The organism is Geodermatophilus sp. SYSU D00815 (genome assembly GCF_054050035.1).
The window spans coordinates 1-55,447 of sequence record NZ_JBJGYO010000006.1 but is presented as its reverse complement, the minus strand read 5'-3'; the positions used below and the strand labels follow the sequence as shown (position 1 = coordinate 55,447).

58 protein-coding genes and 1 pseudogene (1 of these 59 cut by a window edge) are annotated in these 55,447 nt (G+C 74.8%); 20 read left to right on the top strand and 39 right to left on the bottom strand.

Annotated features, from left to right (window positions below):
• From ACI78S_RS08965 to ACI78S_RS08935, 7 genes are all read right to left on the bottom strand, one after another.
• A protein-coding gene (locus tag ACI78S_RS08965) for a recombinase family protein (protein ID WP_456972336.1) crosses the window boundary here: on the bottom strand, positions 1-232 show its 5' portion. The gene continues 401 nt to the left of window position 1, outside the view; only the first 232 of its 633 coding nucleotides appear in the window; its start codon is at positions 230-232; its stop codon lies beyond the left edge, outside the window.
• 519 nt (positions 233-751) lie between these two features.
• Positions 752-1,300, bottom strand: coding sequence for a hypothetical protein (locus ACI78S_RS08960; protein ID WP_456972334.1), 549 nt, complete (start codon positions 1,298-1,300; stop codon positions 752-754).
• Between the two features lie 334 nt (positions 1,301-1,634).
• Complete coding sequence (locus ACI78S_RS08955; protein ID WP_456972332.1) at positions 1,635-2,039, bottom strand: hypothetical protein; 405 nt, start codon at positions 2,037-2,039, stop codon at positions 1,635-1,637.
• Positions 2,036-2,482 carry a hypothetical protein gene (locus ACI78S_RS08950; protein ID WP_456972330.1) on the bottom strand — a complete coding sequence of 149 codons (447 nt, stop codon included), beginning with the start codon at positions 2,480-2,482 and terminating at the stop codon, positions 2,036-2,038. Before ACI78S_RS08950 ends, ACI78S_RS08955 begins: the two co-directional genes overlap by 4 nt.
• Positions 2,479-2,832, bottom strand: a complete 354-nt coding sequence (locus ACI78S_RS08945) for a hypothetical protein (RefSeq protein WP_456972328.1) — start codon at positions 2,830-2,832, stop codon at positions 2,479-2,481. Before ACI78S_RS08945 ends, ACI78S_RS08950 begins: the two co-directional genes overlap by 4 nt.
• A 201-nt stretch (positions 2,833-3,033) precedes the next feature.
• Positions 3,034-3,309: a hypothetical protein gene (locus ACI78S_RS08940; protein ID WP_456972326.1), complete on the bottom strand. Its 276-nt coding sequence runs from the start codon at positions 3,307-3,309 to the stop codon at positions 3,034-3,036.
• 1,201 nt (positions 3,310-4,510) lie between these two features.
• Positions 4,511-5,491, bottom strand: a complete 981-nt coding sequence (locus ACI78S_RS08935) for an HNH endonuclease (protein ID WP_456972324.1) — start codon at positions 5,489-5,491, stop codon at positions 4,511-4,513.
• A gap of 386 nt (positions 5,492-5,877) precedes the next feature.
• Here ACI78S_RS08935 and ACI78S_RS08930 point away from each other — a divergent pair, with 386 nt between their 5' ends.
• The 3 genes from ACI78S_RS08930 to ACI78S_RS08920 all read left to right on the top strand — a co-directional run bounded on the left by ACI78S_RS08930 (position 5,878) and on the right by ACI78S_RS08920 (position 7,970).
• On the top strand, positions 5,878-6,672 hold the full coding sequence (locus tag ACI78S_RS08930; protein WP_456972322.1) for a hypothetical protein: 795 nt from the start codon (positions 5,878-5,880) through the stop codon (positions 6,670-6,672).
• Positions 6,669-7,211, top strand: a complete 543-nt coding sequence (locus ACI78S_RS08925; protein WP_456972320.1) for a hypothetical protein — start codon at positions 6,669-6,671, stop codon at positions 7,209-7,211. The genes ACI78S_RS08930 and ACI78S_RS08925 overlap by 4 nt, the downstream gene beginning before the upstream one ends.
• A gap of 453 nt (positions 7,212-7,664) precedes the next feature.
• Entirely contained in the window at positions 7,665-7,970 is a 306-nt protein-coding gene (locus tag ACI78S_RS08920) for a hypothetical protein (RefSeq protein ID WP_456972318.1), read from the top strand.
• Positions 7,971-8,071: 101 nt separating this feature from the next.
• On the opposite strand, the gene ACI78S_RS08915 is transcribed toward ACI78S_RS08920, so the two are convergent.
• From ACI78S_RS08915 to ACI78S_RS08905, 3 genes and pseudogenes are all read right to left on the bottom strand, one after another.
• Positions 8,072-8,422 (bottom strand): hypothetical protein, encoded by a 351-nt coding sequence (locus ACI78S_RS08915; protein ID WP_456972317.1) that lies wholly within the window; start codon positions 8,420-8,422, stop codon positions 8,072-8,074.
• A gap of 408 nt (positions 8,423-8,830) precedes the next feature.
• A complete protein-coding gene (locus ACI78S_RS08910; RefSeq protein WP_456972315.1) occupies positions 8,831-10,366 on the bottom strand; it encodes a recombinase family protein in 1,536 nt (511 codons plus the stop codon).
• Positions 10,367-10,397: 31 nt separating this feature from the next.
• Positions 10,398-11,072 (bottom strand): annotated as a pseudogene (locus ACI78S_RS08905) (CpaF family protein); the annotation flags it as partial.
• A 404-nt stretch (positions 11,073-11,476) separates the two neighbouring features.
• Between ACI78S_RS08905 and fxsT the strand changes: the two are divergent.
• The 3 genes from fxsT to codB all read left to right on the top strand — a co-directional run bounded on the left by fxsT (position 11,477) and on the right by codB (position 16,185).
• On the top strand, positions 11,477-14,281 hold the full coding sequence (gene fxsT / locus ACI78S_RS08900) for an FxSxx-COOH system tetratricopeptide repeat protein (RefSeq protein WP_456972313.1): 2,805 nt from the start codon (positions 11,477-11,479) through the stop codon (positions 14,279-14,281).
• Between the two features lie 117 nt (positions 14,282-14,398).
• Positions 14,399-14,887 carry a nucleoside deaminase gene (locus ACI78S_RS08895; RefSeq protein WP_456972311.1) on the top strand — a complete coding sequence of 163 codons (489 nt, stop codon included), beginning with the start codon at positions 14,399-14,401 and terminating at the stop codon, positions 14,885-14,887.
• Positions 14,884-16,185 (top strand): cytosine permease, encoded by a 1,302-nt coding sequence (codB, locus tag ACI78S_RS08890; protein WP_456972309.1) that lies wholly within the window; start codon positions 14,884-14,886, stop codon positions 16,183-16,185. Before ACI78S_RS08895 ends, codB begins: the two co-directional genes overlap by 4 nt.
• A 12-nt stretch (positions 16,186-16,197) precedes the next feature.
• Here the strand turns inward: codB and ACI78S_RS08885 are convergent, their stop codons facing one another.
• From ACI78S_RS08885 to ACI78S_RS08855, 7 genes are all read right to left on the bottom strand, one after another.
• A complete protein-coding gene (locus tag ACI78S_RS08885) occupies positions 16,198-17,259 on the bottom strand; it encodes a GGDEF domain-containing protein (RefSeq protein ID WP_456972307.1) in 1,062 nt (353 codons plus the stop codon).
• Positions 17,260-17,408: 149 nt separating this feature from the next.
• The gene (locus ACI78S_RS08880) at positions 17,409-18,050 is read right to left on the bottom strand and encodes a LuxR C-terminal-related transcriptional regulator (protein ID WP_456972305.1); all 642 of its coding nucleotides are present in this window, start codon (positions 18,048-18,050) and stop codon (positions 17,409-17,411) included.
• Positions 18,002-19,267, bottom strand: a complete 1,266-nt coding sequence (locus tag ACI78S_RS08875; RefSeq protein ID WP_456972303.1) for a sensor histidine kinase — start codon at positions 19,265-19,267, stop codon at positions 18,002-18,004. The genes ACI78S_RS08880 and ACI78S_RS08875 overlap by 49 nt, the downstream gene beginning before the upstream one ends.
• Before the next feature lie 53 nt (positions 19,268-19,320).
• Positions 19,321-20,670, bottom strand: a complete 1,350-nt coding sequence (locus tag ACI78S_RS08870) for an ABC transporter permease (RefSeq protein WP_456972301.1) — start codon at positions 20,668-20,670, stop codon at positions 19,321-19,323.
• Positions 20,667-21,434 carry an ABC transporter ATP-binding protein gene (locus ACI78S_RS08865; RefSeq protein ID WP_456972299.1) on the bottom strand — a complete coding sequence of 256 codons (768 nt, stop codon included), beginning with the start codon at positions 21,432-21,434 and terminating at the stop codon, positions 20,667-20,669. Before ACI78S_RS08865 ends, ACI78S_RS08870 begins: the two co-directional genes overlap by 4 nt.
• 124 nt (positions 21,435-21,558) lie before the next feature.
• Complete coding sequence (locus ACI78S_RS08860) at positions 21,559-22,026, bottom strand: group II truncated hemoglobin (RefSeq protein ID WP_456972297.1); 468 nt, start codon at positions 22,024-22,026, stop codon at positions 21,559-21,561.
• Between the two features lie 63 nt (positions 22,027-22,089).
• Positions 22,090-24,252 carry an MMPL family transporter gene (locus tag ACI78S_RS08855; RefSeq protein ID WP_456972295.1) on the bottom strand — a complete coding sequence of 721 codons (2,163 nt, stop codon included), beginning with the start codon at positions 24,250-24,252 and terminating at the stop codon, positions 22,090-22,092.
• 173 nt (positions 24,253-24,425) lie between these two features.
• Between ACI78S_RS08855 and ACI78S_RS08850 the strand changes: the two genes are divergently transcribed.
• Both ACI78S_RS08850 and ACI78S_RS08845 read left to right on the top strand, forming a co-directional pair.
• Entirely contained in the window at positions 24,426-25,568 is a 1,143-nt protein-coding gene (locus tag ACI78S_RS08850) for a sensor histidine kinase (RefSeq protein WP_456972293.1), read from the top strand.
• Positions 25,565-26,221: a response regulator gene (locus ACI78S_RS08845; RefSeq protein WP_456972291.1), complete on the top strand. Its 657-nt coding sequence runs from the start codon at positions 25,565-25,567 to the stop codon at positions 26,219-26,221. The genes ACI78S_RS08850 and ACI78S_RS08845 overlap by 4 nt, the downstream gene beginning before the upstream one ends.
• Here the strand turns inward: ACI78S_RS08845 and ACI78S_RS08840 are convergent.
• Both ACI78S_RS08840 and ACI78S_RS08835 read right to left on the bottom strand, forming a co-directional pair.
• Complete coding sequence (locus ACI78S_RS08840) at positions 26,212-27,330, bottom strand: hypothetical protein (RefSeq protein WP_456972289.1); 1,119 nt, start codon at positions 27,328-27,330, stop codon at positions 26,212-26,214. The two genes, ACI78S_RS08845 and ACI78S_RS08840, sit on opposite strands and share 10 nt — an antisense overlap.
• Positions 27,327-28,430, bottom strand: a complete 1,104-nt coding sequence (locus ACI78S_RS08835) for a hypothetical protein (RefSeq protein ID WP_456972287.1) — start codon at positions 28,428-28,430, stop codon at positions 27,327-27,329. The genes ACI78S_RS08840 and ACI78S_RS08835 overlap by 4 nt, the downstream gene beginning before the upstream one ends.
• A gap of 87 nt (positions 28,431-28,517) precedes the next feature.
• Here ACI78S_RS08835 and ACI78S_RS08830 point away from each other — a divergent pair, with 87 nt between their 5' ends.
• Positions 28,518-29,381: an alpha/beta hydrolase gene (locus ACI78S_RS08830; RefSeq protein ID WP_456972285.1), complete on the top strand. Its 864-nt coding sequence runs from the start codon at positions 28,518-28,520 to the stop codon at positions 29,379-29,381.
• 14 nt (positions 29,382-29,395) lie between these two features.
• Here ACI78S_RS08830 and ACI78S_RS08825 read toward each other — a convergent pair whose 3' ends face one another.
• Both ACI78S_RS08825 and ACI78S_RS08820 read right to left on the bottom strand, forming a co-directional pair.
• Positions 29,396-30,460, bottom strand: coding sequence for a hypothetical protein (locus tag ACI78S_RS08825; protein WP_456972283.1), 1,065 nt, complete (start codon positions 30,458-30,460; stop codon positions 29,396-29,398).
• A 73-nt stretch (positions 30,461-30,533) separates the two neighbouring features.
• A complete protein-coding gene (locus ACI78S_RS08820) occupies positions 30,534-31,895 on the bottom strand; it encodes a C40 family peptidase (RefSeq protein ID WP_456972281.1) in 1,362 nt (453 codons plus the stop codon).
• A gap of 271 nt (positions 31,896-32,166) precedes the next feature.
• On the opposite strand from ACI78S_RS08820, the gene ACI78S_RS08815 reads away from it, so the two are divergent.
• A complete protein-coding gene (locus tag ACI78S_RS08815) occupies positions 32,167-32,313 on the top strand; it encodes a hypothetical protein (RefSeq protein ID WP_456972279.1) in 147 nt (48 codons plus the stop codon).
• 9 nt (positions 32,314-32,322) lie between these two features.
• Here the strand turns inward: ACI78S_RS08815 and ACI78S_RS08810 are convergent, their stop codons facing one another.
• The 3 genes from ACI78S_RS08810 to ACI78S_RS08800 form a co-directional block, all read right to left on the bottom strand.
• Entirely contained in the window at positions 32,323-32,475 is a 153-nt protein-coding gene (locus ACI78S_RS08810; protein WP_456972277.1) for a hypothetical protein, read from the bottom strand.
• Positions 32,476-32,548: 73 nt separating this feature from the next.
• Complete coding sequence (locus ACI78S_RS08805) at positions 32,549-32,881, bottom strand: EthD family reductase (RefSeq protein ID WP_456972276.1); 333 nt, start codon at positions 32,879-32,881, stop codon at positions 32,549-32,551.
• A 19-nt stretch (positions 32,882-32,900) separates the two neighbouring features.
• Positions 32,901-33,851, bottom strand: coding sequence for an NADP-dependent oxidoreductase (locus tag ACI78S_RS08800; protein ID WP_456972274.1), 951 nt, complete (start codon positions 33,849-33,851; stop codon positions 32,901-32,903).
• A gap of 99 nt (positions 33,852-33,950) precedes the next feature.
• On the opposite strand from ACI78S_RS08800, the gene ACI78S_RS08795 reads away from it, so the two are divergent.
• Both ACI78S_RS08795 and ACI78S_RS08790 read left to right on the top strand, forming a co-directional pair.
• A complete protein-coding gene (locus ACI78S_RS08795; protein WP_456972272.1) occupies positions 33,951-35,231 on the top strand; it encodes a glycosyltransferase in 1,281 nt (426 codons plus the stop codon).
• The gene (locus ACI78S_RS08790; RefSeq protein ID WP_456972270.1) at positions 35,228-37,273 is read left to right on the top strand and encodes an ArnT family glycosyltransferase; all 2,046 of its coding nucleotides are present in this window, start codon (positions 35,228-35,230) and stop codon (positions 37,271-37,273) included. Before ACI78S_RS08795 ends, ACI78S_RS08790 begins: the two co-directional genes overlap by 4 nt.
• Positions 37,274-37,343: 70 nt before the next feature.
• On the opposite strand, the gene ACI78S_RS08785 is transcribed toward ACI78S_RS08790, so the two are convergent.
• On the bottom strand, positions 37,344-38,543 hold the full coding sequence (locus ACI78S_RS08785; RefSeq protein WP_456972268.1) for an acyl-CoA dehydrogenase family protein: 1,200 nt from the start codon (positions 38,541-38,543) through the stop codon (positions 37,344-37,346).
• Between the two features lie 118 nt (positions 38,544-38,661).
• Between ACI78S_RS08785 and ACI78S_RS08780 the strand changes: the two genes are divergently transcribed.
• Positions 38,662-39,327 (top strand): hypothetical protein, encoded by a 666-nt coding sequence (locus ACI78S_RS08780; protein ID WP_456972266.1) that lies wholly within the window; start codon positions 38,662-38,664, stop codon positions 39,325-39,327.
• Positions 39,328-39,344: 17 nt separating this feature from the next.
• Positions 39,345-39,692, top strand: a complete 348-nt coding sequence (locus ACI78S_RS08775; RefSeq protein WP_456972264.1) for a DUF4190 domain-containing protein — start codon at positions 39,345-39,347, stop codon at positions 39,690-39,692.
• 3 nt (positions 39,693-39,695) lie between these two features.
• On the opposite strand, the gene ACI78S_RS08770 is transcribed toward ACI78S_RS08775, so the two are convergent.
• The 5 genes from ACI78S_RS08770 to ACI78S_RS08750 form a co-directional block, all read right to left on the bottom strand.
• Positions 39,696-39,878: a hypothetical protein gene (locus ACI78S_RS08770; RefSeq protein ID WP_456972262.1), complete on the bottom strand. Its 183-nt coding sequence runs from the start codon at positions 39,876-39,878 to the stop codon at positions 39,696-39,698.
• A gap of 158 nt (positions 39,879-40,036) precedes the next feature.
• Positions 40,037-40,990, bottom strand: a complete 954-nt coding sequence (locus ACI78S_RS08765) for an HpcH/HpaI aldolase/citrate lyase family protein (protein WP_456972260.1) — start codon at positions 40,988-40,990, stop codon at positions 40,037-40,039.
• 86 nt (positions 40,991-41,076) lie between these two features.
• Positions 41,077-41,340 (bottom strand): DUF4242 domain-containing protein, encoded by a 264-nt coding sequence (locus ACI78S_RS08760; RefSeq protein WP_456972258.1) that lies wholly within the window; start codon positions 41,338-41,340, stop codon positions 41,077-41,079.
• A 16-nt stretch (positions 41,341-41,356) separates the two neighbouring features.
• Entirely contained in the window at positions 41,357-42,277 is a 921-nt protein-coding gene (locus ACI78S_RS08755) for a DMT family transporter (protein ID WP_456972256.1), read from the bottom strand.
• Complete coding sequence (locus tag ACI78S_RS08750) at positions 42,277-43,146, bottom strand: PhzF family phenazine biosynthesis protein (RefSeq protein WP_456972254.1); 870 nt, start codon at positions 43,144-43,146, stop codon at positions 42,277-42,279. The genes ACI78S_RS08755 and ACI78S_RS08750 overlap by 1 nt, the downstream gene beginning before the upstream one ends.
• A gap of 24 nt (positions 43,147-43,170) precedes the next feature.
• Between ACI78S_RS08750 and ACI78S_RS08745 the strand changes: the two genes are divergently transcribed.
• Genes ACI78S_RS08745 through ACI78S_RS08735 form a run of 3 tightly spaced genes read left to right on the top strand, consistent with a single transcriptional unit; the run spans position 43,171 to position 45,449 of the window.
• Positions 43,171-44,409: a magnesium transporter MgtE N-terminal domain-containing protein gene (locus ACI78S_RS08745; protein WP_456972252.1), complete on the top strand. Its 1,239-nt coding sequence runs from the start codon at positions 43,171-43,173 to the stop codon at positions 44,407-44,409.
• Positions 44,402-44,941 carry a DUF1003 domain-containing protein gene (locus tag ACI78S_RS08740; RefSeq protein ID WP_456972250.1) on the top strand — a complete coding sequence of 180 codons (540 nt, stop codon included), beginning with the start codon at positions 44,402-44,404 and terminating at the stop codon, positions 44,939-44,941. The genes ACI78S_RS08745 and ACI78S_RS08740 overlap by 8 nt, the downstream gene beginning before the upstream one ends.
• A gap of 31 nt (positions 44,942-44,972) precedes the next feature.
• On the top strand, positions 44,973-45,449 hold the full coding sequence (locus ACI78S_RS08735) for a methylated-DNA--[protein]-cysteine S-methyltransferase (protein ID WP_456972248.1): 477 nt from the start codon (positions 44,973-44,975) through the stop codon (positions 45,447-45,449).
• A 46-nt stretch (positions 45,450-45,495) separates the two neighbouring features.
• On the opposite strand, the gene ACI78S_RS08730 is transcribed toward ACI78S_RS08735, so the two are convergent.
• Genes ACI78S_RS08730 through ACI78S_RS08720 form a run of 3 tightly spaced genes read right to left on the bottom strand, consistent with a single transcriptional unit; the run spans position 45,496 to position 46,684 of the window.
• Positions 45,496-45,816, bottom strand: a complete 321-nt coding sequence (locus ACI78S_RS08730; protein ID WP_456972246.1) for an AzlD domain-containing protein — start codon at positions 45,814-45,816, stop codon at positions 45,496-45,498.
• Positions 45,813-46,505: an AzlC family ABC transporter permease gene (locus tag ACI78S_RS08725; RefSeq protein ID WP_456972244.1), complete on the bottom strand. Its 693-nt coding sequence runs from the start codon at positions 46,503-46,505 to the stop codon at positions 45,813-45,815. The genes ACI78S_RS08730 and ACI78S_RS08725 overlap by 4 nt, the downstream gene beginning before the upstream one ends.
• Before the next feature lie 35 nt (positions 46,506-46,540).
• On the bottom strand, positions 46,541-46,684 hold the full coding sequence (locus ACI78S_RS08720; protein ID WP_456972242.1) for a hypothetical protein: 144 nt from the start codon (positions 46,682-46,684) through the stop codon (positions 46,541-46,543).
• Between the two features lie 233 nt (positions 46,685-46,917).
• Here ACI78S_RS08720 and ACI78S_RS08715 point away from each other — a divergent pair, with 233 nt between their 5' ends.
• The gene (locus tag ACI78S_RS08715) at positions 46,918-48,066 is read left to right on the top strand and encodes an Mrp/NBP35 family ATP-binding protein (protein ID WP_456972240.1); all 1,149 of its coding nucleotides are present in this window, start codon (positions 46,918-46,920) and stop codon (positions 48,064-48,066) included.
• A gap of 111 nt (positions 48,067-48,177) precedes the next feature.
• Here the strand turns inward: ACI78S_RS08715 and ACI78S_RS08710 are convergent, their stop codons facing one another.
• The 4 genes from ACI78S_RS08710 to sigE form a co-directional block, all read right to left on the bottom strand.
• Positions 48,178-48,558 (bottom strand): sec-independent translocase, encoded by a 381-nt coding sequence (locus ACI78S_RS08710; RefSeq protein WP_456972238.1) that lies wholly within the window; start codon positions 48,556-48,558, stop codon positions 48,178-48,180.
• A 92-nt stretch (positions 48,559-48,650) separates the two neighbouring features.
• Positions 48,651-50,093 (bottom strand): S1C family serine protease, encoded by a 1,443-nt coding sequence (locus tag ACI78S_RS08705; protein ID WP_456972236.1) that lies wholly within the window; start codon positions 50,091-50,093, stop codon positions 48,651-48,653.
• Positions 50,094-50,224: 131 nt separating this feature from the next.
• Complete coding sequence (locus ACI78S_RS08700; RefSeq protein ID WP_456972234.1) at positions 50,225-50,812, bottom strand: anti-sigma factor family protein; 588 nt, start codon at positions 50,810-50,812, stop codon at positions 50,225-50,227.
• Positions 50,809-51,384, bottom strand: a complete 576-nt coding sequence (gene sigE / locus ACI78S_RS08695) for an RNA polymerase sigma factor SigE (protein ID WP_456972232.1) — start codon at positions 51,382-51,384, stop codon at positions 50,809-50,811. The genes ACI78S_RS08700 and sigE overlap by 4 nt, the downstream gene beginning before the upstream one ends.
• 201 nt (positions 51,385-51,585) lie before the next feature.
• Between sigE and ACI78S_RS08690 the strand changes: the two genes are divergently transcribed.
• Positions 51,586-52,233, top strand: a complete 648-nt coding sequence (locus ACI78S_RS08690; protein WP_456972230.1) for an O-methyltransferase — start codon at positions 51,586-51,588, stop codon at positions 52,231-52,233.
• A gap of 22 nt (positions 52,234-52,255) precedes the next feature.
• Here the strand turns inward: ACI78S_RS08690 and glgC are convergent, their stop codons facing one another.
• Entirely contained in the window at positions 52,256-53,476 is a 1,221-nt protein-coding gene (gene glgC, locus ACI78S_RS08685; protein ID WP_456972228.1) for a glucose-1-phosphate adenylyltransferase, read from the bottom strand.
• A gap of 72 nt (positions 53,477-53,548) precedes the next feature.
• Between glgC and glgA the strand changes: the two genes are divergently transcribed.
• The gene (gene glgA, locus ACI78S_RS08680) at positions 53,549-54,724 is read left to right on the top strand and encodes a glycogen synthase (protein ID WP_456972227.1); all 1,176 of its coding nucleotides are present in this window, start codon (positions 53,549-53,551) and stop codon (positions 54,722-54,724) included.
• 86 nt (positions 54,725-54,810) lie between these two features.
• Here the strand turns inward: glgA and ACI78S_RS08675 are convergent.
• On the bottom strand, positions 54,811-55,447 hold a 637-nt coding region (locus tag ACI78S_RS08675; protein ID WP_456972226.1), incomplete at its 5' end, for a 5-oxoprolinase subunit C family protein.

The following is a 55,447-nucleotide window of genomic DNA, read 5'->3' as shown; positions in this document are numbered from 1 at the left end:
ACCGGCCGAGCCGGTCCATGGCCACTACCACGAGGGTGTCCCCTTCGCGGGCGTAGGCGAGCAAGTCACGCAGTCCTGGACGATCCGATCGCACGCCGGACAATACGTCGGTGTAGATGCGCGCCGGGTCGACGCCGGCAGCAACGAGAGCGTCAACCTGCTGGTCGGTCGTCTGCTTCCGCGTCGATACGCGCGTGTAACCGAGTAGTTGGTTTCTCATGCTGACAGACATCAAAACTCGGGGACGATGTCAAATGTGAGACGTCATTTTGTGGACGGACTTCTGAACGGCTGGTCGGCCCGGACAACGCGACCACAAGCAGCGTCGAGGCGGGTGTCCAAAAGCAAGCTAACGGACAGGCACTCTTAGTGCCGGCCTCAGAGCCGATCGATCCAGGTGTCCTCGTCACGGTTGTCCCATGAGGACGTCGAGGGCTGTTGCGACGCTGGCGGAGGACCGAGTCGCTCCACGACGCGCATCCCTTCCGCACGAGTCAGCGATCGCAACGACTCAACGGGCCGGCCAGCAGCTGTCTCGATAGCCCGCTGACGCTCGGACATGGTCGTCAGGCCGTGAGCGGTCAGGGTCTTCCTAAGAAGATCCACCTGCCAGTCGGCAATCGGAGGCTCCGCGTGAACCGGCTGGACTGGCTGGACCGGTTCATCCGGTTGGTCGTCGCCGAAGAGGGAGAGGTCAGCTGACACGGACGCCATGCTAGGAGCACGGAGCGGTCAGACCCGACCTTGGCCGCTAGGCGTACCGCTGCCGCTCCTCGGGCGTAAGCCAAGGCCAGTGAAGGATGCGGTAGATCGACTCCTCGGTTCCGTCGTCAAGCTGCTCACCCGTCTCGCGGTCGGTTAGCCCGTTCTGTGACAGCGCTAGACCCATGGCCTTGGCCCTCGCCCGTTGCCTGAGGTTGAGCTGCATTGGACCTGTGAAGAAGGCCAGCATGGCGCCGCGCGACTCGGGCTTCGCAGACCAGACGTCGACGTGCAGCGGTCCGTCTGCGATCGCGATGTCGCCGTTGGCCACGCGGGCGCCGCGCCGCTGCCAGGTCACGGATTCGGGGAGGATGACACCCGGATCAAGAAGGTCGGGAGCTAGCGTGCCGGCTTCTGTGATCACCAGAATGTCGATATCGCCGATCATTTCCGCGCCACGACGCCAACTGCCGCCCACGTGCACCTCTAGGCCCGGGTTGCCGTCAGCCAGCTCGGTGAGGATTCGCGCGACGAAGGGTGCGACCGCTTCTCTCGGGCGGCGCTTCTTCTCCGACCGCCAGCCATTCTGTCTGCTCACCTTGGCATTTTACGCTTGGAGGTTGCCGAATGGCGGTTTCGGTCGAATGGCTCAGGCGGTGGGCAGAATGGCTCGCGGCCGTCGTGCAGCTTGGCGTAGAGGGCGCGGTCGAGCCACATTCTGTGCCACTGCTCGGAGTGGTCGGGGTACAGTTGCGCGACCAGGGCTAGCACCTGCTTCCGACGCTGCGCCGGCCATTCCGACCAGTAATCCACCTCGCCGTTGTCCAGACCCCCGCTGAGCCCGCGGACCACCCATCCCGGTGACCTGCCCGCCCGAGCCTTCATAGGTGATTGGACGGGATTGGCGGCCCGCGGACCCAGCGCGGGCCTGGTCACGGCTCGACGGGACGCGGGCGGACGCGGGCGGACAGGGGCGCGCCGTCAGTGCCGATGGCCTGGGCCATGAGGTCAGCCAGGTCGGACAGCCGCAGCACCGCGTAGGCATCGGACACCTCCCGACCACGGCGAGCGATGATCGCCGCCGCCATTGGGTCCCCGGGAGCGGCCTTGGCCTCGGCCACGACAGCGTCCAACGACGTGCTCAGCTCGATGTTGGCGACGTTTCGGGCGGTCATCGTGAAGCCGGGCACCCCAGCCAGGTCGCCGGCCTCGTCCTTCCGCGCCGGCCGCGCGTCGTGCAGGCCCCAGTCGCGAAGCAGCAGCGCGACCGCGTTCATGAAGGAGTGGCTGCGCCAGCGCTGACTGCGGCTGCCCGGCAGGTCGTCCACGTTGGTCACTGGCGGGCCTCGCCGTCACGGTGCTTGATCTCCTGGAGGGTGCGCGAGGTTGAACCCGAGGGGCCGAACTCCACGTCGACCCGGCGGCGAGCCTCGCGGCGCTCCTCGGGGTCGACCACGGCCAGCGCCTCGGCGATAGCCCGACGGCGGGCGTCCTCCCACGCAGGGCTGCCCGGCTCCATGCGGAGCTGACCCTCCGGCCAGGGGCCGCGGCGGCAGACCTCCTGACCGTTGCGGGTGTAGGCGTCGGCGCTCGTGTCCAGCCAGTCCAGCCAGCAGACGCCGTTCCGGTCCCGGTTGGCCTCGCGGACCTCGGGGGTCACGGTCAACTCGTCGCCGTAGCGGAACACCCGGCCCACGCCGAGGGTGCTCAGGCTGGTGGGGACGGACATGGCCGACACGAAGTGGATGAGGGGGTGGTCGGTCGGCTCGGTGGTGGTCACTGGGCGATCTCCCTGGTGATGGTGGGGACGGGATGCTGCAGAGGGCGCTGGTCGAGCAGCGTCCGGAGGCTGTCGGCCAACTCGTCGTGGCCCAAGCGGTCCAGCTCAAGGGCCAGCAGCCCGGCCAGCGCGGGGGCCTCTCGGGCCACCTTGACGACGGCGAGGATGAGGGCCCGCGCCTCCTGGAGCTGCTCGACGATCTCCTCATGGGTCACGCCGAGGACGGAGGTCAGCTCGCCGATCACCTCGCGCTCAGCCCGGAGAGCCGCCAGGACCGTGCGCGAGTCGCCCCGGGCCTCTCCGCGCTCCCGCTGCTCAGCGGCGGCGTCGGCCAGCGCCACCAGCCGCACGGCGAAGTCCGCGACGTGGGCTCGGGCTATCCGGCGCTTCTCGGGGCTGACGTGGTTGCGGAAGTGCCGGTGGCCTGCGCTTGGCCAGTGTGGCAGCCCAGCGCTGACCGACACCGACTGAATGGACTCGCCCTGGAGGACCCGGACCTCCAGCTGCTCTCGGTCGTGTCGGGCGCACCATGCGCAGGGACGAGACACGGTTCAGCGTCCGAGGGACGGGAAGCTGCGGTCGTTGGACCGGGTACCGGACAGGCCCAGCTCGCCGGCCAACTCGCCGTAGCGGTCGATCTCCCGCTCGGTGCTCAGGGGAGCGCCGCGCCGGGCCGGCTGACCCGGGGCGCGGACGTAGCCCATCTCGGCGGCGAGGCCGGTCAGGCGGTCGACCTCATGCCGTGCCCGGACTGTGCCGAGCTCGGCCACCTTGCCGCGCTCGCCCAGCTTGAAGCGGAGGGGCTGGCGGCTGGACAGGTCGCTCACGGCGTCTCCTCGTGGTTGGAGCCCCGGCGGCAGGAGGACCGCCGGGGCGGCTTGGGTGCCGGGCCCGCTGGCCGCCGTCCGGGAGCTGCTCAGCGGACGGACGGCGGCCACCCCTGCAGCGGGCCCGACGAGGTACACATCGGCCACAGCAGGTCCGGACCCCTGGAAGCGGTGGTCCGGGTGCTCGTCGAGCCGAGAGCTGTAGCCCCCGACCGAGCAGCACGACGGAGAGGAGCGTGGGGCCGGCCGGGCGGCCCGTGTCGGGTATGTAGTTCAGGGCAACCGTCGGTGTGACGGCGCCGGCCGGGAGCCGCTGACCCGGGGGAGCGCACCGGAGGTCGACCAGAGCGTCCAGCCCGCCGGCGGTGGCCTCTAGGGCGACGACTTCGCCCATGCAGTCGTCCGGGTCCTCGTTGTTCGCTGCCTGGACGGGCACGTAGCCGGACGCCCGTGCGGCGAAGTTGGCCCAGAGGGCGTCGAGGAGGTCGGCGTCGACCGCGAGCTGGGAGCCGGTGACCGGATCCGTGTAGCTGCCCGCGGCCAGGAGCCGGCGACGGTACAAGGTGCCGTGCGGCGTGGCGCAGAGCGGCAGCCAGTCGCCCTGGTCGCCGCGGGGCGGCGGAAGGGTGACCCGGCCATAAGCCAGCGTCAGGAGGTCCACACAGGGTGATACGGCCCCGCGCTCCCCGGACCCAGCCCCTCGTGCGCGCTGGTTCGCGCGCTCTCTGGACTGTCAGGAAACGGACACGGACAGGCCCTCCCTACCCGTGATCGAGAGCGTGCGTGACCACGGGTAGGACGGCGTGTCCGAGTCCGTCCCTGCCTGGCAGGTGTCCGGTATCCGGGGCGGGGGCTCTCCCATGCACACACCCGCCGGCCACGAGCTGTTCAGGCCCGCACCAGGAACTACGGCCACAGTTATCCCGGACCCCGCGTAGTGCCAAATTCGCTGAACGCCGCTGGAGCACTTCGTGCGCGGTCGGCCCAGCTGCCCCCAGCGGCAGGGCTGCTGACCGCCGGTTGAGCCTGTCGGGGGCCGCGTCTAATGCCACGGCTGGGCACCGTCCTGGGCGCCGCCGTCGTCCTCCGGCTCGGGAGCAGAACCTTCCGGCCACATACTGCAGTGCCGATTGAGGGCTGCACCGGAAGCGCTGAACGTGAGGCAGGACGCGTGCTCAGGTGAAGGATTCCCCGTACGAGGTCACGGCCTCACTAGCCCAATGAGCTGATCAACCGTCAGCCACGGCTGATACCGATGGATGATTCGGTGGCAGTTGCTGCACAGCAGCGCGAGCTCGTGCAGCTTGGTCCGGGTTCTGCCGGTGACGTGCAAGGGCGTCCGGTGATGAACCTCGATGTACTGCCGGCCGCGCTCGCCGTAGGTCTGCTCGAAGTCGAAGCCACAGACCTCGCACGCCACCTCGCCGCCGGCGGCCCGAACGGCGTCGATCTTCTGCTGGCGAAGCTTGGGATCGCGCTCCCGCACGATCTGAATGCGCTCAAGGACGCGGCCCTCGTCAGCGGAAGCGCCGAGGTCCACGTCGGGCAGCGGGGCGGCGACCTCCGGCGCGTCGATCGCGGCCCGGATGGCGGCGGCCCGCTGCGCCATGCCGGCCGGGTCTGCCAGGAACTGCTCAAGCACAGCGCGGTCGAGCTTGTTGCCCTTCGTTGGCGCGCCGGTCGTGTCCGGGTGCTGGGTGTAGATGTCCGAGGTCTTGCGGGCGACCCCGTTGGGATTGCGGAACCGCGGACCGCGCAGTTCGACGGGATGCCGGGAGTACCGCTGGAGCAGGTCCGACAGCTCGACGACCTCGGGCCGGCTTGCGCGCAGCTCCTTCCAGCCGTTGCGCGCCACAAGATCGCAGGCCAGCACGATCTCATCCTCGGTCCAGTCCGGATTCGGCTCGGTCACTACGAACCCCAGCCCCCGCAGCACCCTGGCCGCCGCCGCGTCGCCACCGGAGAAGTCCGAAGCCGAGAGAGGCTCACCATGTCGGTGCCCGTGAGCTGCCGCGAGCAGCACCTTGGAGTCATAGAACTGGCCGCCGTGCCTGACGAAGTAGTCACGCGCGGGGCCGAAGCCGTACTCCGAGTACTTGGCTAGAAAAGCTTCCTGGCCGAGCGCATCGAAGTCCTCGATCGCAGCTAGCACGTCTTCACGGGTCGCGTCGGGCTGTGGCACTCGCGGAGGCTAACTGCCGGGCAGACGGAACCGGCGTACCTGACGGGGTGCCACTGGTCCCGCCCGCACGCGACGACCGGCTCACGGGGAGCGTGTGCTCATGCCGACCGAGGGGCGCTGAGCCATAGCTCACACCGTGGCAGCCGCCTGCATGGTTATGCATCACGGTGCATGGATCGATGAATTTCTTCAAGGCGGGCTCGCGCACAACAATCATTAATCAATGAAATAGCGCCATGCATAAGTATTCCGCCGAAACGTAGCCCTTCCGTCACGCACTGTTCGACTCGCCTATCGCCGCGGATCCACCTCTTGCAAATGGCCGCCGAGCGTGGTCGAGTACCGCGTCACAAGCCCCGCTGGGGGGCTGTGAACGGAGGACGGGAATGGCGCACGACGGCACGAGAGTGCGACTACTAGCTGACGAGTTCCTCAACCTGGAAGGAGGGAAGACGCAGATCGCAGTACTGCAGGGCAAGCCGGCACTAGAGGCTGATCGCATCGGCCAACTCGGCCAGCTGGCCAATCTCGTGGAGCGAAGCGAGACCTCGCTAAAGGAAGCCATCCTGGTCTATCAAGTATTTGACGGCCAGGCGGTCGAGGGTGCCTCCTACACCGCCCACCTGGAAGCTGCGCGGGCCGGCCGGGGCCGCGAATGGCTTGCGACGAAGGTGCGGGAAGGGAAGTGGCGGGTGAACGACCTACGAGCGGACCTCGGATACGCACGCAAGTACAACCCCAGTTCGCTCGACCGCATTATGTCCGAGAAGCCGGCCAGCGAGCTGACCGAAGTGCTGACGCGCCACCTGGCCGAGCGCCCGGAAATCCTGCGAGGCCTAGCCGCCCACCAAGCGACGCGTCGTCGCTTCGACGAGGCCCGCACACGGGTGGCCGACGAGGAGCTAAGGACCGCCGGCGTGCGCCCGGGTCTTCGGGACCCCGACCTGACACAGCCGAGTGCAGTCGGGGATGCCCTCGCTGACCTCGGGCGCGCGAAGGTAAGCCTGCGGGCTGCAGTGAGCGCACTCGAGGACGTCGGACTCGGAGCGGAAGACCGTGACTCCCTCAGTGCGGCGCTGCGTGGTGTGGAGCAGTGGACGACCGCGCTTCGGCGGCAAGTCATGGGTTCCGACCTGGACGTGCAACTGCATGGGCTGCTTGACGAGACGAGCGCGTCGTGACTCAGACACCTCCGCGCCCTCGCCGCGGCACGCCGCCAGTCAACGAGCAGCTAATGGAGTTGTGGGCATTCGCTCTTGACCGACGGCAATTCACGAAGCAAGAGGCTATCGACGAGATGCCCTACCTTGAACACACATTCGAGGATCGGTACAGGGATCTGAAGATTGGTGACGGCCCGCTTGTTCTGGATTGCGAGCTGGGATTTGGAGTTTATGAAGTGCTCGACCCTAATGAGAATGCCGAACGGCTCAACGAGATTAACATGAGCCAGCAGAAGACCTTGCTGACGCGGGATGTCACGCGATGCGCTGTGGGCCGGAGGAAATACAGAAACCTGAGAGATGCCGTGCAAACTGACGATGCTCGTCAACTGACATACGACGCCGCCGAGGAGTGGGAGGACCTTCGGGCTCGCATCCGGGACCGTATTCGCATCGTCCGCCGGATCGGCCGCCGATTGGGATATGCCGACGGAGAGCTAGACAAGCTGGTGGCGGCCGCTTGGGATGAGTACTACATGGAAGTGGAGGCTCCGTGACCCTAGCCTCAGTCGAGGGCCGCTCGTCCCTAAAGCAAAGAAGGCTGGTTTCCTCCTCGTGAGCCGGCGGAAGGCACCGTGCCCCTACCCAAGTGCGCGGCATCTCCTAGCGGCAAGTAGAGGCACCCAGAGACACAGGGAGCCAGTGTGCCCGAAGGCCTTCTGAATCTCCGAGGTGGTCAGCCCGTCATCCGGTATGCCGCACGTACGCCCCTCGATGCAGTACTACGGCCACGACGAGCCCGGACCCGTGTCGCGCCGACTCTCCTCAGCGCCTCTGGAGCACTTGGTACGCGGCCGGCCCCAACTCCCCCCGCGACGGGCATTGCTGACCGCCAGGGGAGGCTGTCGCAGGCCGCATTCAGCCCGCGTGGACGCCGGGGAGTTGCAAGTCAGCCTCGAATGGCGTACGCACCACGCGGCACGGGAGGGACCCGGCCGGAGAGGAACACCATGCAGGACAAGACCGCGAAGGGCGACCCGACTCCTCGCAAGCTGATCGTCAGCGTCGAGCTGGACGTGACGGAGGGACCGCGGCTCCGGAAGAACATGACCGGCGTCGAGCTGCAGCAGGTGCTCGGGGACAAGGCCGAGGCCTTCGTCCGCAACATCGCGGAGGGCGACCTCGGTCTCAAGGCGCGGGAGTCGCGCACGCGGGTCCAGTGGCAGTACGCGTGGCTGGACAACACCCGGCCTCGCTGCTTCACGGCAGAGCACGGTCCCGGCGACCACCTCAACTACGAGGACCCGGTCGGCTGACCTCTCAGCGAGGGCCCGGCCGCCTTCGGGTGGCCGGGCCCTCGCCGCAGCTGGTGAGCCCGCGCCCGCTCACCGCTTCGTGAGCTGGACGGCGGTTGCGTTCACTGTGACCGCAAATCGTCCCCATCGTCCTCGTCCCGCCTGCCCGAAGTTCCTTCCGGCCACATACTGCGGTGCCGATTGAGGGCTACCCGAGCGGCGTCCCACGGCAAAGCGTCGAGCGGACAGGCGAGGCGGTCACCGCAGAGCAGCGGCTGTGGGCAGTCATCGCAGGCCGAACCGATGTCCGACTTGCAGCTGCGTCGGTTGCTCGCCTGCTGTGCGGCGGTCGACCACTTGAGGTTGCCGGGCAAGTAGCCGCGATCGTTGTCGATGCGGTCGAGGCTCGCCCCTCTCGGCCGCGGGCCCAGGTTCACCCGCACCCACTCGAAGAAGGCGACCGGATCGTCCACCCACTCGGAGTACAGCCGGATCCCGCGCCCGCCGTAGTCCGCGTACCGCTCGTGGCGAGCCTGGTGACACCGGGCGCGAGCGTGCTTCCAGGTGTCGTAGAGAGGGTGCTCGGAGGCTGGGCGACTTACACCGTGCGCGTCTATCCAGCGCCGGTGCCTCGTGAAGTTCGCACGGGCGACCTCTGCCGCCTTCCGCCGCTGCTGGGAGCGACGATCCGGTTCGGGTAGATCGGGCAGGTTCTCGTGGCTCATCTCCCTTGTACGGGTTTGACGCCCTGGCCATCAACGTCACCACCGACGGTCCCCTGAGCGCCGGTGGAGCGGCCCCGCGGATCCGAGGCCAGTTGCCCCCCGCTGGAGATCCCGCAGCCGCCGGAGCACCCCGACGTAGGCTGCGTTGGGCACGGACTACACCGCCGCCATCTCGTCGTCGCCCTCGCTCAGCCACGGCGCACGCACATGGACCACGTCGACGCGCCCGCTCCCGCGCCCGGGGTTCACCGTCACCGTGATGAGCTGCCGAACCAGGGTGCGGCGTTGGGCGAGGGGCAGGCCATCGAAGCGCGACATGAGCGCGCGCTTGTGCTCCGCCACCGCGGCAAAGTCGGCGCGCTTTCCGCGAGGGAGGAGGGCGCTGGTCGCCTCCGCCAGCATCGCGGCACGCGCTGACGCCTGTACGTGCTCGTCCAGCTTGGCCTGTAGCTGGGCCTCCTCCGCCTCCAGCTCATCGAGCTGTCGCCGGGCTGCTGCCTGCCGCCGCGCGCTGCTGCCCCGGACGGCCTCCCGCATGGCGGCGTCGATCTGCGGGCCGATCTGCGCGAGGAGAGCACGGATCCGGCGCACCTCAGCTACTTCGGGGTCGGAGACGTGCCTCTCCTCGGACGGGGCGAACAGGAAGAAGTCGGCCACCGCCTCACGGGCGAGATGGTCGAGTTCCTCGCACTTTATGGCCGCGTGACGCCCCGAGGCCGGTGCGATCCCACCCTTCTTCGCGCAGCGGTAGACCGGCCAACGCTTCCCGCGGCTGGATCCGAGCGCTGAGCGCATCGGAGCGCCGCAGACGCCGCAGAGTGCGATGCCGGCCAGGAGCCAGGTGGGTTCACGCCGGTCGGTCCTGCGCCTGTCCGGGTCGCGAAGGAGCGCGCCCACTGTGTCGAACAGGTCACGGCTGACGATCGGCTCCCAGCGAGGAGGGACGTCAAGCTCGACGCCGCGGTGCATGTAGATGCCTGCGTTGCGGGGCCGCAGGAGGAGCTGTCGCACGGCGGCGTAGGACCAGGTGTCATTGGCCTTGCCCGGCTTCCGGTAGTTGCTGGCCGTCTTGACGCCCTCGGTGTTCCACTTCTTGGCGATGGCGTACAGCGTGCCGCCGTCCATGATGTGCTCGTAGGCCCAGCGCAGCTCGGCCGCCTCAGTCGGGTGGTGGGTGACCCGGTCCGGCATGAAGCCGAACGGGCGCGGCCCGAGCGTGGGCTCACCCCTTGCCCGCTTGGCCGTGTTCGCCCTGAGGACCCGCTCAGAGCGGAGCTGACCTTCTTGGCGAGCCAGGATGCCTCGTATGGAGGACATGAGGAGCCCGCCACTGGTCCTCGGGTCGGTCGCGCCTTCGCTAAGGGTGTGCCAGGTGACGCCGCTGTCGGCGCACGCGATCTGCAGCTCTTCCTTCTCCAGAGGCTGGCGCGTGAAGCGCGTCTCCTCGACCGCCAGGAGCACGTCGAACTTCCGGGCGCGAATGTCCTTGAGGAGCTGCTTCCAGCCGGGCCGATCCTTGAACGTGGACGCGCTGATGCCGTCGTCGGCGTAGATCGCGTCCTCGGCCACCGTCAACCCCAGCCGCTTTGCGAGAGCACGGCAGGCTGCCTCCTGCTCTCCGACCTTGTCCCGGTTCTCCTTCGTGATCGAGATTCGGCAGTAGATGCCTGCTCGACCCGGGTCCGATTGCATGGCCAAACCCTAAACCCGGCAGGCCGGAGTTGAGCGCGATGAGCAGGTCGAGGCACTCCTCCTGGCGCACCTCGCCGACGACGATCCGGGAGGGCCGCATCCGCAGCGCTTCCTTGACCAGCCGGCGCAGCGGGATCTCACCGGCCCCCTCGAGGTTCGGTTGGCGCGTCTGCATCGCGACGACGTCGGGCAGCGGCACCCGCAGCTCGAAGACCTCCTCGCAGGTGATCACCCGCTCCCGGGCGGGGATCGCCGCGCACAGGCAGTTCAGGAGCGTCGTCTTGCCCGCCTGGGTGCCCCCGGAGACCAGGACGTTGAGCCCGGCGGCGACCGCGGCCTCGAGGAAGCGGGCGGCGTGGGCGGTCAGCGTGCCGAGCGCGACGAGCTCGTCGAGGCTGTGCGCCTGCAGCACGAACTTGCGGATGTTCACCGCCATGTGCAGGCGGGTGATGTCGGGGATCACGACGTGCAGCCGCGAGCCGTCGGGCAGCATCGCGTCGACGAACGGCGTCGACATGTCGATCCGCCGGCCGCTCGTGCGCAGCATCCGCTCGACCAGGTCGGCCAGCTCCCCGGGCTCCAGGATCGTCGTCGTCAGCTCGCTGCGGCCCCGGCGGGCGACGAAGACCCGCCCGGGCTCGTTGACCCAGACCTCCTCGACCTCCGGGTCGTCCAGGTAGCGCTGCAGCGGCCCGAACCCGGCCACCCGGTCGAGCACGTCGCGCACGACCGACTCGGGGTCGGCGATCGGCGGCAGCGCCGAGGTCAGCGACCGCTCGGAGTAGTCGGCGACGACGTCGCGCACCAGTACCCGCACCGGGCCGGGGTCTGTGAACGGGTCGAGGCCGCGGCGGCGGATCAGCTCGCGGACCTCCCCGTCGACGACGTCCAGGGCGCTCGGCACGCGCGGGACTGTAAGAGAACCGGGCGGTCCGCGGGCGCGGTCGGTGACGTTCTGTGGACAACCGCACGGCAGGACCACCCGTTCAGGCGACCTCTCCCGGGCAGCCGATCGCCGGGCCCGGGGTCCTGGCTCACCGGTGGCGCTGTTCCTATCCTCGCGGGGACGAGCTGACCTTCCGGGCCGAGGATCAGCAGGGGGAGCGGACCGTGGCCGACCACCTCGCGACCGACCAGGCCGACGGGGGCCGTCTCCCCACCGGCACCGTGACCTTCCTGTTCACCGACATCGCGGGGTCCACGCAGCTCCTGCGGCGGGACCGGCAGGCCTACGCGACCGTCCTGGCGGACCACCAGCGCCTGCTGCGGGCCGCCGTCGCCGAGCACGGCGGCCACGAGGTGGACACGCAGGGCGACTCCTTCTTCGTGGCCTTCCCGACCACCGGCCAGGCCGTGGCCGCGGCGGCGCGCGCTCAGCGTGCCCTGGCGGCCCACCGGTGGCCCGACGGGCTGCGCGTACGGCTGCGCATGGGCCTGCACACCGGCGAGGCCGGCGTCGTCGCGCACGGCTACGTCGGGCTGGCCGTGCACCACGCCGCGCGGATCGCCGCGGCCGCGTCCGGCGGCCAGGTCCTGCTGTCCCAGGCGGCCGCCGCCCTTGTCGGCGACGAGCTGCCGGCCGGGCTGGCCCTGCGCAGCCTCGGCGAGCACCGGCTCAAGGACTTCCCGCAGCCCGCCCCGCTCTACCAGCTCGACATCGCCGGCCTGCCGACCCGGTTCCCGCCGCTGCGGACGGGACCGGCGGACGACCACGCGGCCCCCGCGTCGGTCCCCCGCCGGGTGTGGAAGGCGCCGGCCCGCAACCCGCACTTCACCGGCCGGGACGGCATGCTGGCCGAGCTGCGCCGGCGGCTGCGCACCGGGGAGACGACGCTGGTCGTGCAGGCCCTCTACGGGCTGGGCGGCGTGGGGAAGACCCAGCTGGCGCTCGAGTACGCCCACCGGTTCGCAGCCGACTACGACCTGGTGTGGTGGATCGACGCGCAGCAGGCGGTGCTGGTCCCGGACCAGCTCACCGCGCTGGCCGCCCGGCTGGACCTGCCGGTCGGGCCGACCGTGCCCGACACCGTCGACCGGCTGCTCGACGAGCTGCGCGACCGGGACCGGTGGCTGCTGGTCTTCGACAACGTCGAGCGGCCGGCCGACGTCGCCGGCTACCGGCCCGGCGGAGCCGGGCACGTGCTGATCACCTCCCGCTCGCCCGGCTGGGGCGCCCTCGGCGGCCGGATGGAGGTCGACGTGCTCACCCGCGCCGAGACGGTCGGCCTGCTGCAGGCGCGGCTCCCGGGCCTGGACGGCGAGCTGGCCGACGAGCTCGCCGCGGAACTGGGCGACCTGCCGCTGGCCGCCGCCCAGGCGGCCGGCTACCTGGAGCAGACCGACCTCCCGCCGGCGGACTACCTGCGCCGCTTCCGCACCCGCCGCGCCACCCTGCTCGGCAAGGGCGAGGTGGTCGGCTACGACGGGCGGCTCGACACCACCTGGACGCTGTCCCTGGAGCGGCTGCGCGACCAGGACCCGGCCGCGGTGGCGCTGCTGGAGCTGGCCTCCTTCCTCGCCCCCGAACCCGTCCCGCTGACCTTGATCGGCGAGCACCCCGAGGTCGTCGACGAGCCGCTGCGCAGCGCCGCCGCCGATCCCGACGCGCTGGCCGACACCGTCGGCGCGCTGGTCGGCTACTCCCTCGCCCGCCGCCACACCGACGGCTTCGAGCTGCACCGGCTGGTCCAGGCGGTGGTCCGGCACCGGCTCCCGGACGACCGGCAGCGGGCGAGGATCCACGACGCGGTCGCCCTCCTGGCCGCCGCCCTCCCGGGCGACCCGGAGGACCAGAGCACCTGGACCGCCTACGCCCGGCTCGGTGCCCACGTCCTCGCCGTCGCCCGGCAGGCCGACGGGTCTCCCGCCGGCCGGCGGATGGTCCTCGACACGGCCCGCTACCTGCACGCCCGAGGGGACACGCACGCCTGCCGGGCGGTCTGCGAGGAGTTGCTGGACCGCTGGCGATCGGTCCTCGGCCCCGACGACCCGGACACGCTGACCGCCGCGGGCACCCTGGTCCTCACCCTGTACGTGCTGGGCGAGCAGGAGTCGGCCGTCGTCCCCCTGGGCGAGGACACGCTGCGACGCTGCCACCGGGTGCTCGGGCCCGAGCACCCGGTCACCCTGCTGACCGCGACGAACCTCGCCGGCGCCCGGATCACGTTCGGGAACGTGGAGCAGGCGCACGCCCTCGGCGAGGAGACCGAGCACCGGTGCCGGCGGGTGCTCGGCCCCGATCACCCCACCTCGCTCCTGGCGACGGCCCTGCTGGGCGTCGCCAGGATCACGATGGGTGAGGTGGAGCGGGCCCGCGGTCTCGGCGAGGACGCCCTGCAGCGGTGCCACCGGGTGCTCGGCCCCGACCACCCGACCTCGCTGCTGACAGCCGCCGCCCTGACCCTGGCCCAGCTGGCCGACGGCGAGGCGGAGCGGGCCTGCGCCCTGGGCCAGGACACCCTGGAGCGGTGCCGGCGGGTGCTCGGCGCCGACCACGGCATCACCCTGCAGGCGGGCGCCCCCCTGCCGCTCGCACTGGTCCAGCTCGGGGAGGTGGAGCGGGCCCGCGCCCTGGCGCAGGACGGCTGGGAGCGCTGCTCGCGGGTGCTCGGTCCCGATCACCCCGTCACCCTGCTGACGGGCTCCGCCCTCATCCTCCCCCGGCTGCTGGGGGGCGAGGCGGACCAGGCCCGCGCCCTGGGCCAGGACGTCTGGGAGCGGTGCCGGCGGGTGCTCGGCGCCGACCACGCCATCACCCTGTCGGCGGGCGCCGCCCTCCCCCTGGTCCTGGCCCAGCTGGGCGAGACGGAGCAGGCCCGCGCCCTCGGGGCGGACATCCTGCCGCGCTGCCGGCGCGTGCTCGGACCGAAGCACCCGATCACGGTGTTCCTGACCGACGTCGTCCGAGCCCTCTGAACCGGCACCCCGGCCCGGGTGCCGCCGGAGGCGAGGACGCCTGCACGTGCGCGGCGGCGACCATCCGTGCCACCGTCGAGCCGACCCGTTCCGCCGAGCGCGCAGAGAGGACAGCCGATGACCGGACCGCTCGACGAGGCCACCGCCCGGCGGTGGCTGGCCGTCGCCGTGGAGGAGGCGCGCGCCGGCCGCGCCGAGGGCGGCATCCCGATCGGCGCCGCCCTCGTCGGCCCCGACGGCACCGTGCTCGGGCGCGGGCACAACCGCCGGGTGCAGGACGACGACCCCTCGGTGCACGGCGAGACCGACGCCTTCCGCGCCGCCGGCCGCCAGCGCACCTACCGCGGCACCACGATGGTCACCACCCTCTCGCCGTGCTGGTACTGCAGCGGCCTGGTGCGCCAGTTCGGCATCTCCCGGCTGGTGGTCGGCGAGGCCCGCACCTTCTCCGGCGGGCACGACTGGCTGGCCGAGCACGGGGTCGAGGTGCTCGTCCTCGACGAGCCGGAGTGCATCGGGCTCATGGAGGAGTTCATCGCCGCGCACCCCGCCCTCTGGAACGAGGACATCGGCGAGGACGACGACGAGGAGGAGGCGCAGCGATGAGCAGCAGGACCACCCCCGAGGCCCCGTCCCCCGCTGCCGAGGTCGACCCCGACTACCCGATCGAGCCCGTCCCGCGGCACGCCAGCAGGTCGCTGTTCTCCGTCGCCGTCGTCCTGCTGGGGTTCACCTTCTTCACCCCCACCATGCTGGCCGGCGCGCAGATCGGCGCCGCCTTCGAGGTGACCTCGCTGATCTGGGTGCTGCTGCTCGGCAGCGCCGTCCTCGGCGTGTACGTCGGCGTCATCGGCGGCATCGGCGCCCGCACCCGGCTGACCACCGTGATGATGTGCCGCTACACGCTCGGGCACGTCGGGGCGAAGTTCGCCTCGCTGCTGCTGGGCGGCACCCAGGTGGGCTGGTACGGGGTCACCGTCGCCACCCTGGCCGGGCTCACCGCGAGCGCGTTCGACTGGACCGGCCGCGGCACCGAGATCGTGCTCATGGTGGCCGGCGGCGCGGTCATGGGCGTCACCGCCTACTACGGCTACAAGGGCATGTACGCGCTGTCGGTGGTGTCGGTGCCGCTGATGCTCGTGCTCGCCGGCTGGGTCACCTGGCGCTCGCTCGACGAGGTGGGCGGCTGGAGCGGCCTGACCGCGATCGAGCCGGCGGGGACGATGTCGCTGGCCGCCGCCGTCACGATCATCGTCGGCACCTTCGCCTCGGGCGGCACCCAGGCGCCGAACTGGACCCGCTTCGCCCGCACCCCGTCGGCCGGCTTCTGGGCCTGCATCGTGGCCTTCCTCGTCGGCGAGCTGCTGATGCTCGGCTTCGGGGCGATCGGGGCGCTGGCCTTCGGCGAGGGCGACTTCGTGCTCGTCCTCTACCAGCTGGGCCTGGTGGGCTGGGGGCTGGTCTTCCTGGTCGCCAACCTGTGGACCACCAACGACAACACCGCCTACAACTTCGGCGTCGCCGGGGCGGAGATCGCCAACTCGCGCTCCAAGAAGCCGTTCGTCGTCGGCGGCGTGGTCATCGGCACCCTGCTGGCGATCACCGGCATCTACGACAACCTCGTCGAGTACCTGGTGTGGCTCGGCATCCTCATCCCGCCGCTCGGCGGGGTGGTCATCGGCGACTTCCTGGCCCGCTGGCGGCACGGCATGCCCGGTACGTCGGCGCTCCCGGCCGTCGAGTGGCGCAACCTCGCCGCCTACGCGGCTGCCGCGGTCGCCGCGTGGTGGAGCAACGAGGCGGAGTGGTTCATCCCGCCGGTGGTCGGTGCCGTGGTCGCGCTGGTCGGCGTCGTCGCCGTGCAGTGGGGACGGCGTCCCACGCTCGATCCCGCGGCGGCGTGAGCGGCGCGGCGGTCACGCCGCGGCCACCGCCACGCACCCGCGCCCGGCGCGCTTGGCGTCGTAGAGCGCGGCGTCGGCGGCCGAGTAGAGCGTGTGCAGGCTGTCCACGTGCCGCGGCAGGTGCGCCACGCCGAGGCTGATCGACAGCGGCAGCCGGGTGCCGTCGGGCAGCGCCACGGGGGCCGCGCGGACCGCCGCGAGCAGCGCCTCGGCCCGGCGCTCCGCGGCCTCGGCGGAGCACCCGGGCAGCAGCACGGCCAGCTCGTCGCCGCCCAGGCGGGAGAGGACGGCGTCGTCGGCGCGCACCTGCTCGCGCAGCACGCGGGCCAGGTGGACGAGCACCTCGTCGCCGGCCGGGTGGCCGTGCCGGTCGTTGATCGTCTTGAACGAGTCGACGTCGATGAGCAGCAGCGCCGTCCCGGAACCCCGCCGGCGGGCGCTGGTGTGCAGGGCGTCCTCGAAGACCCGGCGGTTCACCAGGCCGGTCAGCGAGTCGACCCGCGCCTGCGACTCCAGCGCGGCGACCAGCCGCTCCTGCCGCGCCCCGGCCCGGACGAGCACGGTGGCGAGCAGGATGAGCACGCCGCCGAAGAAGACGAGGTTCTCCAGCGCCGCCCCCACGGGGAGCAGGAGCAGGAGCGTCCCGGCGTCGGCCACCAGCGTGGTGGCGGTGACCAGGACGGCGCCCGCGGGTTTGAGGTGCGACGCCGCCCAGATCACCGGCAGGGCGAGGAAGGACTGCGCCGCCGCCGAGGTGTCGTGGGTGAGCAGGCCCAGGCAGCACCCGAGCAGGACGCCGCCCACCGACATCAGCGCGCCCGCCGCCGCGCGGTCCAGCCGCTCGGGCGGCACCACCCGGTGGACGACCGCGGTCAGCGCGAGGACGGCGACCACCGCCCAGGAGACCGCCCGGGCGAGCGGGGTCTGCACCGAGTGCTCGAGCAGCGTCCACGCCGCGATCGCCACGGTGGCCAGCACGAGGATCTGGGCCGCGCTGCGGGCGGCCGACTGCGGGTCGCGCGCCCGGATGTGCCGCAGGAAGCCCGTGCCGGGGGTGTCCGGGAGAGCGCGCACGATGAGTCAGGCTAACGGACCCGGCCGCGAAATCCCAGGTCAGCGGAGCGGCCGTGACCCCACCCCGTGTCGGACGGCGGTGGTCTCCGGCCGGCGCGATGCCACCTCGAGTCGACACCCGCGGGCACGCTCGCCGCCGCCGGCGGCCCTCAGCCGCGGTCCTGCAGCCAGCGCAGGACGGCGAGGACGCGGCGGTTGTCGTCGCCGGCCATCTCCAGGCCGAGCTTGGCGAAGATGTTGTTGATGTGCTTGCCCACGGCCTTCTCGGTGACCACCAGGGCCGCGGCGATGCCGGCGTTCGACCGGCCCTGCGCCATCAGCTCCAGCACCTCCCGCTCCCGCGGGGTCAGCGCGTCGGTGGCCCGGCGCCGGTCGGCCGCGGCGAGCACCGCCGACACCACCTGCGGGTCGAGCACCGTGCCGCCGCCGGCCACCGCGTGCACGGCAGCGACGAACGAGCGGACGTCGCTCACCCGGTCCTTGAGCAGGTAGCCCACCGCCCCCTCGCCCGACGCCATCAGCTCGCGGGCGTAGAGCTGCTCGACCCACTGGCTGAGCACCAGCACCGGGAACGCCGGCCGCGCCCTGCGCAGCTCCACCGCCGCCACCAGCCCCTCGGTGGTGTGCGTGGGCGGCAGCCGCACGTCGAGGATCGCGACGTCGGCCCCGTCCAGCCGCTCGGCCAGCCCGAGCGCGTCGGGCAGCGCGACCACCTCGAGGTCGTGCGCCTCGAGGATGCGGGTCAGGCCGTCCCGGAGGAGGGCGTTGTCCTCGACGACGACAGCGCGCACGGCACCTCCACCTCCACGCTCGTCGGCCCACCGGGCGGGCTGGTCACGGTCAGCGTGCCGTCGAAGGCGTCGACCCGGCGGGCCACCCCGGCCAGGCCGGTGCCGGCGGCCGGGTCGGCTCCCCCGCGGCCGTCGTCGCCGACCACCGCGCGCAGCACGCCGCCGTCGTGCGAGAGCCGCACCCAGGCGCGGGTCGCGCCGCTGTGCTTGACCACGTTGGCCAGCGCCTCGGCGACGGCGAAGTAGACCGCGCTCTCCACCGGCGCCGGGGCCCGGCCGGGCAGCGCTGCCGACACCGTCACCGGGACGGCGACGTCGAGCGCCAGCGCCTCCACCGCGCCGGCCAGCCCGCGGTCGGCGAGCACCGGCGGGTGCATCCCCCGCACCACGCTGCGCAGGTCCTCCAGCGCCGTGGTGGCGCCCAGCCGCGCCTCGGCGAGCAGCTCCTCCGCGGCGTCGGGGTCGCGGCGCAGCAGCACCTCGGCCAGCCCGAGGTTCATGCCGAGCGAGGCGATCCGGGCCTGGACGCCGTCGTGCAGGTCGCGCTCGATGCGCCGCAGCTCGGCGGCGGCGGAGTCGACGGTGGCCGCGCGGGAGGCGGTCACCCGCTCGACCTCGCGCTCCAGCTCGGCGGCCGGCGACCAGCCGAGCACGTGCGCGCCGGCCAGGAACCGCGGTCGCACCAGGAGCGGCGTGAGCAGCCACCACAGCCCGGCCGCCGGCCCCGCCAGCAGCCACATCCACCACCAGCCGCCGCCGAGCACGAACGGCGCGGCCAGGTACCAGAACGGCAGGACGGTGAGGCCCACGACGGCCGCCGACATCGCCAGGCCGCCGGTGCCGTCGTAGGCGAGGAACGAGTAGTCGCGCCAGCGGGTGCTGTCGCGCGCCCAGGCGCCGAGCCGCCGCACCGGGTCCCGCGGTGCCGGCGCGTACCGCGCGGTCAGCTCGTGGCCCAGCACCCGGCCGGTCACCCGCCGCTGCACCCGCGTGACGACGGCGAGCAGCGGCACCAGGCCGAGCAGCAGCACGCCGCCGACCACCGCCGGCGTCGTTCCGATCGCGGCGGTCGTGACGAGGAAGAGCAGCAGCGAGCCGATCGACCCGAGCAGCGAGAGCAGCGCGAGCCCGGCCAGCCGCAGGCGCTGCCGGAACGCGGCGCCGTCCACCGGCAGCAGACCGGGGAAGGCGATCCCGTCGGCGGCAGGGGCGTCCACGGCCAGAGCGTCCCACCGCCGGGCGGGCGGTGGGACGCCTTGGGCCTGCGGGCTCACACCGGCGAGGGGCGCAGCACCGGCCCGGCGACCGCCCGCCGGGTGGCGGCCACCGCCGTCCCCAGGGCGACGGCGACGGCGACCGCGGCGACGCCGAGGAACAGCCACGGGCTGGTGGGCAGCCAGCCGTCGGTCTTGGCCACGCTGTACGGGATCACCGTGCCCAGCGACGCCAGCCCGCCGAGGACCAGCGCGGCCACCAGCAGGACGGCGGACTCGGCGCCGGCCGTGGTGACCAGCTCGGCGCGGGTGACCCCGGCCAGCCGCTGCTGGGTGAACTCGCGCCGCCGGTCGGCCACCGCCGCCACCGTGCCGTTGACCACCATGATCGCGGCGAAGACGGCGATCATCCCGACGACCAGGTAGTTGATCAGGCCGACCGTGTCGCCGGTGAGGCTGTCGGCGGTCGTGCTGTTCTCGATCTGCATCAGGTAGAGCGTCCCGGTCGCCGGCCCGACGAAGACCAGCAGCGGCACCAGGACACCGGCCAGGTCGTGCGCCCGCCGCCGGGCGTGCTGGACGGCCAGGTACCCGGGGACGTCGGGGACGGCCAGCCGCACCAGCGGCGCGCTCACCGCGGCCACCGCCCGGAGCAGCAGCGGGGCGAACAGCGCCAGCCCGACCGACCAGTAGATCGACGCCGGCCCGGCCGTCTGCATCGCGGCGAACGGGTCACTGCTGCGCGCGGTGACGGTGAGCGTCAGGACGGTGAAGGTGATCCCGGCGGAGACGAACACGCTGCCGGCGACGATCCGCCACGCGCCCAGCCGCTCGCGGCGGGTGCGGCTGCCCGTGAGCGCGTCCTGGGCCGAGCCGCGGGTGGCCGACCGCGCGGCGAGCACCCCGGCGAGGGCGCAGGCGAGCAGCACCGCCCCGAGCGCCGAGGTGAGCGTCAGCCAGCCGAGCGCGTGCGCGACGCCGTCCGCCACCAGGCCGCCCTCCTGCAGGAGGTCGAGCACCACCCGGCCGAGCAGCCAGCCGGGCAGCACGCCGACCGCCGCGGACGCGACCGCGATCGTCATCGACTCGGCCAGCACCATCCGGCGCACCTGGCCGCGGGTGGTGCCGATCGTGCGCATCAGCGCGAACTCCTCGGCCCGCCGGCGCACGGTGAGCGCCAGCATCGAGGCCACCGAGAACAGCACGATGACCGTGCCCCAGCCGCCGACCACCGACGCGATGGTCACCAGCGTCTCCCGGTCGACGGCGCTGACGCCGTCGGCCAGCCCGGTCTCGAGCAGGGTCAGAAAGGAGGTCAGCACCGCGGTGCCGAGCAGCACCGACAGCGCGGTGGCGACGAACGCCGTCCGGCGGGAGAGCAGCGAGCGCCACGCGAGGCCGGTCACCGGGCCACCGCCGTCCCGCCCACGGCGGCGAGCTCGCCGAGGTGGGCGAGCTGACCGGCGACGGCGTCGGGGGTCGGCTGGGCCATCGTGCCGACGATCCGGCCGTCGGCGAGGAAGACGACCTCGTCGGCGGTGGCCGCGGCGACCGGGTCGTGGGTGACCATGACGACCGTCTGGCCGCGCAGGTCGGCGGCGGCGCGCAGCAGCGCGAGCACCTCGCGGGCGGCGGCGCTGTCGAGCGCGCCGGTGGGCTCGTCGGCGAAGAGGACGGCGGGCTGGGTGATCAGCGCGCGGGCGATCGCGACCCGCTGCTGCTGGCCGCCGGAGAGCTCGGCCGGCAGCCGCCGCTCGTGGTCCTCGAGCCCGACCGCGGCGAGCGCCTGGGCCACCCGTGTGCGGTCGGGGCGCCGGCCGGCCAGGCGCAGCGGCAGCTCCACGTTCTGCTGCGCGGTCAGGTAGGGCAGCAGGTTGAGGCCCTGGAAGACGAAGCCCAGCTCCTCCCGGCGGAAGCGGGTCAGCTGGTCCTCGTCGAGAGCGGTCAGCGGCAGCCCCTGCACGGTGACGGTGCCCTCGGTGGGGCGGTCCAGCCCGGCCGCGCAGTTGAGCAGCGTCGACTTGCCCGAGCCCGAAGGGCCCATGACGGCGGTGAAGCTGCCGGGCACCAGCCTCAGGTCGACGCCGTCGAGGGCCCGCACCTCGGTGCCCGGGCGGCCGTAGACCCTGGTGACGCCGCTGAGCTCCAGCGCTGCGCGTGCGTTCGTCATCTCGTCGTTCCTCTCGTCCGCGGGCGGTGCGGGGGGCACCGCCCGGGGACGACGCTAGGAACGCCGCGGGCGCCGGGACATGGCACTGACCAGCCTCTTCGGGGTGGGGAAAAGCCCACCGCGCTCAGGGGCGGTAGGGCGGCGCGACCCCCCAGCCCCACCGCGGCACCGGCGCGTGCTCGACGACGTCGGTCGCGTCGCCCGAGTTGTGCACGGCCAGCCGGGTCCCCCACTCGGCGTAACCCATCAGCGCGGCGCGGAACTCGGGGTCGTCGGGCAGCGCCACCTCGTCGGCGGCCCGGGACAGCAGCGTGACGAACCGCAGCCGCTGCTCGCCGCTGATGTGCAGGCCGCGGTGCTTGCCGAGCATGTGCTCGTAGCCCCCGAGCGCGGCGGTGTACTCGGCCGGGCCGCCCATCACCTCGCACCACCACGTGACCACGTCGCGGCGGTGCTGCTCGCTGACGCGGCCGCCGAACACCGGCGCCAGCAGGTCGTCGGCCTCGACCAGGTCGTAGAAGCGGCCGAGCCAGCGCTCGAAGGCGGGCCGGCCGCCGGCCCACTCGTAGATGGTCGGGTCGTCCGTCGCCATCGGGCCAGGATGGCCCCGGACCCCGCCCGGGCGACACGGGGTCGCTCCTCGCGGCGCGACCGCTCAGCCCACCGGCGCCGGGGTCCGCTCCGGCCGCGGCGACGGCGCGCCCTCCACCGTGACGTGCGGCAGCGCGCGGTCCAGCCACCGCGGCAGCCACCAGTTCGCCCGGCCCAGCAGCTCCATCGCCGCGGGCACCAGCACCAGCCGCACCAGGGTGGCGTCGACGAGCACCGCCGCCGCCAGGCCGAAGCCGAACAGCTGCAGCTCCCGCGCCGAGCCGAGCACGAAGCTGCCGAAGACGCAGATCATGATCGCCGCCGCCGCGGTGATCACCCGCGCCGTCCGGGCCAGGCCGGTGGCCACCGCCGCGGCGTCGTCGCCGGTGCGGTCGTACTCCTCGCGGATCCGGGAGAGCAGGAAGACCTCGTAGTCCATGGACAGCCCGAACACGATGGCGACCAGCATCATCGGCACCCACGCCTCGATCGGCGCCACGCCCTCGACGCCGAGGGCGTCGGCCGCCCAGCCCCACTGGAACACCGCCACCAGCACCCCGAAGGCCGCCCCGATCGACAGCAGGTTCACCACCACCGCCTTGAGGGCCACCAGCAGCCCGCGGAAGACGACGGTGAGCAGCACGAACGACAGGCCCAGGACGACGGCGAGGAACAGCGGCAACCGCTCGGCGGTGTAGTCGGCGAAGTCGACCGCCGCCGGCTGCGCGCCGCCGATCGCCACCTCCACGTCGCCGTCCACGGCCGCCGGCACCACGTCCTCGCGCAGCCGGTGCACCAGGTCGGTGGTCGCCTCGTCGCGCGGCGCCGACGTCGGCACGACCTGCAGCACGGCCGTGGCGCCGTCGGCCGAGAGCACCGGGGGGCTCACCGCGGCCACGCCCGGGTCGTCGGCGAGGTCGCCGGCGAGGTCGGCGGCGGCCGCGCCGGCGTCGGAGCCGGCGACCGCCACCACGAACGGGCCGTTCACCCCCGGCCCGAAGCCCTCGGCGAGCAGGTCGTACGCGCGCCGGGCGGTGCTGTCCTCCGGCAGCGTGCCGGCGTCGCTGAAGCCGAGCCGCAGGTCGAGCACCGGCAGCGCCAGGACGACGAGCGCCGCCAGCGCACCGGCGACGCCGAGCACCGGCCGGCGCTGCACCACGCGCGCCCAGCGCTCCGCCGTCCGGCCCGAGCCGTCACCGGCGCGGCCCAGCCGCCGCCGGCCGCCGCGCACGCGGTCGATCCGCCCGCCGACCAGCCCGAGCAGCGCCGGCAGCAGGGTGACCGCGCCCAGCATGGTCACCAGCACCGACGCCGCGATGCCGAGCGCCACCCCGGTGATCAGCTCCATGCCCATGAGCACCAGGCCGAGCGAGGCGATCACCACCGTCGTCCCGGCGAAGAGCACCGACCGGCCGGCCGTGTGCTGCGCCAGCGCGACGGCGTCGGCCACCGGCACGCCCGTGCGCAGCGCCTCGCGGAAGCGGGTCACCACCAGCAGCGAGTAGTCGATGCCGACGCCGATCGCGATCATCCCGGCCGCGGCGCCGGCGAAGCCGGGCACGTCGATCCCGTGCGCGGCCAACCCGATCACCGCGATGCCGCACGCGGCGCCGAGCACGCCCACGACCAGCGGCAGCAGCATCGCGAGGAACGAGCCGAACGCCACCAGCAGGATCACCGCGGCGGCCAGCACGCCGATCACCTCGGCCGGCGGGCCGCCGGCCTCGTCCTCGTCGAGCGCCAGCCCGACCTCCACCTGCAGGCCCGGCACGTCGACGTCGGCGCGCAGCGCGTCGAGCGCGTCGGCCGCCCCGGTCAGCTCGGCCGGATCGCGCTGCGGCAGGTCGACCTGCAGGTAGGCGGTCTCGCCGCCGGGCGCCACCTGCCGCTCCCCGCCGGGCTCGAAGGGGCTCGTCACCTCCGCGCCGGGCACCTCGGCCTCGATCGCGGCGGCGAGGTCGCCGGCGGCCGCCCGCACCGCCGGGGTGTCCACGCCCTCCGGGTCGTGCAGCACCACCTGCGCCTGCGTGCCCGAGCGGGCCGCGAACCCCGCGTCGGCGAGCAGGTCGGCGGCGCGCTGGCTCTCCGAGCCGGGCAGCGCGAAGTCGTCGCTGGTCGGCCCGGCGACCGCGCCGGACAGCACCGACAGGACGACGACGGCGAGCAGCCAGGCCCCGGTGACCTTCCACCGGGACCGCACGCAGAAGCGGGCGAGGGACGCGAGCACGGGGAGCTCCTGACGGGCGAGGGGCGACGACGCCCCCGGACGCTAGGAACCGGCCGCGCCGCCGTCGTCCGCCCGCGGACCCGACCGCGGTACGCACCTCGACGTAGCGCGCGGCGGGCAGATACGCCCGTGCGCGGACGCCGCGGCGCGCCCCGACGCCCTAGCCTCGCCGCATGAGCTGGCGCCCCGGACGCGTCGACGTCGCCCTCGCCGCCGCCGCGGTGCTGCCGTCGTGGGCGGCGCTGGCCGCCCACCTGGAGGCGGAGGCCCGCCCCGACGACGTGTGGGCCTGGCTGCTGCTGGCCACGCTCGCCCTGCCGATGCTGTTCCTGCGGCACCGGCCGGTGCTCGCGCTGGCGCTCACCTGGGCCCTCGTCTGGACCTACTACCTCCTCGGCTACTCCGCCATCGGCCTGGTCGTGCCGCTGGCCCCGGCGCTGTACTCGGTCGCCGAGGCCGGCCGGTGGCGCACCGGCGCCGCGGTCGGCGGCGGGCTGCTGTTCCTCTCCACCTGGTACCGGCTGGTCGAGCCCTCCCCCGGCGACGACGCCGGCATGGTGCTCGGCTACGACCTAGTCCTCTCCGGGGCGCTGCTGGCCGCCGTCCTCGCCCTCGGCGACGCGCTGCACACCCGCCGCCGGCTGCGGGCCGAGACCGCCGAGCGGCTGCGGCAGGAGGCCGAGGAGCGCGTCGCCGAGGAGCGGATGCGCATCGCCCGCGACGTGCACGACTCCCTCGGGCACGCCGTCGCCGTGGTCACCCTGCACGCCGCGGTCGCCACCGAGGCCCTCGACGACGACCCCGCCGCCGCCCGGCGGGCGCTGGCGACCATCCGCGACGTCAGCCGCGACGTGCTGGCCGACCTGCGCGGCACCGTCGGCCTGCTGCGCACCCCCGACGCCGCGGCCGACCGGCGGGTCGCCGGGCTGGCCGACGTCCCGGAGCTGGTGGCGGCCACCGCGGCCACCGGCCTGGACGTGCGGCTGGCGGTCGAGGGCGACCCGCGGCCGCTGCCGGCGGCGGTCGAGGCCACCGCGCACCGGGTGGTGCAGGAGGCGCTGACCAACGTCCTGCGGCACGCGCACGCCGGCTCGGCCACGGTCACCGTGGCGCACGGGGAGCACGACCTGACCGTCCGGGTGGAGGACGACGGCCGCGGCGCCGCCGGCACCGCGGCCGGCCACGGCCTGCTCGGCATGCGCGAGCGGGTGGCGCTGCTCGGCGGCCGGCTGCGTGCCGGCGACCGGCCCGGCGGCGGCTTCGCGGTGAGCGCCGTGCTGCCGGTGGCCGCCGACCGGGTGCGGACCCCGGCGTGATCCGCGTCCTCGTCGTCGACGACCAGCCGCTGGTGCGCGCCGGCGTCCGCGCGGTGCTCGAGCGCGGCGACGGGCTCGAGGTCGCCGGGGAGGCCGGCGACGGGCGGGCCGCCCTCGACCGGCTGCGGTCGGCGCCCGTGGACGTCGTCCTCATGGACCTGCGGATGCCGGTCGTGGACGGCATCGAGGCGACCCGGCGGATCGTCGCCGACCCCGCCCTCGAGGGCACCGCCGTGCTGGCGCTGACCACCTTCGACGACGACGAGCTCGTCTTCGGCGCGCTGCGCGCCGGGGCCTGCGGCTTCCTGCTCAAGGACACCGAGCCGGACGCGCTGCGCCGCGCGGTGCGCGCCGCGGCCGCCGGCGAGGCGGTGCTCGACCCGGCGGTCACCCGCAGCGTGCTCACCGCCGCGCTGCAGGCCCCGCCCCCGGCGGACGGCAGGCTGCTCGGGCAGCTCACCGAGCGCGAGCGCGAGGTGCTCGCCGCCGTCGCCCGGGGGCTGTCCAACGAGGAGGTGGGCCGCGCGCTGCACATGAGCCCGGCCACCGCCCGCACCCACGTCGGCCGGCTGCTCACCAAGCTCGCCGCCCGCGACCGCGCCCAGCTGGTGGCGATCGCCTGGCAGGCCGGCGCCGTGCCGCGTCAGGCGTAGGCGTAGGTCCACAGCACCGCGCGGTAGCCGTCCTCGTAGGGCTCGGCCACGGTGCCGGCCAGCAGCAGCGCGCCGTCGACCACCGTCGCGGCGGCCACCCCGCCGTCCCCGGCCAGGATCTGCGGCTCGCCGACCTCCCCGCCGTCCAGGTCGACCGCGAGCAGGAACGGCTCCGGGCGGTCGGTGTCCTCGCCGCCGGAGCCGACGAGGAACGCCACCCCGGCCGCCGGGTCGACCGCCAGGTCGCGGTACTCGCCCTGCGGGACGGCCGCGTCGTCGTCGGGCACCCGCGCGAGCCGCACCGCCTCCGCCGCGCCCGGCTGCAGCGCGCGCAGCTCGAGGCCGCCGCCGCCGGCGAGCAGCACGTACAGCACCCCGTCCGGTGCCACCGCGGCCATCCGGGTGTCCCCGGGCAGGACGACGGGCTCCCCCGGCTGCCCGGAGAGGTCGGCCGGCAGCCGCACCACCCGCGTCCGCCCGCCGTCGGCCAGGAAGAGCACCAGCTCGCCGCCGTCCGCGCCGAGCACCCAGGCGGCCGGCGGGGCGTCCAGCTCGAACCGGGCCTCCACCGCGCCGGTCGCGGGGTCCAGGCGCACGAACGCCGGCCCGCCGTCGGCCGGGTCGACCAGCGCGACGACGTCCTGCCCGTCCGGGGCCAGGACGGCGGGGACGTCGGCGTACTCGTCCTCCAGCAGCAGCGGCGGGTCGACCGGCCGCGTCGTGAGCGGCTCCACCTCGTCCGGGTCGCCGCCCGGCGGCACGACCCCGACGTGCAGCGCGGTGCCGTCGGTGTCCTTGGTGAGCAGCGCGACCGAGCCGTCGTCGCGCACCACCGCGGCCAGGCCGTCGCCGGTCAGGTGGCCCTGCGCGACCACCTCCCCGTCGCGCACCCGCGTGACCGCCGTGTCGTGGTAGCCGCCGGAGAAGACGACCCACGTGCCGTCGCCGGCCACGGCGACGTCGTCGGCGTAGCTGAGCGGGGAACCGCCCCACGGCTGCTCGGGGACGCTGACGTCGATCTCGCGCAGCTCACCGGGGGCTCCGTAGGCGCCGCCGGGGGTGCAGGCCGCGGCGAGGACCAGGGCGGCGACCAGCACGAGCGCCTTCACGGGACGCTCCAGAGCACGGCTCGCCGCTCGCCCCCGTCGTCTTCGGCGACGCCGGCGACGAGCAGCCGGTCGCCGGCGGGCGCGGCCGCCAGCGCGGCGCCGCGCCCGCCGAGCCCGACGGGCTCGGACGTCTCGCCGCGGGCGACGTCGACCAGCGTGTACGTCGGCGTCCGGTCGGCGCCGGTGCGGGCGGCGACCAGCACGTGCGCGCCGTCGCCGTCGACGGCCAGGGCGAAGGCGTCGTCGTACGGCCCGCCGGGCAGCTCGGCGATCCGCACCGGCGTCGACGCGCCGGCCGCGAGCCGGACCAGCACCGGTCCGCCCTCGGCCCCCGGGTCGGCCAGCAGGTACAGCTCGCCGTCCGGTCCGACGGCGGGCGGCGTCACCGGGTGGCCGTCGACCTCGACGGTCGGGGCGCCGGCGTCGCCGAGCTTCGGGCCGAGCCGCCACACCTGCGTGGTCAGGTCCGCCGTCCCGACGACGACGGTGACCGTCGCGCCGTCGTCGGCCACGACGACCCCCGTCGGGTGGGCGCTCCCCGTGCCGAGGACGCGCGAGGCGAGCACCTGCCCCGTGGCGACGTCGACGGCGAGCACCTCCGCCCGCGAGCCCAGGTCGAGGTCGCCGGCCGTGTAGGCCACGTAGAGGGTGTCGCCGTCGGGCGAGAGGGCCGCGGTCACCGGGTGCTCGTCCTCCAGCGCCGGGTCCGGGGTGACCGGCCGGGTCTCGTAGGGGTCGTCCTCGTCGGCGGCGCCGGCCGGCGGCACGACGACGACCAGCAGGTCGGCGTGGCTGTCGTTCTCGGCGACCAGCAGGAACGACCCGTCCGGGTGCGCCAGCACGGCGTGGGCCGTGTCGTCGACGAACGTCTCCTGCGCCACCTCGCCGTCGCGCACCTGCACCAGGCCGGAGTCGTACCGGCCCTGCAGCAGCACACCGGCGGTCCCGTCGGGTGCCACGGCCACGCCGTCGGCCCAGGAGAACCGGTCGAAGGAGACGTCGACGCCGTCGGCGGCGGCCGCGCCGGGGCCGGCGCAGGCCGCGAGCAGCGCCGGCGCGGCGAGGACGGCCAGCGCGCGCCGTCGGGAGGAGGAGCTCACGACCCGTACCCTGCGCGGTCCCGCTTGGACGCCGGTTGCGGAGCGCTTGAACGATGAGCCGGGAGCGCCCGGGCGGTCTGACCGGTCATGACGCGCACCCTCGAGACCCCCGCGGCCACCCTGGCCTACGACGTCCGCGGTCCCCTGCCGACGGCGGACGGGCGCCCGCCGCTGGTGCTGATCGCCGCGCCCATGGACGCCTCCGGGTTCGGCAGCCTGGCCGCGTGCTTCCCCGACCGCACCGTGGTCACCTACGACCCGCGCGGCCTGGGCCGCAGCACGCGGCACGACGGCCGCCCCGAGCACACGCCCGAGCAGAACGCCGACGACGTCCACCGCATCCTCGAGGCGCTGGGCGCCGGGCCGGTGGAGATGTTCGCCAGCAGCGGCGGCGCGGTGAGCGCGCTCGCCCTGGTGACCGCCCACCCCGGCGACGTGCGCACGCTCGTCGCGCACGAGCCGCCCCTGCTGGCCCTGCTCCCCGACGCCGACCGGGCGTTCGCCGCCGAGCGCGACGTGCAGGCGGCCTACCACGAGAAGGGCTGGGGCACCGGCATGGCCGCGTTCATCGCCCTGACCTCGTGGCGGGGCGAGCTCACCGAGGACCACGCCGCCTCCCCCACCCCGGACCCGGCCGCGTTCGGCCTGCCGGCCGACGACGACGGCTCGCGCCAGGACCCGCTGCTGTCGGGGGTCTCCAACGCGATCACCGCCTACCGCCCCGACGTCGCGGCGCTGCGGGCGGCACCGACGCGGATCGTGATCGCGGTCGGCGCCGAGTCCGACGGGCTGCTCACCGGCCGCACGTCCGTGGCGCTGGCCGAGGCGCTGGGCCAGGAGGCGGTGGTGTTCCCCGGCGGCCACGGCGGCTTCCTCGGCGGGGAGTTCGGCCAGCAGGGGCAGCCGGAGGCGTTCGCGGCGCGGCTGCGCGAGGTGCTCGACGAGCGCTGACCGCGGCGCCGCGGTCAGCAGCCGGCGGCGGCGTACCCGGTGACCGCGGGCCACGCCGAGGGCGGCGTCGTCGGCCAGTCGTAGATCGAGACGCCGACCGCGCCCTGCTCGGCCGCGGCCCGCGCCATCGCGGCGTAGTCCTCGGCGGTCTCCTCGACGTCGTAGCCGCCGATCACCGAGACCACCGCGCACGGGTCACCGAGGTGCTGGCGCACCCGCGCGATGTTCTCGGTGACGTACCGGTGGGGGTCGGTGAAGCCCTCCTCCGACCGGTTCGACCAGTACGCCATGGGCAGCCACACGTCGTAGAGGTCGCGCAGCTCGGCCCACGGGAACTGCGGCCAGTAGGCGGTGTTGAGCACGTCGGTGACCACCGGCGGCAGCACGACCGCCCCCAGCTCGACGTCCGGGAGCGCGGCGCGCAGCTGCCGGGACAGCTCGACGAGCGCGGCGTTGCGGGCGGCGACGTCGGTGCCCTCGGTGAACTCGATGTCGACCGCGACCGCGTCGAAGCCCCGCCCGTCCACGCGGAACCCGGCGATCTCGCGCAGCCGCCGCAGGTCGCCGGCGGGGTCGGTGAAGCGCGGCAGGTACCAGGCGACGACCCGCACGTCCCGCGCGTGCGCCCGCCGCAGGAACTCGGCGAGCAGGTCGGTGCTCAGCAGCCCGGGGAACCGGGGGTCGTCGGCGGCCGGTTGCAGGTAGAGGGTCTGCACGCCGGCGTCGGCCATCGCGTCGACGTCGTCGGGGCCGACCGGCGGGGTCTCGCCGGCGAACTCGCGGGTGAACCGGTAGCGCGACAGCCACGTCCCGACCCCGGCGTACGGCGAGGGCCCGGCGTCGGGAGCGGTCGTGGTCGCGGGGGCGGTCGTGGTCGCGGGGGCGGTCGGCGGCGGCGCGAGGGGCACGGTGGCGACGTCGGCGGCCTCCCCGGCCCGGCACGGGCCGCCGCTGCACTCCTCGTGGAGCGCGTCGCCGCGCACCGCCACGACCAGGGCGGCGGTCACCAGGAGGCCGAGCAGCAGGCCGCCGCGCCGACGGGCCGGCCCCCGCGAGTGCGCCCCCATGACCACCCCCACCGCAGCATGGGGCCGGAGCCGGTCCGGCGCCACATGCCCGGCGACGACGCGGGCACGGTCGGCCGGTGGCGGGTCAGGCGCTGGGGCGCGCGCCGCCGATGAAGCCCGACCAGCGCATCGAGGTGATGCGCACGGTCTTGCCGCTCTCGGGGGCCTCCAGGATCTGGTTGCCGCCCAGGTAGATGGCGACGTGGTAGATCGTCGACGGGTTGCTCGTGTTGGTGGCCCAGAAGACGAGGTCACCGCGCTGCAGCTGGCTGCGCGACACCTTGGGCAGGCTCTTGTACTGGGCGCTGCTGTTGCGGGCGATCGAGATGCCGGCCTGGTGGTAGGCGTACCGGGTCAGGCCCGAGCAGTCGAAGCCGACGACGCCGGCGTCCACGCCCCAGCCCATGCTCGGGCCGCTGAGCGACCCGCCGCCCCAGGCGTAGCGCGTGCCGATCCAGCGCGAGGCCGCGGCGATCGCCGTCTCCACGGCGGAGGACGACGGCGCGCCGGCACCCCCGCCGGACGCGGTGCCGCCTCCGCCGCTGCTGCCGCCGGTGCTGCCCGAGCCGCCGGCGCTGCCACCGGTGCTGCCGCCGCCGGAGGGCGCCGGCGCGGGCGCCTCCTCCTCGGCCGCCGCGGCAGCCGCGGCCGCGGCGGCGGCGGCCGCCGCGTCCCGGGCGGCCCGGTCGGCCGCGGTGCGCTGGCCCTCGAGGGTGGAGACGGTCTGCTGCGCGCTGTCGAGCTGCTGCTGCAGCTGGGCCTGCTGCGCCTCGACGGCGGCGGCCTGCTCGCGGGCGCCGGCCTCGAGCGCGGTCGCCTCCGCCAGCTGCGCTTCCGCCTCCTGCTGGAGGGCGTCGGCGGTGGCCAGCGCGGTCTGCGCGACGGCGGCGGCCTCGGTGGCCTGCTGCTCGACGGCGGTCACCCGGGTGAGGACGTCGGAGCGGTGGTCGCCGGCCGCGTCGAGCAGCGCGGCGCGCTCCAGCATCTGCGCCGGGCTGCCGGCGTCGAGCAGGCTGGTGAGCCCGGGGTTGGTGGTGCCGGCCATGTAGCTGTCGCGGGCGAAGGCGGCGACGTCGGAGCGGGCGGCGGAGAGGTCGCCCTGCGCCTGCCGCGCGGCGTCGTCGGCGGCCGCGGCCCGCGCCCGGGCCGCCTCGTGCTCGGCCTGCGTGGCCTGGAACTCGTCGAGCGCGATGTTGGCGGCCGCGTGCGCGGCGTCGACCTGCGCCTGCGCCTGCGCGACCTGCGCGGCGAGCTGGCCGATCTGCGCGGCGGCGGCCTCGGCGGCCTGCCGGGCGGCCTGGATCTCGGCGTCGGACGGGGTGCGCGGCGCCGCGGACGCCACGCCGGCGGCCAGGCCCAGCCCGACCGCGGTGGCCACGACGACGCCGGTGGTCCGGGCGGCCCACCGCGCCGCGGTGCGCCGTCCCTGTCCGCTGCCGATCCGCACCGGGCATCTCCCTCCGTCGTGCGCGATCCGCCTTTCTGCGAATTGCGCCGACAATGGGATCGACCCGATGGGGTGATTCCTTGAGAACTATTTTCTCGCACTTCCGGAATGGCATTCGTCCCCATGTCGACAAGCGGTCGGCGTCATCGCCGTCGGCCCGGGAGCACACCGCCCACCGACGCGGGCCCAGGCCTCTCCCGGCCGGGGCCGGTCCGGCGTAGCGTGCGCGCCACCCGGAGCCGATCCGGCCCCGCGCCGAGGGAGCACCCCAATGGCCGACAAGTCCCCGCACGACGCCCACACCGCCAAGAAGTCGGGCAAGGCGCTGAAGGAGAAGCGCGCCGCGCGCAAGGAGGCCAAGCAGGCCACCGCCGCGGTGGAGCGCCTGCTGCACCCGCGCAAGGCGCCGCGCACCTAGCCCGGGCACCTAGCCGATGGTGTTGGTCATCCCCCGGGGCCCGACGTCGTCGGTGCCGCAGACCGCGCACCGGCGGTAGCGGCCGCCGTCCTCGGTGCTGTGCAGGCGCCAGTCGTGCAGGCGCAGCAGGCGGCAGCGCAGCCGCCGTCCGAACGATGGCATCGGGACCTCCTCCAGCGGTGTGCGGGGACTGCCCAGCGCGGCGCGCAGGAGCCCTGGGCACCGGCCCGCGCGGTCACGGCATCTCGGGGATGCCGGCGACCGGCTCGCGCACGTCGAAGTGGACCAGCGTCGCCCCGCCGGTGGCGAAGTTCGCGAGGTCCGCGCCGGCCGCACGCCCCTCGTTCGACGCCAGCGCCTCCCCCATCGCCTCCTCCGACGCGAAGTCCAGCTCGGCGACCATGTACGGGCCGGGCGCGGCGGGGTCCAGCGGCTGCGGGTGGCCGACGCTCAGCCGGAGCAGGCCCGGCAGTTCCATCGCCAGCGGGGCGTGGGTGACGCGGTAGTAGTCGTCGAAGGCCCCGGGGTCCTCCGGCCGGCCGAAGCTGACGAGCAGTCGGTGCACCATGCGGCCCACCCAAGCAGCGTCAGAAGGTGAGGACCAGCCGGCCGCGGACCCCGCCGCGGGCCAGCAGCCGGTGCGCCTCGGCGGCCTCGGCCGCGGGCAGGGCGCGGTGGACCCGCAGGGTCACGACGCCGTCCTCGGCCTGCTGCCGGAGCCGGTCCAGGGCGGCACGGTCCTGCGCCACCCGCCGCACGAGGGTCGGGAAGAACCGCAGGCCGCGCTCGCCGCCGCCGGGCCCGCGGTAGCCGCGCACGGTCGCCACCGCTCCCCCGTCGCGGACCGCGGGCAGCACGAGCTCGTCCTGCACCGCGCCGTCGGCCAGCCCGTCGACGCCGTCGGGGAACTGCTCGCGGATCCGCGCGGCGACGTCGTCCCCGCGCCGGACGACGACGTCGGCCCCCAGGTCGCGGACGAGCTGCTCGTCGGCCTCCGCGGCGTCGGCGACGACGGTCAGCCCGTCGGCCTTGGCCAGCTGGACGACGTAGCCGCCGTAGGCGCCGGCCGCCCCGGTCACCGCGAGCACCTGCCCCGGCCGCAGCCCCAGGAGGTCGAGCGAGGCGCGCGCCGTCAGCCCGTTCATCGGCAGCGTCGAGGCCTCGACGTCGGTGGCGGTGGCCGGCGCGCGGACGACGGAGTCGGCCGGCAGCACCAGGTCCTCCCGGTAGCCGCCGTGCGCCCCGGTGGGGACGACGACACCCATCACCGGCGCGCCGACCTGCAGGTCGGGGCGGTCGACGCCCTCCCCGACCCCGTCGAGAACGCCCGCCACGTCCATGCCCGGCACCCAGGGCGGGACCGTGACCGGGTCGCGCCCGGCGTAGGCGCCGGCCACCAGGTGGGTGTCGGTCGGGTTGACCGTCGCCGCGGTCACCCGCAGCCGCACCTGCCCCGGGCCGAGCGGCTCCGCCGGCACCTCGACGAGGCGCAGCGCCTCCGGCCCGCCGAACTCGGTCACTCCCGCCGCGCGTCCCATGCCTCCTCTCTACCCCGTCACTCACTGTGAATCCGCTGTCACAGAGAACGTCCAGCCGCTCCCCGGTCCCCCGCCAGGTGGCGCACCGACGGTGACCCCATGCCACCCCTTCTGCAGGGCGCGGACGCGCGCGCCGGAGAACCCCGACCGGCCCCACCGGTGCTCGACGTCGTCGTGCCGGTCCACGACGAGGAGACCGACCTCGAGCCGTGCCTGCGCCGGCTGCACGCGGCGCTGTCCGACCTGCCGTGGTCGTTCCGGATCACCGTCGCCGAGAACGCCAGCACCGACGGCACGCTGGCCGTGGCCCGGCGGGTCGCCGCCGAGCTGCCCGGCGTCGAGGTGCGGGTGCTCCCGGAGCCCGGCCGCGGCCGGGCGCTGCGCGAGGCGTGGCTGGCCTCCGACGCACCCGTCCTCGTCTACACGGACGTCGACCTCTCCACCGACCTCGCCGCCCTGCTCCCCCTCGTCGCCCCGCTGCTCAGCGGCCACTCCGACCTGGCCGTCGGCACCCGCCTCTCCCGCTCCTCCCGCGTGGTCCGCGGGCTCAAGCGCGAGGTCATCAGCCGGGGCTACAACCTGCTGCTGCGCGGGACGCTCGCCACCTCGCTGTCCGACGCGCAGTGCGGCTTCAAGGCGATCCGGGCCGACGTCGCCCGGCGGCTGCTGCCCCTGGTGGAGGACACCGGCTGGTTCTTCGACACCGAGCTGCTGGTGCTCGCCGAGCGCTCCGGCCTGCGCATCCACGAGGTGCCGGTCGACTGGGTCGACGACCCCGACAGCCGGGTCGACATCGTGCGGACGGCGAAGGCGGACCTGGCCGGCATCGCCCGGATGCTGCGCGCGTTCGCCACCGGCCGGCTGCCGATCGCCGAGCTGCGGGCGCAGATCGGCCGCCGGCCGCTGCCCGATCCGGTGCCCGGGGTGCCGCCCGGCATGGTGGCCCAGCTGCTGCGGTTCGCCGCCGTCGGCGTGCTGTCGACCATCGCCTACCTGCTCCTGTTCGTGCTGCTGCGCGGGGTGGTCGGCGCGCAGCCGGCCAACCTCACCGCGCTGCTGCTCACCGCCGTCGCCAACACCGCGGCCAACCGGCGGATCACCTTCGGCATCCGCGGCGGCGCCGGCGCCGCGGTCCACCACGCCCAGGGCCTGGCCGTCTTCGGCCTCGGGCTGGCCCTGACCAGCGGCTCGCTCGCCGTCCTGCACGCCGCCGCGCCGGGCGCCTCCCGCGCGGCGGAGCTGCTCCTGCTCGTCGCCGCCAACGCCGTCGCGACGCTGCTGCGCTTCGTCCTCTTCCGCGGCTGGGTGTTCCGGCCGCGGTCCGCGTCCACCCCTGCCGACGGCGGGAACGCCGTCCTCGAGATGGAGACCGCCCGATGACCACGACCCTGCCCGCCGCGCCGCCGGAGCGGGCCGCCCCTGCACCGCCCCCGGCCCGGCCGTCGCGGCTGCGCCGGCTCGTCCGCGGTCGCGACGGCGACCCCGGCTGGGTGCGCCCGGCGCTGCTCGGCCTGCTCGCGGCCACCGGCGTCCTCTACGTCTGGGACCTGTCCGCCTCCGGCTGGGCCAACGCCTTCTACTCCGCCGCTGTGCAGGCCGGTTCGCAGAGCTGGGAGGCGTTCTTCTACGGCTCCTCCGACGCCGCGAACTCCATCACCGTCGACAAGCCGCCGGCCTCGCTGTGGGTGATGGCCCTGTCGGTGCGGCTGTTCGGGCTGTCGTCGTGGTCGATCCTGGTGCCGCAGGCGCTCATGGGCGTGGCCACCGTCGGGGTGCTCTACCTCGCCGTCCGGCGGGTGGCCGGGTACGGCCCGGCGCTGCTGGCCGGCGCGGCCCTGGCGCTCACGCCGGTCGCGGTGCTGATGTTCCGGTTCAACAACCCCGACGCGCTGCTGGTCCTGCTCATGACGCTGGCCGCCTACGCGCTCACCCGGGCCGTCGAGCGGGCGCGGCTGCGCTGGCTGGTCGGCGTCGGCGTGCTCGTCGGTCTGGCCTTCCTCACCAAGACGCTGCAGGCGGTGCTCGTCGTCCCCGGGTTCGCGCTGGCCTACCTGGTGACCGCGCCCACCACGCTGCCGAAGCGCCTGCTGCACCTGCTCGCGGCCGGCGCCGCGCTCGTCGTCACCGGCGGCTGGTGGGTCGCGGTCGTCGAGCTCGTCCCCGCCTCGGTGCGGCCCTACATCGGCGGCTCGCAGACCGACTCGGTGTGGGAGCTGATCTGGGGCTACAACGGCCTGGGCCGGCTCACCGGCGAGGAGACGGGCAGCGTCGGCGGCGGCGTGGGCTGGGGCGAGACCGGCCTCGGACGGCTGTTCGGCTCGGAGATCGGCGGGCAGATCGCCTGGCTGCTGCCCGCGGCGCTGCTGCTGCTCGTCGCCGGGCTGGTGGCCGTGGGCCGGGCCCCGCGCACCGACGGCCGCCGCGCGGGCCTGCTCACGTGGGGCACCTGGCTGCTGGTCACCGGCCTCACCTTCAGCCTGATGGCCGGCATCTTCCACGCCTACTACACCGTGGCGCTGGCACCGGCGGTCGCGGCGCTGGTAGGCCTCGGTGGTGGGCTGCTGTGGCAGCGGCGCGGGCAGTTCTGGGCGCGGGTCGTGCTGGCCGTCGTCCTCGCCGCCACCGCCACCTGGTCGTGGGCGCTGATGGCGCGGTCGGCCGACTTCCTGCCGTGGCTGAAGTGGGTCGTGCTGGTCGCCGGCGCGGTCGCCGCGCTGGGGCTGCTGGTGGTGCACCGGCTGCGCCGCGCGGTCACCGCGGGCGTGCTCGCGCTGGCGGTCGTCGCCGGGCTCGGCGGCCCGGCCGCCTACGCCGTCCAGACGGCGGGCACGGCGCACACCGGGTCGATCCCGAGCGCGGGCCCGGCCGTGACCTCCGACGGCGGCTTCGGCGGCGGTGGCGCCGGTGGCCCAGGTCGGGCCGGCGGACCAGGCGGTTTCACCGGCGGCGGCACCCGTCCGGCCGGTGGCCCGGGCGGCGGGGGCGGCGGGGGCGGCGGCACCGTGCCCGCCCCGGCCGGCGGCACCACCGGCGGCCGCGGCGGCTTCGGCGGTGGCGGGCTGCTCGACGCCGGCGAGGTCAGCGACGAGCTGGCCGCCGTCCTCGCCGAGGACGCCGGCTCCTACACCTGGGTGGCGGCGACCGTGGGCGCCAACAACGCGGCGGGCTACCAGCTGGCCACCGAGCTGCCGGTCATGCCGATCGGCGGGTTCAACGGCACCGACCCCTCGCCGACGCTGGCGGAGTTCCAGGCGCTCGTCGAGTCCGGCCAGGTCCACTGGTTCGTGTCCGGCGGCGTCGGGATGGGCGGTGGCGACGGCGGCAGCAGCGCCTCGGCCGAGATCACCAGCTGGGTGGAGGAGAACTTCACCGCCACCACGGTCGACGGCGTGACGCTCTACGACCTCAGCCAGGCCGGCTGACAACCCTTCCCCCGACGCTCGTGCTCTGTCCACCGTGGTGGGCAGAGCACGAGCGTGGGCGGAACAGGTGTCAGCGCTTGAGTGCGTACTCCTTGAGCAGGCCGCGGCTGATGATCGTCTTCTGGATCTCGCTGGTGCCCTCGCCGATGAGCAGGAACGGCGCCTCGCGCATGAGCCGCTCGATCTCGTACTCCTTGGAGTAGCCGTAGCCGCCGTGGATGCGGAACGACTCCTGGGTCACCTCGGCGGCGAACTCGCTGGCCAGCAGCTTGGCCATGCCGGCCTCGACGTCGTTGCGGGAGCCCGAGTCCTTGAGGCGGGCGGCGCGGACCATCATCGCGTGCGCGGCCTCGACCTTGGTCGCCATCTCGGCCAGCTTGAACGCGATCGCCTGGTGGCCGGCGATCGGCTTGCCGAAGGTCTCGCGCTGCTGGGCGTACTCGATCGCCAGCTCGAAGGCGCGGATCGCGATGCCGCAGCCGCGGGCGGCCACGTTCACCCGGCCCACCTCGACGCCGTCCATCATCTGGGCGAAGCCGCGGCCCGGCACGCCGCCGAGGACGTCGTCGGCGGAGGCGGCGAAGCCGTCGAACACCAGCTCGGTGGTGTCGACGCCCTTGTAGCCCATCTTGTCGATCTTGCCGGGGATGCTCAGACCCGGGAGCACGTCGCCGAAACCGGCCGGCTTCTCGATCAGGAACGTCGTGAGGTTCTGGTGCGCCTTCTCGGCACCCTCGTCGGTGCGCACGAGCGCGGCGACCAGCGTCGACGAGCCGCCGTTGGTGAGCCACATCTTCTGGCCGTCGATCACGTACGACCCGTCGTCCTTCCTCACGGCCCTGGTGCGGATGCCGGCGACGTCGGAGCCCAGCCCGGGCTCGGACATCGAGAACGCGCCGCGCACCTCCCCGGTGGCCATGCGGGGCAGCAGGCGCTCCTTCTGCTCGGCCGTGCCGTGCTGCAGGACCATGTAGGCGACGATGAAGTGGGTGTTGATGACGCCGGAGACGCTCATCCAGCCGCGGGCGATCTCCTCGACCACCAGCGCGTAGGTGAGCAGCGACTCCCCGAGGCCGCCGTGCTCCTCGGGGATCGTCAGCCCGAAGATCCCCAGCTCCTTGAGGCCGTCGACGATCTCCTGCGGGTACTCGTCGGCGTGCTCCAGCCGCTGCGCGTTCGGGATGATCTCCTTGTCGACGAAGCTGCGGACCGTCGCCAGGATCTCCTGCTGCACGTCGGTCAGGTCGGCGGTCTGCGCCAGGCGGGTCATTCGCACGCACCTCTCGGGACTGCGGTGTCCGTTGGTTACCGGTGAGTATGGGCCACCGCGGCGGTGCGCCCCGGGTGGCTCTCGTCACCCCGAGGGGCCCGCGGTTACCGTCGCCTCGGTGAGGACCCGGCTGCTCGCCCCGCTCGCCGCCGCCCTGCTGCTGGCCGGCTGCGGGGGCGAGCCGTCCTCCGCCGAGCGCACCGAGCCCGCCCCGGCGCAGGCCGAGGCCTCGGCGCAGGCCTCCGCCGACCCCGCCGCGGCGACCGACCCGCAGAGCGCGGCCCGGGCCGTCGCGCTGCGCGCCGCCGACCTGCCGGAGGGCTGGACGGTGCAGGCCAACCCGGTGCCGGACGGCGACCTCACCGACAACCCGAGCCTGGCGGGCATCTGCGGCTTCCCGTTCACCTCCGAGGAGCACCGGGTGGCCAAGTTCCCCGTCGTCGGGCTCGACGCCACGGCCACCGCGCAGCTCACCTCCGAGGCCATCGCCTACGACGGACCGCAGGCCGCGACCACCGCCGTCCAGGAGCTGGTCCAGGCGTTCAGCAGCTGCCCGCCGGAGGAGTACGCGTTCCTCCCGGCGCCCAGCGCCGAGGGGCTCGCCGACAACAGCGTCGTCTTCCGGTACGAGCTCGCCGACGGCGTGACCCAGGTGGTCGTCGCGCAGGCCCGCGGGGCGGTCCTCTCGGTCCTGATCGGCGAGGACCCGGAGACGGCGACGGCCGCCGCCCGCGCGATCGCGACCCGACTCGCCGCGGTCCCTCCGTCCGCCGTCGGGCTCTGAGGCCGCACACTGCGGGCATGAGCCATCCGGGTCAGCCACCCGCCTACGGGCCACCGCCGGGTTACGGCCCTCCGCCGCAGTACGGGCCCCCGCAGGGCTACCCGCCGCCGTACCCGGTCTACGGCCCGCCGACCAACGCGCTGGCGATCGCCGCGCTGGTCTGCGCGCTGACCGTGGCGCCGGTCGGGCTGGGGCTGGGCATCGCCGCGCGCAAGCAGATCCGCCGCAGCGGCGAGCAGGGTGACGGGATGGCGCTCGCCGCGGTGATCATCGGCGGCATCGTCACCGGCATCTGGGTGCTGGTGGTCGCCGTCCTGGTGATCAGCTGGTTCGCGCTGGCCGGCAGCGTCGACTTCGGCCCCTGACGGTCACCGGTCGCCGGCCAGGGCCCGGCCGAGGTTGAGGACCAGGCGCGGGACCAGGGCGTGGTCGAGGCCGGCGCAGCGGATGCTCGCCGTGTCGGTCTCCGGGTCCCACACGATCTGCACGATCGGCTTGCCGCCCGACGTCTCGAGGAGCGCCCGCACCTCGTCGTCCGCCCGCGGGTCCATGGACCACCTCCGTCCTCCCCGTGCACCGGACACCGTGCGCGCGCCGCCGGTTCCGGTACAGGGCAGTCGGCCTCTGGTCGTGGGGGCGGTCCGCGGAGGACGATGGCAGTGTGCACGCCGGGCGACCGGCCCCGTCCCGGCGCCGAGCGGCTCGCCGCTCAGTCCTCGGGCGGGGTGAACGACGACGTGCGCGACAGGCCGGCGGCACGGCCCTTGCCGGCGACGACCAGCGCCATCTTGCGGCTGGCCTCGTCGATCATCTCGTCGCCGAGCATCGCCGAGCCCTTCTTCCCGCCGGCCTCGGAGGTGTGGTACTCGTACGCGTCGAGGATCAGCTCGGCGTGGTCGTAGTCCTCCTGCGACGGCGCGTAGATCTCGTTCGCCGCGTCGATCTGACCGGGGTGCAGCACCCACTTGCCGTCGAAGCCGAGCACCGCCGAGCGCTTGGCCACCTCGCGGAACGCGTCGACGTCGCGCACCTGCAGGAACGGGCCGTCGATGGCCTGCACGCCGCGGGCGCGGGCGGCCATGAGGATCTGCATGAGGATGTGGTGGAAGGGGTCGCCCGGGTAGTCGGGGTGCAGGGCGCCGACCACGAGCGACTTCATGTTGATCGACGCCATGAAGTCGGCCGGGCCGAAGATGATCGTCTCGATCCGCGGGCTGGCGAAGGCGATGTCGTTGACGTTGATCAGGCCCTGGGCGGTCTCGATCTGCGCCTCGATGCCGATCCGGCCGACCTCCAGGCCGTTGGCCTTCTCGATCTGGGTGAGCAGGAGGTCCAGGGCGCGCACCTGGGCGGCGTCGGCGACCTTGGGCAGCATGATGCAGTCGAGGTCGGCCCCCGCACCCTCCACGACCTCGAGCACGTCGCGGTAGGTCCACTCCGTCGTCCAGTCGTTGACCCGGACGACGCGGATCTTCTCGCCCCAGCCGCCCTCGTTGAGCGCGGCGACGATGTTCTTGCGGGCGCCCGGCTTGGCCAGCGGCGCGCACGCGTCCTCCAGGTCGAGGAACACCTGGTCGGCGGCCAGGCCCTTCGCCTTCTCCAGGAAGCGGGGGTTGCTGCCCGGCACGGCGAGGTTGGAACGGCGGGATCGGAGCTCGGCCACGGTGCCTCCGCTGCGGATCGGGGGTGCGTCGGTTACCGGAGAGTAGCGACGCCCCTCGCGGCCCGCGCCGCGTTGTGGTCAACGCCTCAGGGGACGAGGTCGGTCTCCACCTCGTGCACCAGGTCCACCGGCAGACCGGCGTCGGCCGCGTGCCGCCGGATGCTCTCCGGGTCGGGCGACTCGTAGACGCAGAACGCCTTGAACCCGTCGGGAGTGCTCACCACGTGGGTGTGCTCCCAGGTGATGTGCGGGTAGCGCGCCTCGCGGACCGCCGTGGAGCGCTCGGCGGCGGCGTCCAGCTCCTCGCGCGTGACGTCGCCGAGGGTCCGCTCGACGAGGTACCTCGGCATGGGGCGCAGTGTGCTCTCAGGTCGCCGGCTCCACCAGGGTCGTCGGGCGGCTCGCCCGGACCACGAGGGCGACCCCGGCGACCACCGCGGCCATGCCCGGCAGCGCGAGCAGCGGCGGCACCTGGCCCAGCAGCGCGAAGGCGACGACCAGCGAGCCGGGCACCTCGAGCAGGACGGCGAGGCTGACCACGGTCGGCCCCACCGAGGAGAGCACCAGGTTGAGCAGGGTGTGCCCGAACAGCTGTGCGCAGACGGTGATCCCCCCGATGAGCAGCCAGTCGCGCAGCGGGAAGCCGGCCAGCGGCGAGCCGGCGACCAGCGCGACGACCGCGGTGGCCGCGGCGCAGACCGAGTAGCAGACGATCGTGTAGGCCGACGTGGCCAGCCGCTGCCGGGCCCGCGCCCCGGCCAGCACGTACCCGCCGGCGCAGAGCGCGCCGAGCAGCGCCAGCCCGTCGCCGGCCAGCGCCTCGAGGCTCACCGTCACGTCGACCCCGGCGATCAGCGCCGCGCCCAGGACGGCGAGCACCAGCCCCCACCACACCTGCGGCGCCAGGCGCACGCCGCTGATCCGGGCCACCAGCGCGGTCCAGATCGGCGTGGTGGTGACCAGCGCGACGGAGGCCCCGACCGACGTCATCGACAGGCTCGGCAACCAGGCGGCGAAGTGCCCGGCGAGGAACAGGCCGGCGACCACCGAGCTGCCCAGGTCGCGCGGCCGCAGCCCGTGCAGCGTCGCCCGTTCCCGGGTGAGCAGCACGGGCAGCAGGGCGGCGGCGCCGGCGGCGTTGCGCCAGAACGCGATGGCCAGGAACGGCGCGGCGACCAGCGCGGTCAGCGGCCCGGACATCGAGACGCCGACGACCGCCACGGCCATGATCGCGAACTCGCGGCCGGTCGGCCGGTGCACCGCCCAGGCCGCGGCCTGGGACGTCATCAGGGCAACCGGATGCGGCCGCTCGCCACCGGCACGACCGCGCCCGAGACGGTCGCCGACGTCGCGCGGCCGCCGGTGGCCGTGACGGTGCAGGTCAGCACCGACGGGCGGCCCATCCGCTCCCCCTGGCGGACGACGTAGGAGGCCGTCCCCTCGCCGGGCAGCAGGCCGGCGGCCACCAGCCACACGCCGAGGCCCAGCGCCGCCGACCCCGTGGCCGGGTCCTCGCCCCAGCCGAGGTCGCCGGCGAAGACCCGCGCGCGGGCGGTCGACGTCGCGGCGTCCCAGGAGACGACCGGGACACCCTCCCCCACGCCGACCCGGCCGAGCGCGGCGGGGTCGGGGCGGGCCTCGTCGACCACCTCCGGGCGCACCGCGAGGTAGGCGAACGGCAGGCCGCACCCGGCGACGTGCGCCGGCAGCCCGACGGCGTCGGCGGCCGCCAGCCCCATGGCCTCGGCCAGCTCCGCGGGGTCGGGCCCGTCCTCGAGGGTCGGCCGGCCGCCGGTGAGCGTGGCGCCGTCGTCGGTCACCTCGATCGGCAGGACGCCCGCGCCGCACTCCTGGCGCACCGTGCCGGCGGGCAGCCGGCCGGCCCGCACGAGCGTGTGCGCGGCGCCGACGCTGGGGTGCCCGGCGAAGGGCAGCTCGGCGTAGGGGGTGAAGATGCGCACCTTGTAGTCGGCGCCCGGCTCGGTGGGCGCCATGAGGAACGACGTCTCCGACAGGTGGAACTCGTTGGCCAGCGCCTGGCACTGCTCCGTGCCGAGCCCGTCGGCGTCGAACACGACGGCCAGCGGGTTGCCGGCGAAGGCCCGCGGCGCGAAGACGTCGACGATCTCGTACTGCAGCGGATCGGGGCTCGGCACGGCCCGACGGTAGCCTTCCCAGCCGTGACGACGGCGACCCGGGCATACGTCTCGCGGCTGGCCGGGCTGACCGTGTTCGACCCCAACGGCGACCGCGTCGGCAAGGTCCGCGACGTCGTCGCCGGGCTGCGCGTGGGCACCGCCCCGCCGCGCGTGCTCGGCCTCGTCGTCGAGGTGGTGGCGCGGCGGCGGATCTTCGTGCCGATGGGCCGGGTCACCGCCCTCGACCCGGGCGCGGTGATGCTCGCCTCCGGGACCCTCAACCTCAAGCGCTTCGAGCAGCGGGCCGGCGAGACCCTGGTGCTCGGCGAGCTGCTCGACCGCGCGGTCACCATCCGCGAGTCCGGCCGCCGGGCCACCGTCGTCGACGCCGGCATGGAGCAGACCCGCACCGGCGACTGGCTGATCACCCGCCTCGCCGTGCAGGAGCCCGGCCGGCTGGGCCGCCGCGGCCAGCTGCACCAGCTCGCCTGGGACGACGTCACCGGGCTGGCGCTCGCCCAGGGCGGGCAGGGCGCCGAGACGCTGCTCGCCACCTACCGCGAGCTCAACGCCGCCGACCTGGCGCACGCCCTGCAGGAGCTGCCGATCAAGCGCCGGCACGAGGTGGCCGAGGCGCTCGACGACGAGCGGCTGGCCGACGTCCTCGGCGAGCTGCCCGAGGCCGACCAGATCACCATCCTCGGCACCCTGGACGAGGCGCGGGCGGCCGACGTCCTCGAGGAGATGGACCCCGACGACGCCGCCGACCTGCTGGCCGAGCTGTCCAAGGTCGACCGCGACCGGCTGCTCGAGCTCATGGAGCCCGACGAGGCCGAACCGGTGCGCCAGCTGCTCGCCTACTCCGAGGACACCGCCGGCGGCATCATGACCAGCGAGCCGGTGATCCTCGCCCCCGACGCCACGATCGCCGAGGCGCTCGCCCGCGTGCGCGACCCCGAGCTCACCCCGGCGCTGGCCACCCAGGTGTACGTCTGCCGGCCGCCGTCGGCCACGCCCACCGGCCGCTACCTCGGGCTGGCGCACATCCAGCGGCTGCTGCGCGAACCGCCGTCCACCCTGGTCAGCGGGGCGCTCGACGACCTCGAGCCGCTGCGGCCGGAGGCGCCGCTGGCCGAGGTCACGCGCTACTTCGCCACCTACAACCTCGTCGCCGCGCCGGTGGTCGACCAGCAGGGCCGGCTCGTCGGCGCGGTGAGCGTGGACGACGTCCTCGACCACCTGCTGCCCGACGACTGGCGCGAGCGGGCCCGCCGTGGCTGACGGCCGGCGGCTCGACGTCCCGCGGGGCCACGCGCGCACGTTCGGCAGCTTCCTGCGGCTCAACCCCGACGCGGTCGGGCGGTTCGCCGAGGGCATCGCCCGCTTCCTCGGCACCGGCAGCTTCCTCGCCGTCCAGACGATCATCGTGGTGGCCTGGATCTGCCTGAACGTCTTCGCCATCCGGCTGCAGTGGGACCCCTACCCGTTCATCCTGCTCAACCTGGCCTTCTCCACCCAGGCCGCGTACGCGGCACCGCTGATCCTGCTGGCCCAGAACCGGCAGGCCGACCGCGACCGCGTGCAGGCCGAGGAGGACCGCGCGCGGGCCGCGCAGACCCGGGCCGACACCGAGTACCTCGCCCGCGAGCTGGCCGCGCTGCGGGTGGCGATCGGCGAGCTCGCCACCCGCGACTTCATCCGGGGGGAGCTCAGCCGCCTGGCCGAGGACGACGGCGAGGAGCGGGAGAAGAAGGGCAAGAAGAAGAAGGACCGGGACGCCGCGCCGGTGGCCCCCGGCGAGGTCTCGCGCTAGTCCTGTCGGTCCCGGGCGGCACACTGCCGGCATGCGCACGCACGCCGTGGTGCCGTCGCCGCTCGGTCCGTTGACCGTCGTCCGGGAGGACGGCGTCCTCGTCCGGCTGTTCCTCGAGCCGCCCGGACCGGCCGCCGACCTGGGCCGGGGCGACGCCGCCGGCCTCGCCGACGTGGCGGCCCAGGTGGAGGAGTACTTCGCCGGGCAGCGGGAGGCGTTCGACCTGCCGCTGCGCCCGCGGGGCAGCGACTTCGAGCTGGCCGTGTGGCGGGAGCTGCGGCGCATCCCCTACGGCGAGACCCGCTCCTACGGCGCGGTGGCGGCGGCCGTCGGCGAACCCGGCGGCGCGCAGGCCGTCGGCCTGGCCTGCGGGCGCAACCCGCTGGCGATCGTCGTCCCGTGCCACCGGGTGGTGGGCGCCGACGGCAGCCTCGTGGGGTTCGGCGGCGGCCTGCCGCGCAAGCGGTTCCTGCTCGACCTCGAGCAGCGCGACACCCGGTTGTTCTAGCGGCCGCGGAGCGCGCCGGCGAGCCCGGGCGGCGGCAGGGTGCGGGTCAGGCGCCCCACAGCACGTGCACCAGCGCGCCGGCGCCCCCGGCGAGGACGAGCACGACGACGAACGGCGCCCGCAGCGCCAGCGCCACCGCGGCGACGGCCAGGCCGGCCAGCCGCCCGTCGAGGACGAGGTCCTGGCCGGAGGCCACCGCCTGCACCACGACCAGCGCGGCCAGCAGCGCGGCGGGGACGAAGTCGACGACCCGGCGCACCCACGGCTGCTCCACCCAGCGCGCGGGCACCGACAGGCCCGCCAGCTTGAGCAGGTAGCAGCCGAGGGACCCGGCGAGCACCACCGCCCAGAGCGTCGTGCCGCTCACGCGGCCCCCTCCGGCTCGCGCCGCCGCACGGCGAGCGCCACCGCGACGACGGCGGCGACGACCTGCACGCCGGGCGGCACGAACGGGGTGAGCACCAGGGCCACCACGGCGCCGCCGAGGGCCACCCGCCGCTGCACCGCGGGCTCGGGGAACGGCCGGCGCAGCCGCGGCCACAGCAGGGCCAGGAACGCCGCGGGGACGACGGCGTCCAGCGCCGCCCGCGCGGCGCCGCCCAGCGCGGCGGCGCCGAGCGCCCCGATCAGCGTCGTGACGTTCCACAGGGTGAAGATCGTGGCGCCGCCGACGAGGAAGCCCAGCCGGGCCAGGCCGCGGTCGGGCGCCGCGACGGCCAGCGCCGTGGTCTCGTCGATGACCCAGTGCGCGGTGCCGAACCGCGACAGCCCCCGCGGCCGCAGCAGCGGGACCAGCCGGACGCCGTAGACGGTGTTGCGGGTGCCGAGCAGCAGGGCGCTGCCCACCGCCGCCAGCGCGCTGCCGCCGGCGCCGATCACGCCGACGAGGGCGAACTGGGAGGCGCCGGTGAACATCAGCAGCGACAGCGTCACCGCCTGCCACTCCGACAGGCCCGCCGAGACCGCGGCGGCGCCGAAGGCCGCCCCGTAGAGGCCGACCGCGAGGCCGAGCCCGACGGCGTCCCGCAGGGTCTCGGAACGGGCGGAGGTCGGCACTCGGCCGACCCTAACGGCCGGCCGCCGCGCCCCGGTCACCCCAGGCGGGAGAGCAGCCGGCGCCGGGTGCGGCGGGGGCGCCGGCGGGCGGCGAGCAGCACCATGTCGCGCCGGTGCGCGCGCTCGGGGTCGGCGAGGAGGAGGACGTGGAGCAGCGGGGTCGCATCGGTCGGGTTCACGACGACGACGGTCGTCCTGAGGGGCCGGGCCGGGCATCGGTCGACCGCGCACGCTCCGCCGTCCGCCGGCATCTGAGGCACCTCAGACCACGACTGCGCAGCAGATCACCCCTGAGGCGGCGGGCACCCGGTGCCACCCGCCGTACAGTGGCGGGAGACCCGGATGCGCTGGTCGCCGCGGGCGCGCGGCAAGGGCCGGCCGGGTCCTTCGCCGAAGGAGACGAACGAGAACGATGTCGGACACGATGACCGGCTCGCCGGCGCTCGACGCCGTCAACGCGGCTCTGGCCACCGTCCAGGACCCGGAGATCAACCGCCCGCTGACCGAGCTGGGCATGGTCAAGGACGTGCAGATCGGCGCCGACGGCACCGTGCGCGTCGAGGTCTACCTGACCGTCGCCGGCTGCCCGATGCGCGAGACGATCACCAACCGCGTCACCCAGGCCGTCTCCGCCGTCCCCGGGGTGACCTCGGTGCAGGTCGGCCTCGACGTGATGAGCGACGAGCAGCGCGCCGAGCTGCGCCGCACGGTCCGCGGCGACGCCACCGACCCGGTGATCCCCTTCGCCCAGCCCGGCTCGCTGACCCGCGTGTACGCGGTGGCCTCCGGCAAGGGCGGCGTCGGCAAGTCGAGCGTCACGGTCAACCTCGCGGCCGCGCTGGCCAAGCGCGGGCTGTCGGTGGGCGTGGTGGACGCCGACATCTACGGCCACTCGGTGCCGCGGATGCTGGGCGTCGACGACAAGCCCACCCAGGTCGACAACATGATCATGCCGCCGCAGTCCTACGGCGTGAAGGTCATCTCGATCGGCATGTTCACCCCCGGCAACACGCCGGTGGTCTGGCGCGGGCCCATGCTGCACCGGGCGCTGCAGCAGTTCCTCGCCGACGTCTGGTGGGGCGACCTCGACGTCCTGCTGCTCGACCTGCCGCCCGGCACCGGCGACGTGGCGATCTCCATCGCCCAGCTGCTGCCCAACGCCGAGATCCTCGTGGTGACCACGCCGCAGACCGCGGCCGCCGAGGTCGCCGAGCGGGCCGGGGCCATCGCCACCCAGACCCACCAGCAGGTGGTCGGCGTCATCGAGAACATGTCGTGGCTCGATCTGCCCGACGGCGGCCGCATGGAGGTCTTCGGCTCCGGCGGCGGCCAGGCCGTGAGCGACGCGCTGACCCGCACCCTCGGCGCGCGCGTGCCGCTGCTGGGGCAGATCCCGCTCGACACCCGCCTGCGGGAGGCCGGCGACGCCGGCGCCCCGATCGTGCTGGCGGAGCCGGACTCGCCCGCGGCGCAGGCGCTCGCGCGGGTGGCCGACGGCCTGGCCACCCGCCAGCGCGGCCTCTCCGGCATGAGCCTGGGCCTCACCCCCGTCCGCCGGTGACGACGCGGCGCCGGTAGGCGAGCCGCCCCGCGAGGCGCCCTGAAGCCCGGGAGGGCTCAGCGCACGCGGGGCACGGCTCGTGGCCGCGGTGTCGTCCGGTAGGGCGACGGATCAGGTCGCGTCGATGTCGAACGGCGGGGGCGTGCCCGCGTCGCGCGGCTTGGCGGCGGGGCGCGCGGCCGGCCGGGCGGGCGCCGCGGTCGCGGCCGTCGCGCCGCTCCGCCGCGGCGGGGCCTCGTCGTCGTCGCCGAGCAGCTGCTGGCGGATGAACGTCTTCGGGTGGTACTTGCGCAGGTCGAGGTCCCGCAGCTCGGCGAAGTCGTCGCCCATGGACTCGTGCACCTGCGAGCGGACGCCGGTCACGGCCTCGCGGACCTTGCGCAGCCCCTGGGCGGCATCGCGGGCCAGCGTGGGCAGCCGCTCGGGCCCGAAGATGAACAGCGCCGCGAGCGCGAGGACGACGATCTCGCCCCAGCCGATCGAGTCGAACACCGCCGCTCCCGTCCGATCCCGGCGCCGGCCGCCGGACCGCCGTCCAGCGTAGCCGGGGCCCCCGCGCGCGGGCTGTCCCCCAAACTGGGCCGCTAGGCCTGGTCGAGGGTCGCCTGCACCGTCGTCGACGAACCGTTGCGCACCAGCTCGACCGTCACCGTGTCGCCCGGCGCGTGCGCGTCCACGGCGACGACGAGCTCCTCGGAGCTGCCCACCTGCTGGTCGTCGATCGCGATGATGACGTCCTGCTCCTCGATGCCGGCCCGGTCGGCGCCGCTGTCGGGCTCGACGTTGAGCACCAGCGCGCCGTCGCGCGTGCCGTCGGTGACCGAGCGGGTGTTCACCCCGAGCGCGGCGTGCACCGCCGAGCCGGTCGAGATCAGCTGCTCGGCGATGTCGCGGGCGGTGTCGATGGGGATCGCGAAGCCCAGGCCGATGGAGCCGCCGGTGGTGCCATTGCCGCCGAGCGAGGCGATCGCGGTGTTGATGCCGATCACCGCGCCGGTCGCGTCGACCAGCGCGCCGCCGGAGTTGCCCGGGTTGATCGGCGCGTCGGTCTGGACGGCGCTGATGACGGCGTTGGTGTCGCTGCCCTCACCGGAGAGCCGCACCGGGCGGTCGAGCGCGCTGACGATGCCGCTGGTGACCGTGCCGGCCAGGCCCAGCGGCGAGCCGATCGCGACCACCGGGTCGCCCACGAGGACGCCCTCGGAGTCGCCCAGCGACGCGGCCACCAGGCCCGGCTTGTCGACCTTGATGACGGCGATGTCGCTGGCCGGGTCGCGTCCCACGATGCGCGCCTCGGAGCCGCTGCCGTCGGAGAAGACCGCGCGGATCTCGGCTTCCTCATTGCCGTCGGCCCCGGAGATCACGTGGTTGTTGGTGACGATGTAGCCGTTCTCGGCGTCGACGACCACGCCCGAGCCCGTGGCCCCGGCGTTGCCGAGCCGCACCTCGATGGAGACGACGGCGGGGGCGACCCGCTCGGCGATGTCGGCCACCGAGCCGGGCTCGCGGGCGACGCCCTCGTCGACCTCGGACAGCTGCGTGTCGGGCGCGAGCAGCGGTGTCTCGGCGGCCTCGCGGGTGAGGAACCAGCCCACCCCGCCGCCGATGGCGCCGACGAGCAGGACGGCGAGCAGCACCAGCGCCGAGACCCGGATCGACAGGTCGCGCAGCCGGACCTTCGTGCGGCCCCGGGCGTCGACGACGACCGGGCCCTCCTGCTGCTCCTCGTCGTAGACGGCGGGGGCGCCCAGGCCGGCCGGGGCGTGCGGGTCGCGCCACGGGTCGGAGGCGGCGTCGGGCTTCCACCACGGGCCGGCGGAGGTGCGCCGTCGGCCCGGCCGCCCGCCCGGCGGCTCCTGCAGGCCGGTGCGCCCCGGCCCGGACGGCGCGAACGCCCGCAGCACCGCCTCGGGCGGCGGGGGCGGCAGCCGCCGGGGCGGCGGCACCGGCCGGTCACCGGCGAAGCCGCCGTCGACGCTGGCCGGCCGGCCGAACGCGGCCTGCTGGGCGGGGGACGTCGCCGGCACGGGCGTGGGGCGCGGGGTCAGCCGCTCCCCCGGGACGGCGAACGACCCGGTCGCCCCCTCGGGTCGGGCGAAGACCCGGTCGGCCGGGTCCTGCTGCTGCTCCGCCGGGGCGCGGCGGTCGTCGGTGTCGCTCAGGGCGTCCCACCCGGGACGGCGGCGGTCACGGACGCGTTCCCGACGGTGAGGGTGCGGACGACGGGCGGCACCCCCTCAGTCTGCTCCTCCGGGAGCGACGGCCGCGCGACGGGGCCCGGCGGCGTGCCGCGGTCGAGGTCCTCGACGGCCGGCAGGTTCAGGGCGAGGACGGTGACCCCGATCCCCAGCCCGACCAGCGTGCCGGTGACGCCGCGGCGCAGCCAGCGCGCCGTCGACTCGCCGCGGCCCGGGCGCTGCGGGCGCAGCGACACCGCCCACGAGCCCGACCTCCCCGAGACGGTCAGCGAGTCCGGGCCGGCGGCGAGCGTCCCGGGGCCCCCGCTCCCCGGCACGTCGGTGGTGAACGGGATGGCGCACAGCCGCGAGAGCAGGTCACCGGGGACGGCGACCTCCTCCGAGCGGTGCAGCGCCTCCTTGGCCTCGCGCTGGGCCTGCACGGCCATGCGGCACTGCGCGCAGCCCGTGAGGTGGGCCGCCGCGCGCCGCGCCGGGCCCGCGGTCAGCTCGCCGTCGACCAGCGCGGCGATCGCCTCCTGGGCCAGGTGGCTCTCGGGGATGCTCATGCCCGCCCTCCCTCCACGACGGCGGGACGGCGCGGCGCCAGGTGGGCCAGCGCCTCGCGCAGCTGCACGCGGCCGCGGTGGATCCGGCTGCGCACCGTCCCCAGCTTGATGCCGAGCGTCGCCGCGATCTCCTCGTAGGTCAGCCCCTCGATGTCGCAGAGCACCACCGCCACCCGGAACTCCGGCGACAGCGCGTCCAGCGCCGCCTGGACCTGCGGGTCGAGGTGGGTGTCGGCGTAGACCTGCTCGGGGCTGGGCGCCGAGCCGGGCAACCGCTCGGTGTCCTCCGGCAGCGCGTCGAACCGGATCCGCTGCCGGCGGCGCACCATGTCGAGGAACAGGTTCGTGGTGATCCGGTGCAGCCAGCCCTCGAAGGTGCCCGGCGAGAAGTCCGCCAGCGACCGGAAGACCCGCACGAAGGTCTCCTGGGTGAGGTCCTCGGCGTCCTGCGCGTTGCCCGACAGGCGGTACGCGAGGCGGTAGACGCGGGCCGAGTGCTCGCGCACGACCTGGTCCCAGCTCGGCGCGACCCACGCCTCGGCGGCGGGCTCGGGGACGACGGGCTCGGCCACGGCCCCAGGATCCCCCACGGGGGCCGGCGCGTCCCGCTCCTCGGTCGCGGGGACGGCGGACGGTGCTCGCTTCAGGCGCACGGAACCATCAACGGACGGGCACCGGAGGGGTGTTCCCGCCCACAGCGAACGCACAGGCGGGCACACCGGCCACGCGCCTGGGCGCTGACGCGGGGCCCCGGCCACTACCCTCGGCCGGTGATGAGCGGCGGGGGATGGTCCGGGGCGGAGGCCGCGGCCTACGCCGACCGCTTCGCCCCCGAGTCCCCCGCCCTGGTCGCCGCCCGGGCCCGGCTGGCGCACCGGTCGGACGCGGTGCCGGTGGAACCGGCGGCCGGCGCCGCGCTCGCCGTCCTGGCCGCGCAGGGCCGGGCGCGCTCGGTGGTCTCCATCGGCGGCGGCGGCATCTCGGGGCTGTGGCTGCTCAAGGGCATGCGGCCCGACGGCGTCCTCACCGCCCTCGACGGCGACCCCGAGCAGCTGCGCGCCGCGCGCAAGGCGTTCACCGAGGCCGGGGTCCCGCAGGGCCGCACCCGGCTGATCTTCGGCACCCCGGCGGAGGTCCTCCCCCGGCTCTCCCCGGGCGCCTACGACCTGGTCAGCTGCGCCGGCCCGCCGCGCGAGTACACCGCGCAGCTGCCGGCGCTGCTCGACCTCATCCGCCCGGGCGGCACGCTGGTCTGCCACGGCCTGCTGGCCGGCGGCCGGGTCGCCGACCGCACCGCGCGCGATCCGCAGACGGTGGCCTGGCGGGAGCTGGCCCGCACGGTCCGGGAGGACGAGGCGCTGCTGTCCGCCGTCCTGCCCGTGGGCAGCGGGCTGCTGGTGGCGACGAAGCCCGCCGCCTAGCGACCGAGGGGTCCGGCCGCCGTCAGACGAGCGCGACCGCGCCCTTGCCCAGCACGGTGACCCCGCCCGCGGAGACGTGGTAGCGCTCGCGGTCGGCGCCGTGGTCGACACCGATGCGGGCCCACGGCGGGACGACGACGTTCTTGTCGAGGATCGCGCGCCGCACGTAGGCGCCCTCGCCGATGTGCACGCCGTCCATGAGGACGCTGTCCTCGACCCGCGCCCCGCGCTCGACCCGCACGCCGGGCGCGATGACCGAGTGGTGCACCGAGCCGCCGCCGATGATCGTGCCGGCGCTCACCATGGACTCCTCCGCGCGGCCGCCGAGCACGAACTTCGCGGGGGGCGCCTGCGGCGGCAGGGTGAGGATGGGCCAGCGGTCGTTGTAGAGGTTGAAGATCGGCGTCACGGACACGAGGTCCATGTGCGCGTCGAAGTAGGAGTCGATCGTCCCCACGTCGCGCCAGTAGCCGTGGTCGCGCTCGGTCGCCCCCGGGACGATGTTCGTGGAGAAGTCGTAGACCCACGCCTCGCCCTGGTCGGCGAGCATCGGCATGATCGAGCCGCCCATGTCGTGGGCGGAGGACTCGTCGGCGGCGTCGGCGCGCAGCGCCTCGAGCAGCGCGTCGGTGGTGAAGCAGTAGTTGCCCATGGAGGCGAAGCTCTCCTCGGGCGAGTCCGGCAGCCCGGGCGGGTCGGCCGGCTTCTCCAGGAACCCGCGCACCCGGCCCTCGGCGTCGGCGTCGATCACGCCGAACCCGGTGGCCTCGGCCCGCGGCACCCGCAGCCCGGCGATGGTGACCCCGGCACCGGTCTGCAGGTGCTGGTCGACCATCTGGCCGGGGTCCATGCGGTAGACGTGGTCGGCGCCGAAGACGAGGACGATGTCGGGCCGGGCGTCGTAGATGAGGTTGAGGCTCTGGAAGATCGCGTCGGCGCTGCCGGTGTACCAGCGCGGGCCGAGCCGCTGCTGCGCCGGCACCGGGGTGATGTAGTTGCCGAGCAGCTGCGAGAGCCGCCACGTGGTGGTGATGTGCCGGTCCAGGCTGTGGCTCTTGTACTGGGTGAGGACGGCGATCTGCCGCACCTCGGCGTTCACCAGGTTGGACAGCACGAAGTCGATGAGCCGGTAGTTGCCGCCGAAGGGCACCGCCGGCTTGGCCCGGTCCTGGGTGAGGGGGGCCAGCCGCTTGCCCTCACCGCCTGCCAGGACGATGCCGAGCACCCGTGGACCGCCGCGCATGCTCGAAACGTAGCCGCTCAGCACGTGGTCCGCGCCACCTGGTCCGCCGGTTCCGCCCCCTAGGGTGACGCCGTGCGCATCGGGATCGTGACCAGGGAGTGGCCGCCGGACGTCTACGGCGGCGCGGGCGTGCACGTCGAGCACCTCGTGGCGGCGCTGCGCGCGCTGCCGGCCGGGCCGGAGCTGACCGTCCACTGCTTCGGCGGCGAGCGCCCGGACGCGGTCGGGCACGGCGTGCCCGCCGGGCTGGCGCAGGCCAACGGGGCGCTGCAGGCGCTGGGCGTCGACGTCGAGATCGCCGGCGCGCTCGCCGGCGCCGACCTGGTGCACAGCCACACCTGGTACACCAACGCCGCGGGGATGTTCAGCCAGCTGGTGCACGGGGTGCCGCACGTGGTCACCGCGCACTCGCTCGAGCCGCGCCGGCCGTGGAAGGCCGACCAGCTCGGCGGCGGCTACCGGCTGTCGTCGTGGGTGGAGCGGACGGCGTACCTCTCCGCCGACGCGGTGATCGCGGTCAGCCGCGGCATGCGCGACGACGTCCTCGCCGTCTACCCCGAGCTCGACCCCGCCCGGGTGCACGTGGTCCACAACGGCGTCGACGCCGAGGCCTACCGGCCGACGCCGGCGCCCGACGTCGTCCGCTCGCTGGGCGTGGACCCCGACCGGCCGTACGCGCTGTTCGTCGGCCGCATCACCCGGCAGAAGGGGCTGGCCCACCTGCTGGCCGCCGCCGAGCAGCTGCCGCCCGAGGCCGGGCAGCTGGTGCTGTGCGCGGGCGCCGCCGACACCCCGGCCGAGCGGCAGCAGGTCGCCGACGCGGTGCAGGCGCTGCAGGCCCGCCGCGGCGGCGTCGTGTGGATCGAGGCGATGCTGCCCCGCGAGCAGCTGGTGCCGCTGATCACCGGCGCCACCGTCTTCGTCTGCCCGTCGGTGTACGAGCCGCTCGGCATCGTCAACCTCGAGGCCGCGGCCTGCGGCACCGCCGTGGTCGCCAGCGCGGTCGGCGGCATCCCCGAGGTGGTCGCCGACGGCGCCACCGGCCTGCTGGTGCCCTACGACCCCGAGGACGCCTCGGCGTTCGAGGCCGGGCTGGCCGCCCGCATCGCCGAGCTGCTGGGCGACCCGGTGCGGGCGGCGCGGATGGGCGCCGCCGGCCGCGAGCGCGTGCTCACCGAGTTCGGCTGGCCCGCGATCGCCCAGGAGACCGTCGGTCTCTACACCCAGCTCCTCGACGGGCGGTCCTGAACCAGGGCCTCCTCCGCCCGTGGTCATCGCCGCGTGGCCGTGCCCGGCGGCGTGCCGAGCAGCCACCTGCCGCTGATCACGACGGGTCACCGGGCCGGTCGGAACCTCACCTCGTCCCCCGGCCGCAGCTGCGCCGCCGCCGCCAGACCGGCGGTGGTGACGACGGCGAGCACCGGGTAGCCGCCGGTGACGGGGTGGTCGGCGAGGAAGAGCACCGGGGCGCCGTCCGGCGGGACCTGGACCGCGCCGGGCACGAGCCCCTCGCTGGGCAGCTCGCCGTCCCGGGCCCGCTCCAGTCGCGGGCCGGTGAGCCGGGCGCCGACCCGGTCGCTGTCGGGGCTCACCGCCCACACCGCGGTGACCAGCCGCGACCAGGCCTCCCCGGTCAGCCAGTCGCGCCGCGGCCCCGGCAGCACCGGCAGCACCGGCCGGTCCGACGGCGCGGCCACCGGGGCGACGTCGACCACCGGCTCCTCGCCCGCGTCGGTGCCCACCGGCAGGAGGTCCCCCGCCCGCAGCGCCGCCGGCCCCAGGCCGCTGAGCAGGTCGGTGCTGCGCGAGCCGAGCACCGGCGGCACGTCGACGCCGCCGCGCACGGCCAGGTAGGACCGCAGCCCCACGGGCGGGGCGTCGAGCGCGAGCTCGGCGCCGGCCGGCAGGGTCAGCGGCGCGTTGAGTCCGGCCGGGCGGCCGGCGACGGTCAGGGGCGTCGGCGCGCCGGTC

What these genes read in the sequence shown, in the direction of transcription:
- ACI78S_RS08930 (WP_456972322.1), top strand. Translation starts at nt 5,878, where the DNA reads ATGGCGCACGACGGCACGAGAGTGCGACTACTAGCTGACGAGTTCCTC.
- ACI78S_RS08920 (WP_456972318.1), top strand. Translation starts at nt 7,665, where the DNA reads ATGCAGGACAAGACCGCGAAGGGCGACCCGACTCCTCGCAAGCTGATC.
- ACI78S_RS08910 (WP_456972315.1), bottom strand. Translation starts at nt 10,366, where the DNA reads ATGCAATCGGACCCGGGTCGAGCAGGCATCTACTGCCGAATCTCGATC.
- ACI78S_RS08895 (WP_456972311.1), top strand. Translation starts at nt 14,399, where the DNA reads ATGACCGGACCGCTCGACGAGGCCACCGCCCGGCGGTGGCTGGCCGTC.
- codB (WP_456972309.1), top strand. Translation starts at nt 14,884, where the DNA reads ATGAGCAGCAGGACCACCCCCGAGGCCCCGTCCCCCGCTGCCGAGGTC.
- ACI78S_RS08865 (WP_456972299.1), bottom strand. Translation starts at nt 21,434, where the DNA reads ATGACGAACGCACGCGCAGCGCTGGAGCTCAGCGGCGTCACCAGGGTC.
- ACI78S_RS08860 (WP_456972297.1), bottom strand. Translation starts at nt 22,026, where the DNA reads ATGGCGACGGACGACCCGACCATCTACGAGTGGGCCGGCGGCCGGCCC.
- ACI78S_RS08850 (WP_456972293.1), top strand. Translation starts at nt 24,426, where the DNA reads ATGAGCTGGCGCCCCGGACGCGTCGACGTCGCCCTCGCCGCCGCCGCG.
- ACI78S_RS08830 (WP_456972285.1), top strand. Translation starts at nt 28,518, where the DNA reads ATGACGCGCACCCTCGAGACCCCCGCGGCCACCCTGGCCTACGACGTC.
- ACI78S_RS08815 (WP_456972279.1), top strand. Translation starts at nt 32,167, where the DNA reads ATGGCCGACAAGTCCCCGCACGACGCCCACACCGCCAAGAAGTCGGGC.
- ACI78S_RS08810 (WP_456972277.1), bottom strand. Translation starts at nt 32,475, where the DNA reads ATGCCATCGTTCGGACGGCGGCTGCGCTGCCGCCTGCTGCGCCTGCAC.
- ACI78S_RS08805 (WP_456972276.1), bottom strand. Translation starts at nt 32,881, where the DNA reads ATGGTGCACCGACTGCTCGTCAGCTTCGGCCGGCCGGAGGACCCCGGG.
- ACI78S_RS08800 (WP_456972274.1), bottom strand. Translation starts at nt 33,851, where the DNA reads ATGGGACGCGCGGCGGGAGTGACCGAGTTCGGCGGGCCGGAGGCGCTG.
- ACI78S_RS08795 (WP_456972272.1), top strand. Translation starts at nt 33,951, where the DNA reads ATGCCACCCCTTCTGCAGGGCGCGGACGCGCGCGCCGGAGAACCCCGA.
- ACI78S_RS08790 (WP_456972270.1), top strand. Translation starts at nt 35,228, where the DNA reads ATGACCACGACCCTGCCCGCCGCGCCGCCGGAGCGGGCCGCCCCTGCA.
- ACI78S_RS08785 (WP_456972268.1), bottom strand. Translation starts at nt 38,543, where the DNA reads ATGACCCGCCTGGCGCAGACCGCCGACCTGACCGACGTGCAGCAGGAG.
- ACI78S_RS08775 (WP_456972264.1), top strand. Translation starts at nt 39,345, where the DNA reads ATGAGCCATCCGGGTCAGCCACCCGCCTACGGGCCACCGCCGGGTTAC.
- ACI78S_RS08770 (WP_456972262.1), bottom strand. Translation starts at nt 39,878, where the DNA reads ATGGACCCGCGGGCGGACGACGAGGTGCGGGCGCTCCTCGAGACGTCG.
- ACI78S_RS08760 (WP_456972258.1), bottom strand. Translation starts at nt 41,340, where the DNA reads ATGCCGAGGTACCTCGTCGAGCGGACCCTCGGCGACGTCACGCGCGAG.
- ACI78S_RS08755 (WP_456972256.1), bottom strand. Translation starts at nt 42,277, where the DNA reads ATGACGTCCCAGGCCGCGGCCTGGGCGGTGCACCGGCCGACCGGCCGC.
- ACI78S_RS08735 (WP_456972248.1), top strand. Translation starts at nt 44,973, where the DNA reads ATGCGCACGCACGCCGTGGTGCCGTCGCCGCTCGGTCCGTTGACCGTC.
- ACI78S_RS08715 (WP_456972240.1), top strand. Translation starts at nt 46,918, where the DNA reads ATGTCGGACACGATGACCGGCTCGCCGGCGCTCGACGCCGTCAACGCG.
- ACI78S_RS08700 (WP_456972234.1), bottom strand. Translation starts at nt 50,812, where the DNA reads ATGAGCATCCCCGAGAGCCACCTGGCCCAGGAGGCGATCGCCGCGCTG.
- ACI78S_RS08690 (WP_456972230.1), top strand. Translation starts at nt 51,586, where the DNA reads ATGAGCGGCGGGGGATGGTCCGGGGCGGAGGCCGCGGCCTACGCCGAC.
- glgC (WP_456972228.1), bottom strand. Translation starts at nt 53,476, where the DNA reads ATGCGCGGCGGTCCACGGGTGCTCGGCATCGTCCTGGCAGGCGGTGAG.